Source organism: Croceivirga radicis, assembly GCF_002072105.2.
GTDB classification, from domain to species: Bacteria; Bacteroidota; Bacteroidia; order Flavobacteriales; family Flavobacteriaceae; genus Croceivirga; species Croceivirga radicis.
Window position 1 is genome coordinate 57672 of the sequence record NZ_MTBC01000011.1, and the last position, 57671, is coordinate 115342.

Here is a 57671-nt window from a genome sequence, read left to right on the forward strand (position 1 = left end):
GTTTGATAAGCGGAAAAAAGTGAATGGTTAAGTACGTGTTGGATATTGTAACAGTTAACTTTAGCCTGTAAAAAAAGAAGAGCAATAAAGCGTATAGTACGGCAAAAATAACAAGACCGTTATTGGACATGGGATTATTGCCAAAATTGGTTTCCAATACTAATTGTTGGTAAACACCGTAACCAATTCTTAACCCTATACCAATGAGCAATACCCATAACCACCATTGTGTAAACTGCTGTTGCTCTTTAAATTTTACGGCCATACCATATGCTATTATATATCTAAGTTAGCTCTTATTTAGATAGATATGAGCAGTAATTTTAACCCGTTTTACATTTTTGGTATTTAGCCTTCTAGTTTTAAAAAACATCTATTGTTTTATGGACTACGATAGTGATTTCTATAGAACCCGCTATTTCCGGCTTTTATCTTTCTTGTACAGATTTATGGCTTGCACATATTTTTGTGCGCCTTGCTCGGATAAGTCGTTTATAAAATTGTCCAACTCTGGATAATTAGCTGCGGTCCAAGCTACCAAAGAATCTTTTTTCTGCTCCCATTTAGACCAATTAGCGCTTGGGCAATCGCCAATGGTTATATTGTAGATTACACTGTCCTTAAAATAAAAGGACCAATCACAACGAAGTGGGTTATTTTCTAAAAAGGCGTAACGTTCAGATCTGGCTGCAATGCTCGCAATTATTACGCTATCTGTTACGGATAAATTTTTAATTGTATACTGGGTATTAAAAACGGAATCCCATTTAAAATGCTCATAAAACGAAGCAGTGTTAAACTTAGCCTCAACCCCTTCAGTAATAGATATACTATCTTTAAACAATGGCTTTATTAGATTGTAATCCTTTGCGTTAAAACCTTTAAAATATGCCCTTACTTTTTCCTTTTTTATGGATTTGGACAAATCTACTTCTCCATTACATGCTATCATAATCATAGCAAACACTACCATAACGCTAATAACTAACCTCATCTGGTTTTGGTATCATCAATTACTAATTTGTAGGTGCATAAAAGCAGTAGAAAAAATGCCATTAAGAACAACCAAGTCTTAAAAGAGCTAAAACTAAAGGTAGCAAAATCAAAACTTAACGTATTTAATAGCATTGCCAAGCATAGCAACAGGTAGTTCATTTTAGTATTCTGCATGAGTAATCAATGTTTTGGTCTGGTTATTAATGTTTGACTACCAAAGTATTAACAAAGAATACCGAATGTAAGTAAAATCCGTAAAAAATTAGAGGAATAGTCGAGTATTTTCTTTAAAAAACTATTTTAACCCAATAACAAGCAAACAAATAACCTCTTAAAGTTTATTTTAAACCAATTAAATAGTCTGCCGCTTCGGTCAAATTTTGCACCACCGCTTCTGTCTTTGGTGCCAATGGAAACTCATATTTACCCTTACGGGCTATAAAAATAGCACGCAAATTAGCCTGTAGGGCACCGGCAACATCCCAACCATGTGCCGCTAACAATAAGGTATCCTTAGGGTCTACCCCCATTTGTAAGGCAGCCCATCCATAAACTTTACTATGCGGTTTAAACAATCCTATTTTTTCTACACTTAATTGCGCATCAAAAAAAGAAGCCAACTGTGCATATTGTAATTGAGCTGCCAAGGTATCTGAATCAGAATTGGTTAACGCCACCAAAGTATAACCGCTTCTTTTTAAACGAGATAAGGCGTTTGCAACCTCCTCATGAGCTGGTAATTGTTTAAAACCCTGGGTAACAATCAACTTTGCATCTTCTATTGACAAAGAAATACCTTGCTCCGCTGCCAGCATTTTTAAGGTTACAGCACCAATTTTTCCAAAGTGATGATAATCTCCCGTTGCGGAAACTACTAAAGAATAATGTAACAGTGTTGAAAACCAATGGGATACCTTGTCACTATCTCCATTGAATAATTTGGTGATTTTGGTTTTGATAGGAGTTAAATCCAACAACGTCTCATTTACATCAAAAAAGAGCACCTTGGGTGAAGTAATTTTGTTTTCCATGGTTTATTTTTTTTGGAGGCAACCCAGTTGTATGAAGACTGAGTTGCCCTTCATTCAAAATTACAAGCTAACTTGTTCTAAGATTGAAATTTAGCGTGTTATTCTGCCTTCCAATCGTATTTTTGAAAACCTTTATCCAAAGGTGTCTCTGCTATATGATTTACATAGTTGCTTATTACCTTTTGGGAAACACCCAAAATAATATCCAATAAATGTCTTTGGGTATAACCTGCTTCAAAAAAGTTGTTAAGTACTTCCTGCGATAATTCTCCCCTATTTCTAACAATCTCCAAAGTAGTTTTTCGCAATGTCTCTAGCTTAGAATTTTCTAGGGTCGTTTTATTACGCAATGCTTCAATTATACCTTCATCTACCTGCATAGCTTTTGCTATAGCCGTATGGGCAGGTACACAGTAATGGCATTTGTGCTCTACGTTTATGGTTTGCCATACCACTGTTAGTTCTTCTTTATTAAAAGAGGAATTTTCAAATAAGGTGTGTATATTTTTATAAGCCTCCAATAATCCTGGAGACTCCGCTAAAACGGCATGTAAATTTGGCACATAGCCGTAGGCCTTTTTAGAATCGTCTAACAAACCCTTACTGGCTTCTGGGGCGGTCTCTAAAGTGTGAATGGTAAATGTTTTTTCTTTTTCTACTGTTTGCATGTTAATTGTATTTATGATTTAATTTTCTAAACGTTCGTTTAGTTATGATTTAAATTTTTTTAGAAATTCTTGAAGATGTTTTTGATATACATATCCAATTGTTTTTCGTTAAAAACCCTACTAGCAGAAGATAACCCAAACATGGCCACAACTAAATAGTCTGCCTTTTCATTGGTCCATGCCATATCTTTTTCTTCTACTTCTAAAATGTTGTAAAAAAGGTTACGTACCTTATTTACAAAACGGTTAAGTTCATTTGATATAGCTTGGTTGGCACCTACTCTAAATTCATTGGCCGCATTGGTTATTAAACACCCTTTACAAACGTTTTTTTCCTTACTAAAGGCTAAAAAATTATAAAAGTAATTTTCTATGGCTTTTACGGTCTGTGGTCCATCTGCTAATTGGTTTAACAACTTATTTAATTTTTTTTGATATAATTCCAAGCTTGCCAAAAAAACACCATCCTTACTACCAAATGCAGCATAAATAGAAAACTTGTTTATTCCCATTTCGTTTTCTAATTGTTGCATAGAGGTACGTTCGTAACCGTTTTTCCAAAAAAGCTGCATGGCTTTTTCAATAACCTCATCTTTGCTGTATTGCTTTTTTCTGGCCATATCTAGAAACAAAACTAAACACTTGTTTAGAAATAAAAAAATGAATGCATTTATTTAATATGAAATTAAGAAGTGCTCCAACAAAACTGTTAAAATTAATTTTGTTTAAATATTTTATGTTTTTATTAAACATTTTATGTTTCTATTTGTTGTAATCTTGGAAAACAAAAAAAATTGAAAATGAAAAAGTTATTATTTACTGCGCTTCTTCTTGGAGGAGTTTTAAGTGTACAGGCCTGTACTGAAAAAGAAAAAAAAGACAACAACCCCGCTGAAACCAAGGTAGAAGCCGAAAAAGTGATTACCAGCAAAGATGCTCCTACTATTGTTGGGGTTGCTGCTGGCAACGAGAATTTTAGCACATTAGTGGCTGCCGTTAAAGCCGCGGAATTGGTAGAAACGTTAAATGGCGATGGTCCGTTCACGGTATTCGCCCCAACCAACGCAGCTTTTGAAAAGCTACCAGAAAACACGGTTTCTGATTTATTAAAGCCAGAAAACAAAGATACCTTAACAGCCATACTTACCTACCACGTGGTAGCAGGTAATTATAAAGCTGCGGATGTTGTAAAGGCTATTAAAGACAATAATGGAAGTTTTACCATCACTACCGTACAAGGAGCAACACTTACTGCTTCTATGGATGGTGAAAACGTAATCTTGACCGATGCCAAAGGTGGCACATCTACTATAATAATGACAGATGTTGCTGCTGCAAATGGCGTTATACATGCTATAGATACTGTGGTTATGCCATAAACCATGCTAACTCAAAAATGGAAAGGGCGAACATTTTATGTTCGTCTTTTTTTTAGTTAAAAATCGAAAGTACTATCCCAATAATACCTAGGCCGACGATTAGCAAAACACCAAATAAGAAAGCAGAGGTGAAGGTTAGAATCCACATGTCTTTTTGGTTATGCTCTGTTTTAAAAATTCTATAAGTATACCAAGCAATTGTAAGGTATAGAAAAGGGTTAAATAGCAAATTAAATCCCGTTAATAAATACACCAAACCAGATAATAAAATGCTTTGACCAAGAATAAATGCCGCTATTGCTATATTTTCCCAATAATTGTATTTTGAAAAAACGGTTTTTGTTGCAAAGGCCAACGGAAACATACAAAGCACAAATATAAATTTGAAATTATTTCTGATGAATATTCCTATTTGCACACCAAATTTATAAGCTGATTGTTCCTGATGGTCATATGAATTTGGGGCATAAAAATTAAAAATACTGGGAATACGCTCTATTAGTAAATAAATAGTTATACAAACTACCAAAAAAGTTATTGGATTAAAAACCCCTTTACGTTTGCCTCTTAAATAGGCGTAAACCAAAGTTTTTGGAGACCATAGCATGGTTTTAACATTATATAAAAAGCCACGATCCATTTCTACAAAAGAGGATATGGCCTCTTCCGTTATACTATTCAGGGTTATCTTGGGAATGTCGTTTTTTTCCCCGCAAGTTGGGCAATAGGGCGTATTAAGTATTTCCCCGCAATTTACACAAGAATCTTTACCAGTAGGCACTAGTGATTTTTCTGGCAACATTTTAGAATTGTTAATGGTTTATGGTAAAGATAAAGAACTATAAAAACCGAACGGACAAAAAGAATACTCTTGAAAGACCAAAAGCAGTTATTGTTAGATTATTTATTCAACTTATTATTCACTAACACCTAAACCTAATAACATTTTTCTCACTTGAAAAAGTTCTGCTTTGGAGTGAAGTTCTTGTAAATCCCTACACTTGCCGTTCTTTAATTCTAGGCTATACCAAGTTTTACCCAGTAAACTACGTTGCCTTAGCCTTTTAATGCGGTCTAGTGGAATACTATTTATAGTTGTTTTTTTAAACAGATAAAACAACAACACTCCTGTAGATATAAGTAATAATGAAACCCAAATAAATGAAAGAGCCCCCAATCTATCTTTGGTATTGTATAGATTTACAGTAGCATTAAATAGGTTGATAAGCATTAGACCGATGATAAGAAAATATTGGGTACGTTCTTTATCTTCTATCTCTATAGCATTGGTTTCGGGGTTGTATACAACGGCCATTGGTAACTAAATAATCCCTTTAAAGGATTGATTAATATTTTTTATTATTTCAATTTGCCGGGGGAGCATGGCAAGATACTCTATTTTAACCAATTATGAGTAAATTTTCGACAATCTGCGTGCAATTTTTTACCACCAAAATTACCCCATATATTCTTAACCCTTAAGAATAAAAGCATCTGGGGTAATTTATAAGAAATTTGTTTATAGAATTAGTTACTTTCTATAACAGCCCCTTCTTCTCTGTATAAATCAATTTTACCGTCTAACAGTACCGCTAAAACCGTAAACTGAGGATCTAATACATAATCTGGAACTTGAATATATTTTATACCTGGATTTTGGCTCCAATATTGTTTGCTTACCACTTTGTGTTGGAGCTTGGTGCCCTCACCTACTACCCAGATTCTATTGATCTTATTTTTTAGGCCGCGTAACACTACCTCGCCCCCAGCATTACCCTTTACAAATAAATATAAAATGGTTTCGTCTTTGGATAAAGTGGTAGGTCCGTAGAAATGCTCTTTAGGTATGCCCGCCTTGGTTGCGTATATGGCTTCTTTATGTTTAGCGGTCCATCTGCCTAATTCCTTTAAAATAGCTTCTTGCTCCTTTGGAATGGTACCATCTGCTTTTGGGCCTATATCCAACAGCAAATTACCACCTGTACTAATCACATCCGTAAAAATTCCTATTAACTGTTGGCTAGTTTTATAATCCGTATCATTTTTTTGATATCCCCAAGAATTATTGGTTGTCATACAAAGTTCCCAATAGTTAGCCTTTGGTTTGGTAATAGGCATTCCTTGTTCTGGCGTGGCATAATCACCATATCCTTTAAGTCTACTGTTTATAATGGTTTGGGGGTTGGCATTTAGCAAAAATTGTTGCACTTTCTTAGCCTGCCATTCTTCCGCAGTATGCTCCCAATCACCATCAAACCACCACAGGCTTGGATTGTATATTGTAGCCAATTCTTTAAGTTGGCCTTGATACAAATCCAGAAAATTTTGCCACCTTTTAGGGTTTGATTGTATTGTGTACCTAATACTGTCTCTGGTAAAATGCGTATAGTCTTTAAAAGACCAATCTGGTAAAGAATAATAAATCCCCAATTTTACTCCCTCTTTTTTGAGTGCATTAGCAAATGGGGTTAACACATCTTTTTTAGCTGCAGATGCTTGTTTGGCATTAAAAGTACTGTGGCTAGAATCCCATAACGCAAAACCGTCATGATGCTTGGCCGTTATAACGGCGTATTTGGCTCCGCTTTGCTTAATTAAATCTGCCCACGCCCGTGGATCGTAATGCTGTGCTGTAAACCCCTCTTTTTGTTTAAGATAATCTTGATGCGAAATATACCCGTTGTAAAAAGACCAAGATTCGTCTATACCGTTTACGGCATATAACCCCCAATGTATAAAAATACCCAATTTGGCATCCTTAAACCATTGCATTTTATCTAATTGGGTTATATTCTCTTTATGCTCTTGAGAATACGTGGTAGCCGAAAAAAAAAAGACTGTTAAGGAAAGTAATAAGGTTAGTGTCGTATTCCACTTTAACAGGTATACTGTGTGGATTGATTTTGGTCGCATTTGGTATCTATTTAAGGTATTTTTTAATAAATCTATTTAGATATTAATAGACCTACAAGATACTATGCTATTTGCTATTGGTCCAAAAAGTTTGCTTTAAGTGAACCACACCAACTTTTGGCCTCTTCCAAGGTTTTAAACAAGTTAATTTCCCAAGAGGTATGGGCCATACCTTCTTTATATACATGGTACAATTCTTCTACCATTGGATTATTATCAGAAACCACTGCAACTTTCATTTTATTTTTCCAAAAGGTAGCCCCCATATCATAACCTACTACAGTTTTTATCTCTTTTTCACCTTCAAAAACTTTCTCTAGCCCGGTCATATCATAAATCTGGAAGGAGATTGAATTAAAACGTTCATCACCATATAATAAATTATCGGTTTTATGGATATCAGATACCCAAACATCTCCATAATGGTTTACATAAACCCCAGAATCCAACCAATTAATTGTAAATGCCATAGAAGAACGCGCCTTAATTAATCCAATGTATCTCTTTAATACTAACAAAAAACGGCAAACTTATCTAGATTGTTTTAGTTGGCAAATACAAAAAGGTTTTCGAACTAGATTCTTATACCTACTTAGTTAAACAATACGACTATCCCGATAGCAAAAAGAACCAACAAATGTAAATTTACAATGTAAAGTGTTATATTTACACGTATATCTTGAATGTCTTATATACTAAATGAAAAATAACAGTTTACTTCTACTTGCTACTTTTTTTACATTGGCTTTGACCCAAGGGCAAACACGTTCAAAATATTTACCAGAAACGCTACCTTCAATTCCTAAAATAACTAAACCTAAAACGGAAAACTCCGTACCCATGGGGGCAATTGACCAATTTGAAGAATTAAAGCTAAATACGGTTCCTGTTGGTAATGGTCCGTTTAAACCAACTTGGAGTTCCATTGAAGAAAATTATCCAGGAGAACCAAAATGGTTAAGAGACGCCAAATTTGGTATTTGGGTTCATTTTGGGCCGCAAGCTTCTGGTGCTAGTGGCGACTGGTACGCACGTAGACTTTATGTAGACGGTACCCTTGCCCATAAAAATCATTTAAAAAATCATGGACATCCATCTAAAATAGGCTATAAAGAAGTATTAAGAGATTGGAACCCAAAAAAACTAGACCCAAAAAAACTCACTGAAATCTATAAAGATGCTGGTGCTAGATTTCTAATACTACAAGGTGTTCACCATGATAATTTTGACTTATGGGACTCTTATTACCATCCTTGGAATTCTGTAGAAATGGGACCCAAAAGAGACCTAATTGCGGAATGGGCAAATGCTTGTAAAGAATTGGACATGCGCTATGGAATAACTTTTCAGCATGAGTATACCTGGTGGTGGTGGCAGACCGCTTTTGGTGGCGATAGAACCGGAGCCTTTAAAGGGATACCTTATGATGGTAATCTAAAACCAGAAGATGGAAAAGGACTTTGGTGGGATGGTTTGGACCCCAGGCAATTATATGGAATAAGTTTAAGGGAATATAAAGGGGTTACCGAAGCAGCGTATTCAGCTTGGTCTCCTCCAAAACCTGGTATTTATACCAACCATATACCGTATGCCAAATGGTTTACCACCCAATGGGCTCTACGTATAATGGATGCCATAGATAAATATGATCCCGATTTTATTTATACCGATGGTACCGACCAAAAACCGTTTAGTGGTAGCGGAACAGGAACAGGGGTTAAGGCAGATGCCATGCAGCGGGTAATTGCTTACTACTACAACCAATCTTTACAAAAACACGGCTATTTGGATAAATTTAGCGTAGTAAAGTTTAGAAATAAAACCAATGGAACGGTTACCACCGAAGAATTTGGCGTTCCAGAAAAAACAAAAGACCATGAACCTTGGATTGCAGAGGTACCTGTTGGCGATTGGTACTATGCACCAGACTTTACTTATGATTCTGGTATGATGATACATTATATAATTGAAGCCATTGCCAGAGACGGTAACGCAGCGGTATGTATTTCTCCTCTACCTGATGGTTCTTTAGATCAAGGAAGTACCAACATGCTTAAAGAAGTAGGCAAATGGATGAAAATTAATGGAGAAGCGGTTTACGGCAGCTATGCATGGAAGATTCCAGGAGAAGGTGAAATTACAAACGGAAAATTAAAAATGCTTCCTGGCGGAAAATTAGGTAAACAACACGCAGCATTTAATTTTACACCGCAAGATATTAGATTTACCCAAGGTATAGATGGCTCTTTGTTTGCTTTTACCATGGCCATACCCCAGGCAAACGAAAAAGTCATAATCAAAGCCCTAGGAACAACGTCTGAAAAAGTAGTGGGCAAAAAAATTACCAATGTGAGCCTGCTGGGTTATAAAAAATCTATTGATTGGCAGCAAACGGAAGAGGGATTGGAAATAACCTACCCAAAAACGCATAACCTAAAAACAGCTGCGGTATTTAAAATAGATTAAGTTTACTCTGTATAATTTCCTTTGGCGTAGGTTGCTAAAATTGTGGCATTTGGTTTTTTGCAGTTTTGCGGAAAGTCTGCAAAATAAATACATTTTGGCAACCCATTTTCAAAGGTAACCCGCACCGCACCATTGCCATTTCCCCATCCACTATATTTATAGTTTGCAGAGATTTCTAACGGTTTTCCATTAGCGTCTTTTGCATGTTCTTTTACATTGGTTATGCTACCACCTATATATTTATTCATCATCCAGGTTTTAGCTTGATCTTCAATCAAATCATCCAATAGCTTAGTAAAATCTTGTGTTCCGGTTGGTCCGCCAGTTTCTTTTGCTAGCGTATACTTGCTAACTTCTTTAATTCTAATACTTTCTTGCCCTAGGGCATACCTCTTCATATTTTCTTCAAATCGAAGAACGGCTTTACCATTACAGGCATTCTGAGTAAAGAATGTGGCCATATCCAAGGCTAAACCTTTTGCTTTATGCGCCATATCTACAGTGTTACCCATCTTATTATCATCCATGATCATGTCATGTAAGAGTTCCAAACTCTTCTCGCGCATTCTATTTTCTAAATCCACTTTGGCTGCATATAAATCTGGCTTGGCATACAATCCGGTCCATACCCACTCCCAACGTATACAAGTTCTGGATAGTTCCATTCCATAAGCGTTACTTTCTACACGCTCTTCTGCGCATACCTTTTTCATGATTTTTACTTTATCTTGCGGCAAATAAGAAGGGCATTGTTTACCAAAGGTGTTAAGGTAAAGATGAAAAATTGAGGTAAAATCGGAACTTTCTGGGGCAATATCCACATGCTCAAAATGACCTCTAAAGATATTGTCATATACCTCCGCATAGAACAAATCGTTGGTATTTAATTCAAAACTAGAAGTGGTTTGGGCTGTAAGCAAACTACAATTATGCAATAGTACCCAAAGAAAAAACAGGTTTAATCTGGTGGTAGTCATGGTCTTTAAAATCAGTGGTTTAAACCTAAAAATAAGTAACTTTTAACTACTTTTCCGTTTCTCCTTGTAATTTTCAGTACTTTTTTCGCTTTTGGTAAGAAGTATACAACCGTAAAGCCAAAATCAACAAACAAAAAACCATGTAAACACCAATCCAATATTGGTGTTCTGGTGCTAAATAAAGCGTAAGAAATAAGCTACCAAAAGAGATAATACCTCCCATAACAGCAAAACCGCTCTCTTTGTAATACCAGGCATATGGAAAAAAATGGGCTCCTGTTATTACCACATAGCCGAATAAAAAATAATCTGGTATGTTGGTAATAATCAAAATTAAAAATGGAAAGTAAAACAATTGGGCCAGGTTTAACCACAATCCTAATGGTTGCAAAGGGTTATTGGCCACCTTCCATTGGGACCTAATTAATTTTGAAAAACCAAAGGCAAGAGGAAGCATTAAACCACTTAACATAAATGTAAATACACTTTTAGAATAGCTGGTAAAATCCAAGGTCCAGATAATAGTAATGGCACACCATATCACTGTTGCGGATAAAATAAAATCCAATCCATTCTTGGCTTTAACGGATAGTTCAATTTTTAGCTTATTTAACTCCTCTTGAGTCATTAGAACGTTGGTTTTTAGTTGGTGTCCAAAAACACGAATACGCCCAGGTATTTGGACGTATACGCTTTTCTTCTGGTCTTAAGTTACTAAAAAAGAATTAATTTTAGGATAACGCGCTATTGTAATACTTACCTCTAAACCAATAGGCTACTTTTACCAAAAGAATTAAGGCCGGCACTTCTACCAATGGCCCAATAACCCCAGCAAAGGCCTGACCAGAATTTAGACCAAAAACAGCAATGGCTACTGCAATAGCCAACTCAAAATTATTACCAGCAGCGGTAAATGCAACCGCGGTAGTTTTATCGTAAGATGCCCCCATGCTCTTAGTTACAAAAAAACCAATGATGAACATTAACGTAAAATAAATTAGCAATGGTATAGCTATGAGTACAACATCCATTGGAATTTGGACGATCAATTCGCCTTTTAAAGAAAACATAATTACTATGGTAAACAGTAATGCAATTAAGGTTAACGGAGCTATTTTAGGTAAGAAAGCCTCCTCATACCATTTTTCTCCTTTCACCTTTACCAAAATAACCCTACTTAGCATCCCCATTAAAAAAGGAATACCTAAATAAATAGCTACACTTTCTGCTATAGTAGTTATAGAAATATCCACGATTGCCCCATCAAAACCAAAATAAGGCGGTAAAACCGTGATAAACAACCAAGCGTAAAAACTATAGGCAAATACCTGAAAAATACTGTTCAACGCTACAAGACCAGCTCCATATTCGCTGCTACCATCTGCTAGATCGTTCCAGACCAAAACCATGGCAATACATCTAGCTAAACCAATTAGGATTAAACCTACCATATATTCCGGATGGTCCTGTAAAAATAGAAGCGCTAGAACAAACATCAAAATAGGCCCAACCACCCAATTAAGAACCACTGATACGGTTAAAATTTTAGTGTTCTTAAAAACTTTTGGTAACAACGCGTACTTAACTTTTGCCAAGGGTGGATACATCATTAATATTAAGCCAATGGCAATTGGAATATTTGTAGTGCCCTTGCTAAAAGAATTTATAATAGATGGAAAAGTAGGGAAAAAGTTACCTAAAGCTACACCAAATGCCATAGCTACAAAAATCCATAAAGTGAGATTCTTGTCTAAAAAACTTAGTTTTTTTTGTGCCATTTTATTGAATTTGAGAGAAAATATACTTCATCTCCGTAGCAATTTGTTTGCTACGCTCTTTGTACATTTTATCTTGTTCTGGAGTTCCGTCAAAAGCCTTAGGGTCTTCATAGGTAATGGGTATCCGTTTTTCGGCACCGGGTACAAATGGGCAACCTTGATCTGCCTGTGAGCAGGTCATGATAGCCGCAAACCCCTCTGCTGGATTAAACTCATGGTCCATTCTTTTGGAGAAGGCAATTACCGCAGGCTCATTTTGGGCATACTTTATAGCATAAACAGGATTATCATCTGCAGACAATTTTGTAACCGTAAATCCATTAAAAATTAGAGTCTCCCCTATTTTTGGATACATGGCTGTTGCCTCGGTACCGCCAGAGTAACAAAAAACATTGGCTATACCATAATAGTGCGCCATAGTTTGAGCCCAAATTTGGGATAGATGGCTCCTGCGGGAATTATGGGTACAGATTAAATTTAAACGAATAGGCTTGTTTGCATCTTTATTAGCTTGAATATAGCTGATTAAAGGTTGTAATATATCCTTACGTTCTGGGGATATATCCGTTGTAGCCAATTGATCTACAAAGGTTTGTAATGTGTTTAATAATGACATGGTTTCGATACACTTATTAGGGGTTTAACAACAACCGGAATTAGGGTTACAACCGCTTGTTGCTTGCAATTCTGACAACTTTATTCTAGGCTTACTTTCTGGGATCCCACAATTGTCTTTTGCCAAACAATCTGTGAACTTACTGGTTAACAGAAAGTGCTTTCCATTGAAGTCCAAGCTATACCTTTCTATGGTGGCACCTTGAAATTCTACTTCAACTTCTAAATTGGTCAAATCCAATGTTTTTTCCGATAGTTCAATAATATGGACCAGTTTTTCTGGATGTAGTCTGTGATCATAATCATCTGCGTTCCATAATTGAAAATTCACCTTTTCTTCCATTCTTACCGTACCGCCACAATCAATAAAATGCTTATTAACCTTACCTACTTCGGTAACATGAAAATGCCTTGGAACCAAGTTTCCATTGGGCAATTCAAAAGCAATGGTCTCTAAACCCTGTAATGCTGTTTTAACTTCTTTTAGTGTCATATACTTCTACTTTTATTGTATTATTACGATTAATACAGTTAAATTTTTTTAGCAACAACTATTTGTCTGTAAATCTTGATTTAAAAATTCGTTCATCAACGTTTTCATATGTTTCCAATTGGTTTCATCTATGCAATAGCAAACACTGGTACCCTCAACATTTCCTTTTATAAGTCCAAGGTTTTTTAATTCCTTTAAATGTTGTGATATGGTAGGTTGTGCCAAACCAATTTCATCTACTAAATCGCCACAAACACAGGCATTTATTTTAAATAGATGTTGCAATATGGCCACGCGGGCAGGGTGTCCAAAAACTTTGGCAAACAAAGCTATTTTATTTTGCTCTTCCGTGAATATCTCTGTTTTGGCTAAACCCATTGTTTAATTGTTATATTGCAATATTACGATTAATAAGGTTAAATCACAGAAATAATTAGGAAAATTTTAATTTAATTGGAATTGGAAGGATCAGGAATAGCTTCTTGTTTACCAATAAATTTGGGCTTTACACCAAATAAAATATCAATAAAAACCTTGGTACGAGCAAAATACTCCCTTACCTGTGTTTTAAGTCCGGCGGCAACACCAACATCTTTTGCATTATACCCAATTGCATGTAAACCATTTTTCTCTGCCAAGTAAATAGCTCTCTCGTTATGGAAAGCTTGGGAAATTATTGTAATTCGCTCTTGCCCAAATACCTCTTTTGCTCTTACAACGGAATCTAGTGTTCTAAACCCGGCATAGTCTAATATAATCCTGTCTTCAGGAACTCCTTCTTTGACCAATTCCTTTTTAAACTCCGAAGGTTCATTGTAATATTTACTACCGTTATCACCACTTACCAAAACGTATGCTATTTTACCTGCTTTATATAGCCTAACCGCAGCAGCTACCCTAAATTTAAAATACGGATTTACACCACCTGCTTTTAAGTATTTAGAGGTACCCAAAACCAAACCAACGTGGTTGGTAGGAACGTTTTCTATAGAATCATACGTTTTACCATCTGCATTTTTTTCGATGGAAAAATTGGCGATAAAAACCAGAACCAGCGTAACAATTAAAGAAAACAATAACGCTTTAACCAGCTTATGTATAAATCTGTTTTGGAACAATAGTAATCTCCTTTTTTATGGTCCTTGCTAAATTAATTCTTTAAAAACATTAGCTAACTATAATTAAGGGTATTTTACGATTGCCAATAAAAATATCTGTCTTTAGAAGTTGTACTTTGTTTCAATTAAATACTTCTTTTATACATAAAGATACCTGCGAGAAGATTTAAGATAGTAGCTTATATTTTATTGCATATTAATTATGACAAAATGGAAATTACCTGTTTACTAAAACTCGCCCCTCTTGAAACCTAACTATAATCTTTTACTATTTAAAAAGCAATAATTATTTTACCCAAATGGTTACTTGGGGGCATTAATCACCGTGAAGCTGTTTTAGCCCCGTAATTTTGATTTAGGGCACAACCGTAACTATAATTCTTTTATATCTGGTTAAAGCTGGCGTTCCTTTATCTGTTAATTTGAGGATAATATGAATGGTCTCCTTTTGTGCAACCTTTGGTGCATCCACATATGCCGTATGTGAATTGCCTGGTTGGCCAATGTTAAATTCACCTTTAAAACCACCAGCTTCTTTATAAACAAACCATAGATAACTTAAGCTATCTCCGTCCGGATCATACGATTTACTGGCATCTAGAGCAAATCCTTGTCCAGATTTAACAGTAAGCGCTGTAGCATGGCTCAATACCGGCACGGGTGGGTGATTGGATTCTGTAAAAGTATTTATAGTCCAATCCATACGCGCAGCAAAGTCGTTTTGTATCTCGTCTCGCCACCGCCAAATAGAAACCTTGCCCCCTGTATATTTGGTAGAATCTAATTTTACGTTTCTACCATAATTAGAAAACACATACGGCTCATAGGTGTCTATGGTATCTGTCCATATTTTTCTAGTTTCCGGCTCAAAAGGCACTCCTGAGCTTCCCCTTTTGCGACCTTCAAATTTTGGTAGATAATAGGTATATCTACCTCCCCAGCCTCCATAATCAGGTCTTTCAGGATTATTTAATCCATTTGGTATTACCCCTAAAAATGCGGGAGTATCTCCCTCAACGCCCCAGCTAACGTCTGGGTAAACTGCACCTAATGGCCCATGGTCTTGTTGTATATTTTTTGCTAGCCACGTATTGCTAATTGTAGTATTATCCCAATTTTTCACTACTGTATTAATTCCCGTCCAGGTAGCGGTTCCATAATCATCTCCCGGACTTACCACATAGAACAATTTTGGAAAATTCTTTCTAATCCATATCCCAGAGTCGTCTTGATCAGAGATGGTATAAACTCGTATTTTACTTACTATTTCATCAAGTTGATTTTGAGATGTAGTAGCCTTTAAATCGTATAATGCTTGTGCCAAAACATTAGCACCACCCCAAACCGACACCCATAAAGGCCTTTCATCTTTCTTCTTTAATTCTTCTACCAATAATTGTGAGCCAGAGCTAGTTTGGTTCTTCCCAACCCCCAATAACCCGTATTTTGGAGGCCCCGTTTTTACCTTAGCTAACAATTCTATTTTGGTAGGATACCCCCCTTCATGTTTTAAAAGGTTATCCCTTACCTTACCATAAGCGTCTAGCACCTGTAAAATTGATTCGGGATTAACCTCATTTTTATGCCAGCAAGATGTAGTGGCCACCAATCCTCTAATTTCTAGTTTATTTGAATATAGTAGCAACCTTACCAAAGATTGGGTATCATCTGGGTCCGCTTCAATATCCGTTAGCACAAAAAGCCTCGGTTTAACCTCTTGCTGGGCAAAGCCAGCTGTGTTAGCAAGTAATAAAACAAATAGAACAATTAGATTGAATATAGGCTTTGGTGTAGACTTCATGTATAAGTTTTTATTCAGCAAAGAATAAGATAATCTATTTGAGAGTAGTCTTGGGCCTAGCCATATAATTTCAACGAAAAGTCTGTAAAACGTTTCGCTTATCCTAAAATTAAATGCAAGACCGTTTCTTTTGTATCTTAGGTCTTAAACCATAACAATGAAACTGCTGCAAAACCAAACTATTCTCGTATTGTTTATTTTACCCGTTCTACTATTTGGCCAAAACCCCATTCCAGAAGTTTATGAGAATGTAACACCCAGGGTACGTGTAATTATTGATAATGATTTTGGAGGAGATCCAGACGGACTCTTTCAATTAGTACACCATTTATTGAGCCCTAGTGTTCTGATTAAAGGTATCATTGGATCACAACATTACTCCGCCGGTTTTTATGACAATCCGGGAACTGCAGACTTTTCTGCACTACTTGCACAGCAGGTATTGGATACTATGGATTTGGAAGATAAATATACTGTGCTGGCAGGCAGCAACAAGGGATTGGTAGCAATGGATACACCCCAAAAAACCAAAGCTGCCCAACTTATTGTAGACGAAGCTATGCGTACAGATACTAAATTGCCCCTGTATATTGTTTGTGGTGCCGGTTTAACAAACCTTGCGAGTGCTTATCTGATAGAACCAAAAATTGCGGATAAAGTAATCTTGGTTTGGATTGGCGGCGAAGAATATCCAGATTTGGCCTATCCCCCACCAAATGCCATGAAAACAGAATATAATCTTGGTATAGACAAGCTAGCCGCACAAGTAGTATTTAACCAAAGTGCGATCCCAATTTGGCAAGTACCGCGTAATGCGTATAGATTAACCTTAATATCTCATGCTGAATTGTTTTATCGGTTTGGAAATAAAGGAATTGTGGGTGAATTTTTGGTTGACAAAATGAAACATTTATTTGAAAAATCTGGCAAAAAATTAGGTGAAGCTTATGCCTTGGGCGATAACCCGCTTACCTTGCTTACTGCTTTACAGTCTTCTTGGGAAGCAGACCCTTCTTCTAGTTTATACAAACTGGTACAGGCACCTACCATTAACAAAAATGGGAATTATGAAACCAATAAAAACGGAAGGACAATAAGGGTGTATACCCAATTAGATGTGCGTTTAATGTTCAATGATTTAGAGGCTAAGTTGGCATTATTTGGAAAAGTTGCCAACTAACTATTGTGCATCTTTAAGTTCGTATAATTTTAACACGCTAGGCTTGGGCCAAGGTTTTTCTCTTGGTAAATCCCTATTGTTATTTAAAGTTTCCCATTTAAGTAAATACTGTAGGTTACCCTTACCATTATTACTACCATCCTTTAGCGTTTGTACCACAAGGCCTGGAAAATTGCCCTCTACATCTAATTGGTTTGCCAAAGATTCTGGTTTAATTACAGAACCTATGGCTTTTAAGTCTTTATCCAATAAAATAGTGCCTTCCCCATAGGCTTTGTGGTAGTAACCTACTTCAAACCTGCCGTCCGCACGCCTATTGAATTCTTTTATAAGTACCTCAAAATCTATACTACCAAAACCAGAGAATTCCCAACGATATTCCCAATTGGTAATGGTATGATTTTTCCATGTTCCATCTTCCAAATAAGCCACATACAACTGTAAATTGCCCACCTCATCGTATTTATGATATACAAATACCGGGTTGTTATCTTTATCCAATACCAACTTAGCCGCTAAGTTTATGATTCCACCATTAACCGGTATAGGGTCCACTATTAGTCCGTTAGTATTTAATGTTGCTGGCAAATCTATCTGCTCCCCACTCACAGTATACCATTTTTTTAAATCTGGACTTTTCATGTAGCTTAAATCATGATTGGTGGCACAATCTGGCGTATCTCTCCAAACCCAATACACATGGTACCAACCATCTTCTAAAAGCATGGGTTTACTTTGGTAAGCGTTCATTTTACCCATACCATCCGTTAACGGTCTGTCTAACAAACGAGACCATTCTTGACTTTTTACATCATATAAATTATAAATCTCGTTACCATCACCACTTCCACCATCTCGGTACTGAAACACAATATTTCCTTCCTTGGTGGTTGTAAATCTAGGATAGGTGCAACGGTCTTCATTGCTACCAATTAACTCATAATGTTGTTTAAGCGTTGTAACATCATACGGTTTTTCACTTTTAAAATAAGTAATTGGATTTATGTGCATGTTACCCGATAAATGTATATATCCTAATGAATCTACTATCAATTCTAAATAATTATGACTATCCCAACCAAGCACCGTGCTAGTACCATTTGCTGTTTCTCTAGTAGTAGCGGGTAATTGATACTTTTTAAAACCTAATGAATCTAATTTGCGCTGTGCAACTACAATATTTCTATTTGCATTGTAGTACGCAACAAACTGATGGTTGCCTTTGGTGTATATAGAAAAATTGGCAGGATGCCCAGACCAAACACTGTCTATGGTTATGGTGTTCACAATCGTTGGCACTTTACCACTTTCATCTAGCACCAAATTGTTTTGTTTTACTTTCTGTTTACAAGAAAACTGACAAATTAATAGTAGCGATAAGATGTAGTATTTTAGTTTGGTATGCATACTTGCGTTTTAAGTAGTAAGGCTTAAACCACAAATATGAAGATTATTATTTAAAAGTGTGTCTACAACACAAATAATTAAGGTGTTTTTCTAGAAGATTCTCTAACAATAAGACTCGTCTTTACCACCTTGGTAGTATATGGTAAGGTCTCCGCATCTGTTTTTTCTATACGGTCTATTATCATATTGGCCGCCGTTTCTCCAATAAATTTACCATGTTGGCTTACCATACTTAAAGAAGGAGAAACATACTTGGATAATCTACCATTTGTAAAACCAACAATAGAAACTTCTTCTGGTACCTTCACCTTTTTTTGTTTGCAGATATTTAGAACATCAACAGCTGTCATTTCATCTAAAGCAATGATGGCGTCTACAGGCTTATAATTTAAAAGAAGGGTCATTAAAATTTCTAAATCGTCTTTTTTACCCACTTTTACATTTAAGTTTTTATCGTAGGCAATTCCTTTTTCCTCTAGTGCTTTTTGGTAACCTTGAATTCTTAGTTTACCAACACTAGAATCAAAAATAGTAGATACTACTGCAACATTTTTGCACCCAGTTTCAAATAGATAATTAGTGGTTTTATATCCGGCTTCAAAATCATCTACAATAACCTTATCACAATCTACTTCGTCTGTAACCCGATCAATCATCACCATAGGTATTTGACCATTGCTATAATTTTTTAAGTGATCATAAATAGCTTTGGACTGTGTTTCTTCTGATAATGAAATGATTAAGCCGTCTACAGTGCCCGCGCTCAACAACTCAACCGTTTTTAGTTCTTTTAAATAAGACTCATCAGAGGTACAACTGATAATGTTATAACCCCTTGCATTTGCATTTTTTTCAATACCATAAAAAACCTGAACAAAGAAGTAGTTTAAGATATTGGGGACTACAACACCAATAGTCTTTGTGTTTTTACGTAAAAGACTTAAAGCAATACGGTTTGGACGGTAATGGTTGTCCTTGGCATATTGTTGAATTTTCGCTTTAAGGTCCTCACTAATTTCATGACTATCGTTAATAGCCTTGGAAGCGGTAGATACCGAGACTTTAAAATGGGTGGCAATATCTTTTAAAGTAAATTTTTTCATAATCGTGTTACCCAAAGATAACCTAAAAGTAATTTAATTTTGGTTGCTTGTGCCAGTGCTTATTAAAGCCAAAAAAACCGGTAACCTAAATATAAATTACCGGTTTTATAACTAAAACTAACTTATATATACTGGTTCAATATGTTTTCGAACAATTCTTGCTTTCCACTAATAGTCTGTGGTTCTCCTTTCTCCATTCCAATTTTGGCCAACGTTTCCAAATCTAGTTTGTTGTTAACAAAATCTGCTCCTTTACCAGAGGTAAAGCTGGCATAGCGTTTAGAAAGTAAATCTTCATACGGTGATTTTTGCATAACAGCATCTGCAATAAGTAAACCGCGTGCAAAAGTATCTGCGCCACCAATATGTGCTAAGAATATATCTTCTAGATCTGTAGAATTTCTTCTGGTCTTGGCATCAAAATTTACACCACCACCTTGTAAACCACCAGCTTTTAAGAATACCAACATTGCTTCTGCCGTTTCTAAAAAGTTGTTTGGAAATTGATCCGTATCCCATCCGTTTTGGTAATCTCCACGGTTAGCATCTATGCTTCCTAACATTCCTGCATCTGCCGCCACTTGTAGTTCATGCTGAAAAGTGTGTTGGGCCAAGGTGGCATGGTTAACTTCAATATTCAATTTAAAATCGTTCTCCAAGCCTTGCTCTCTTATAAAATTGATAGACGTAGCAGAATCAAAATCATATTGATGCTTAGAAGGCTCCATTGGTTTTGGTTCAATAAAGAAACTGCCTTTAAATCCATTTTTTCTAGCATAGTCTCTTGCCATTCGCATAAAACGACCAATGTTATCTTGCTCCAATTTCATATTGGTATTCAGTAAGGACATATAACCTTCTCTACCTCCCCAGAACACATAGTTTTCACCGCCAAGTTCCATTGTTGCATCTAAGGCAATTTTTACTTGAGCACCTGCATGCGCCACTACATCAAAATTAGGGTTAGAAGCCGCACCGTTCATATATCTGGGATTAGAGAATAAATTAGCTGTTCCCCATAGTAGTTTTACCCCAGAAGCGTTCATTTTTTCTTTAAGGTAGGCTACCGTTTGCTGAACCCTTTTTTCAGATTCCGCAAGGGTACCAGCCTCATCTACCAAATCAAAATCATGAAAACAATAGTAGTCAAACCCCATTTTTGTTACAAATTCAAATGCTGCATCTGCCTTTTCTTTTGCTGCAACAAGCGGATCTGTAGCAGTACTCCAAGGAAACGCTTTGGTACCTGGACCAAAAGGGTCTCCTCCGGTACCACAAAGGGTATGCCAATAAGCCATTGCAAATTTAAAATGCTCTCTCATGGTTTTACCGGCAACTACTTGTTCTGGATTATAAAATTTGAACGCTAAGGGATTATCAGATTCCCTACCTTCATATTTAATCTCGCCAATTCCTTTAAAATATTCTTTATCTCCTATTAATACCATTTGTTGATTATTTATTTAAAATTAAACTCAATTCTTTTTTCCAATTATCGTATGCTGTTTGGTAGGCCGTTTTATCCTTTAACGGCATGTATGTCATTACATGGTCGTTTTTCATGTACGTATTAAATGCATTATAATCACCGTCTTGTAAAGCACAAGCTCTTGCAGCACCTATAGCCCCGGTAGTATTGTAAATTTCTATTTCTTGACCTAGCAATGTGGCAATGGTATTTGAGAAAATTTCTGATCTAAATAAATTATCGTTACCTGCCCTAATTACTTTTGGCACAATACCATCTTGTTGCATAATCTCAAAGCCATAAACAAAAGAAAACGCTATACCTTCTAAAGCGGCCCTACACAAATGGGCCTTATTGTGCCTGTTGAGGTTTAAATGCACTATTCTTGTGCCTACATCTTTGTTTTGCAACATACGTTCTGCACCATTACCAAAAGGAATTACCGTTACACCATCTGCTCCTACTGGTATGGCGCCAGCCAGTTGGTTCATTTCATCATAGGAAGAAACACTTAAGTTATTCATTAACCAGCGGTATTGTATCCCTGCTCCATTTATACACAACAATTTGCCAATACGTTGCTTTTGCCCTTTTTCATAATTAACATGGGCAAAATTGTTAACCTTATCGCACTCTTTAACAGACAGGTTATCTGTAACCGCATACATTACCCCAGAAGTTCCGCCGGTTGCGGCAACCTCTCCTGGATTAAATACATTTAAAGAAAGTGCATTGTTTGGTTGATCACCAGCCCTATAAAGAATAGGCGTACCAATAGCTAAACCCGTTTGGGTAGCACCAGATTGGTCCACAAAAGCTTGTTTGCCAAAAGTTGGTACTATTTCTGGAACCAAATCCTTTGGTAATCCATAAAAATTTAGCAGTTCTTCTGAAATCGCATCTTTTTTAAAATCCCAATAAACGCCTTCAGATAAACCCGATAAGGTGGTATTGATAGAACCACTTAGTTTGTAGGAGATAAAATCTCCCGGAAGCATAAATTTATCGATGTCTTTAAAAATGGAAGGTTCATGCTCTTTTACCCATTTTAATTTAGATGCCGTAAAGTTGGCTGGACTATTTAATAAATGGGTGTTACAAAAATCTACTCCCATATTCGCATAAGCTTCGTTACCTATTTCCACTGCCCTAGAATCGCACCAAATAATTGATTTTCTTAAAGGTTCTCCATGCTTATCTACCAAAACCAGTCCGTGCATTTGGTACGATATACCTATACCTTTTATTAAATCTGCATCTACGGAGTGTTCTTTGATAATCCGCTTAATTCCGTTACAGGCATGTTGCCACCATACGTTAGGATCCTGCTCTGCCCAACCTGCTTGGGCAGCATACATGGACATTTCTTCCTTTGGTTCTTGCACCACGGTAACACTTTTACCAGAGCTAGATTCAATTAAGGCAATTTTAAGGGAAGAGCTCCCTACGTCCAGTCCTAAAAAGTACATATTGCAGTTTTATCGTTTTTACCAAATGTACTTATAATACCTTTCGAAAATTGTTTTTAAATAGTGCGAATTGTATTTATTCAATTAAAGTATATCAAAATAGATTTTAACCAAAAACAGCTTAAATACATTGAATAACAGAGCTGTATAGATTTTTCACGGGCATCGAAAGTTTTTCGAAAGGCTTTTCGTTAAATCCAGATTCTTCACTACCAACATCAACTATTTAGATAAATTATCCGCTAAATGCTGGCTTAAGGCTACCATTGCTAAAGTAGGATTCCAAGAAGCGCCGGTTGGCCACAAAGCCCCACCTGTAACATATACGTTGGGCACCTCTTGCGGACGGTAATCTAGGTTTACAACCCCATCGCCTTCTCCTATCCATAAAGTGGAGGCTTCATGTACTAAACCCGGCACCCTAAAACTTTCTGTTTTAGGATGCTCTTTTTGCCAACTACCGGTTTGGTAATCCCAATACTCTACCTTGGTGGCACCTTTAGGTGAAAGCACATTTTCTACCACATCAAAGGTCATTTGGTCCATAGCATCCCAAACCAACCCATCATTTTTATTTAATTCTATATTTAATGTACTATTTACGGTAGAGTCGGTATCAGCATTCTTTAAAAACGTATTTTTTGGATTTCTAAAGTCGATTTCTCCTAAAACAGCGCAAACAAAAACAACATGGTCTTTTGAAGTTAGTAATTGTTCCTCTGTTGCCGAAGCTACCACATCTGGCATATTTCTAAGAGCCGCTTCTGCGTTTTCTTTGGGATTTTTATCAGATAATGCGGTTAGTTGTATATGAAATTGCCCTTCATGACCCAATTGGGGCGCTACCCCAGCTACATAAAAAGCCCCTAATTCTAAGTTAGCTAGTTTAGCAGCAAAACCATAATCCTTTCTTGGTACCCTAGCCACAATGGAACTAACAAAATGAGATGTAAAGCGGGTACCAGCTTTTGTTAAATGCGGAAAAGAATTTTGCAGCAATGTTGTTGGTGGCAAGGTACCCATTGCCAATATTAGTTTAGCAGCACCCAATGCCAATACACCTCTTGTGGTCTCCAGGGCTGTAGCCGTTTTTTCTTGCTGCAGTATTTTAGATACCGTGCAATTGGTTACCACTTTTAACTTACTACCTTTACCCGCCGCATGTAGGCGTTCTTGTTTCTCAATCAATTCCAGTATCCTATTAGGCGTAGAAAACTTAGAAAAATCAACATCGTTTTCTTTTGCCGTTTTAACAGCTAAAGGAGCTGGTATTATGCGTGTAAAATTAGATACCTCTAACCCTTTTTCAATGAGTAGTTTTTGTAATTCTTTCTGCAGACTGGCAAAGATTGGTTTCTCGTTGCTTGTAGACTTTATTTTATCTGCAGGTATTACGTTCATTAATTCCTCCGCATCTAAGAAATAATCTTTTAAAACCTCAACTACCGGTTTGGGCCAATTTGTTAACTCTTCTTCTGTGGGCCTTGGGCACCAACCACTCCATAAAGTAGACCTTCCTCCAAAAAATGGCACCATACCATGTTGCCATTTTACGTATTTACCTTGAGTGGTTTTGGTAGATAACGTCCAAGGGTAAGTTTCACTTAACCCGCCCAGGGTTTTCTTATAGGGACCTGGTAAATCTTGAAAGTGTTCTGGCAAAAAAAACGGGCCTCTTTCTAAAACTAAAATTCTTGCAAAAGGATTATTTTTTAAAGTACGCTCAATAAAGGCCAATGCACAAAAGCCGGTCCCAATAACAACAAAATCAAACTGTTGCTCTTCTCGTATAATCTTCCATTCCGAATTGGATACAAAAAAAACGTGGTCCATTACATTTTGCCCGGTGGGCGATTGCGGACCCGGGGAAGGATAACCATAATTAAAATTTGGAGACGAAGCATACTGAGCCATAATCAGATTGTTGTTTGGTTGATGTATATATTTGGAAAATTGTGCCTTTATGCTTTAAAGACGCTTTTATAAAAGTATTTAGATTAGTTTAAATTGCCAAAACCCTGAAAACAGTGAGTGGTAATAACCGTTCTAACCATAATTTTATCTTTACCATAAATTTAATCGTATGCCCAAAGGAATAGGTCTAAGGATTTTGCTTGCTAGCATTATTAGTAGTTTGTTTTTTGTAAACCCTACCAGTGCCCAAGAGCAAGACAAAGTTTGGTTTAAAGCTTTTGGCCATACACCAAATAGTATTAGCCCAGAACTATACCACCAATTAGAAACCGCAACACAAGCTACGGAAAGGTGGCGGCTATTGTTTTCTATTGGCAAACAACACGTTACACAAGGCAATACAGATTCTATTTTACATTATGCTTCTGTTTTGGCACAAGAAACCGTAGATGCGCATGACGAAACCAATACGGCAAGAACATATGAAATAATGGCACAATGGCTATATGGCGAAGGGAACCTAAAAAATGGCCTGTTAGATGAAGCTTTGGTATCCTACATAAAAGGTCTTAATAAGGCCGAAGCCTATCAAGATGATGGTTTTGTACACAATCTTAAAATTGGATTGGCAAAAGTGTATTTTCATAAAGGAGAAATAGAGAAAGCCAGCGAGATATTATTGCCTTTACAGAACCAATTAAAAGAAGGTGAATTGCTTTCTTATACCAATTATTATCTGGGCAACATAGCTGCAACCCAAGCTAACTTTGAAAAGGCTAAACGACTTTTTACATTGGTAAGTAAAAATGAGCACCATACAAAGCTATCCATAGCAGCCAAACTCATGTTGGCCAATATATATGGGGAAGAAAAAAATACGAATAAAGCGTATAGCGATTTTGAATCGGTTATGCAAAAAGCACTGGTAGAACGTTATTATGATATTTACACCGAAGCGGTAACCAGCTACGGAAGGTTAATGAATAATAATGGAAATCATGAGACCGCAGAACTCATACTTTCTATTGCTTACACAAACTCTATACAATGGAATAACTTAGAATTACAAAAAAAGATTATTCAGCAACTGGTATACACTTACCAGCAAAAAGAAGATTTTGAAAATGCTTATAATTTAATGACGCAATATTTATCCGTTAACAATCAAATTCTACAGAAACAAAACACCCGAGATTTAAAGGAATTAGAAGTTAAATATGAAACCTTACAAAAAGAAAATCAAATCTATCAGCTTAAAGAAGAGCAAGTAGCCAAACAAAACGAGCTTAAGCGGCAAAAAACAATAAAAATGGCCATTTTATATGGTTTTCTAATTCTACTGATTCCTATTGTTGCTTTATTAGTGGTTTACTACCAAAAACTTCAAACGCAAAGTCAGTTAACACAAAGACAACAAGAACTTAACGAGCAAAAGTTAAAAACCCTAGAACAAGAACAACAACTACAGTTAGCAGAGGCCAGTTTGGAGGCACAGACCGAAGAGCGCTCCAGAATTGCCAAACAATTACATGATAGCATAGGAGGTAATCTTGCAGGTATTAAATTGCAACTATCGAACTTAGTTTCAACTTCTAGAAACAATTCAGAATTGCTTAAACAAGTTAACGACACCTATGAGCTTGTACGGGATATTTCGCACGATTTAACCCCAAAGAAGTTCATTAATTCAGACTATGTAAACCTAATTCGTATTTACCTGGATAACATTGCAAAAAATAGCAGCTTAACTATTTCATTTTCTGCACACCCCAACGCCAAGATAAATAGTTTACCAGAAAAATTAAAGGTAGAAGTTTACCAAATAATACAAGAATTGACTACCAACGTTTTAAAACATGCAAAAGCCACAAGTTTGGAAGTCCACCTAAATCTACACCAAAATGAATTGCAACTATTGTTTGAAGATGATGGTGCAGGCTTTGATACGGAAAAACATAAAACGGGTATCGGTTTAAAAAATTTAAATCTTAGATTGCAAAATTTAGAGGCATCTATGCTACTAGACAGTGCACTAAATAGAGGCACTGCCATAACTATAAACATTCCTTTAAACGCCAACTAAAATGAACACTTACAATATTATTATTGCGGACGACCATAAAATGTTTTTAGATGGCCTTATAAGTATATTGGGCAATAATAAAGCATATACCATTGTATTAACAGCAGACCGGGGGCACAAAGTTGCAAAGTATCTGGATATAAACAACGCTACAGAACCCATAGATTTGGTCATTACAGATGTAAGTATGCCAGACTATAGTGGTATAGAACTTAACAAACATATAAAAGACAACCACCCCAAAACAAAAACCTTAGTAGTTAGTATGTTGCATGATACTACCACCGTACAAACCCTTACACAAGACAATGTAGATGGTTATGTTCCAAAAAATGCAGAAAAAGAAGAATTACTAACCGCTATTGAGACCATTTTAAATGGCGATAAATATTTTTCGCAATCCATTAAAGAGGTTTACCTAAAGGGAATGTTTTCCAAAGAAGAGAAATTGGAAGACACCTTATCTAAGAGGGAAAAAGAAGTACTAAAATTAATTGCCCAAGAATTTACCACACAAGAAATTGCAGACCAGCTCTTTTTGAGCAAACATACCATTGAAAGTTACAGAAAGAACCTCATCTCTAAATTAGAGGTAAGGAACTTAGCTGGTTTAACCAAATATGCAATTAAACTAGGGCTTTTAGAAGACGAATAAGCCCAAAATAAATAGACACCCCTGAAAACAGGGGTGTCATTTATACGGTAAATAGGGCTGTATTTCCTTTCCTATTACTAGAAATTTGTCCTGTAACTAATAAAAATTAAAATTATGATTTACGGGATTACCTTAGTTTTATTGAGCATTATAGCAGTGCCCTCTCTAATTCTTTCTAAAAAACCAAACGCAAAAGAACTTTTGGCAAAAGTAGAACCCTATCAAGGTTGGATAGGTTTAGTATTTTGTATTTGGGGTGTATGGGGCATTATAACCAGTATCTTAAATATTGGATGGATGACCACCGCTCCTATATGGTGGGCAACCTTACTTGCCGGCAGTATTGTAGAAGCAACCTTAGGCTTTATGTTGGGTTTTGCCGTCATCAACAAAATTATAATAGGTAAAAATGAAAGTGCTCAAGTAAAAGCGGCAGAACTACGTGCAAAAATTGCACCCAAACAGGGTAAATTAGGTGTACTAGGTATCATTGTGGGTATTTGGATGATTGTCGCCTCTTTTCTTTTTACCGTAGCTTAACAACTAACATTTTAAAACCAATTGTTATGAAACAACTAATACAATTAGTCTTATTGTTTGTTTGTATAGCAGCAAAGGCGCAGACCATACCTAATACCCTATCTGTGAGTGGTAGCGTAAAGGTAGAACGCAAGGTAACCCAATATAAAGCCAAGATTCTTTTGAACATGGATCAAGTGCTTTATAGCAATCCAGAATACAAAACACTGGACGATTTAAAAAATGCTTACTTTAACATGTTACGGACTAAAGGTTTTGATACAAGTAAATTTAAAGAAGACGAACTTTCCTATCTAACCTATGGTTACCAAAAAGAAGGTACCGTTTACTTCTACGAGACAACAAACCCCCAAGACATTAAAACCCTTTCATTTAATAGAATTAACGGTATAACCGTTTATATACAAGTTAAAGCAGAAGTAGAAGAAGGCACCTTAAACAAGCTATTAAAAACTGCTTTGGCCAATGCCAAAGAGAATGCTACACGTTTAGCCAGTGCGGCCAATAAAAAGGTTGGCGACATCCAGTCCATGTCCGAAACATATTTTAAACCAGAAATATGGAATTCCTACAACAACGATTACGAAGAGTTCCTAACCGTTTCTGTCTCCTACTTTTTAGAATAAAATTTAGTTGGTTAACTTGGTTTCCGGTCTTTAGCAAAAACAGCTTTAGGCCGGTTTTTTTAATTTAAGTTAGCCACTAGCATAATTTATTCTATTTTTGCCAACCATTTGCCCACGTGGTGAAATTGGTAGACACGCTACCTTGAGGGGGTAGTGTTCTTAAGAACGTGCTGGTTCGAATCCAGTCGTGGGCACAAGGCTCTTTGTTGTACAAAGGGCTTTTTTATTGTTCATATCCTATTGATAAAATTTAACGCTTGCTTAGGAGTATGAAACCTATTTATTTGTAAATTTGTTTAATCATTTTTACAAAATAATGAACAACGTAAAAAAATCATTTAGTATCAGGGATATGGAGAACCTTTCTGGAATAAAGGCCCATACGATACGTATTTGGGAAAAACGTTACAATTTATTTGAACCAGAAAGAACGTCTACCAATATAAGAACTTATAGTTTAAGAAGTTTACAAAAGCTCTTAAACATTACATTATTATACCACAATGGCTATAAAATTTCTAAAATAGCCAAAATACCAGAGAGCGAAATTCCGGTTATTGTTAGGGAAATAGTTGCTAAAAATAGCGAACGTAGCCATTCTACGAATGCTTTTAAATTGGCTATGATCAATTTTGATCAGAGCTTGTTCTTTAATACCTACAATAGTTTATTGGCAGAAAGAAGTTTCAGGGAAATATTTTCTGAGGTTTTTCTTCCTTTATTGAATGAATTGGGATTGCTATGGCAAACAGATACGATCAGCCCCGCACATGAGCATTTTATCACGAATTTGATAAAACAAAAAATATACATAAACACAGAGAAACTTCAAATAATAGAACCTACTAGAAAAGATAAAGTATTTGTATTATTCTTGCCAGAAAATGAAATTCATGAACTAGGGCTTCTTTATTTGAATTACGAAATAAATCTTAAGGGTTACAAATCTATCTACCTTGGACAAACCATGCCAATAGAAAACCTTCAAGACTTATTAAAATATCATAATTACATTCATTTTGTGTCGTACTTTACCGTTAGTCCTTCACAAGACCAAATCGATAAATACATAGAAAAGTTCGAAACTACCATAAACCAAGTAGGCAATTGCAAACTTTGGATATTAGGTAACCAAACCCAACATTTAGACCAAGATAATTTACCAGAAAGCGTTAGTACGTTCAATTCACTAGAGCGCTTTATTAGTAGATTGTCTTAACCCTACTTAAACATGAAAAAAGTAATTGTTATTGGCTCCGGCTTTTCGTCCCTTTCTGCCGCTTGTTATTTGGCCAAAGAGGGTTTTACCGTTACCGTTTTGGAAAAAAACAACATGGTAGGTGGCAGAGCTAGACAATTAAAAAAAGAGGGTTTTACCTTTGATATGGGTCCTAGCTGGTATTGGATGCCAGATATTTTCGAAAAATTCTTTAACGATTTTGACAAAAAAACTTCAGACTTTTACGAACTGGATAAGCTGAGCCCCGCCTATAGTATCTTTTTTAAGGACGAAAAAATTACCATAGGTGACCATATGGATAAAATCTGTGAAGAATTTGAACGGATAGAACCCGGCAGCAGTCCTGCTTTAAAAAGTTTTATAGCCAAGGCACAAGAAAATTATGACATCGCCATTAATAAAATAGTTTTAAAACCAGGTTTATCCCCCTTAGAATTGGTTACAAAAGACACTATTTTGAGGGTAGACCAATTTTTTAAGACCATAAGCCAAGAAGTAAGAAAACGGTTTGACAACCCTAAACTTATTTCTACCTTAGAGTTTCCAGTCTTGTTCTTAGGTGCAAAACCACAGAATACGCCATCTTTTTACAGCTTTATGAATTTTGCAGATTTTGGTCTTGGTACATGGCATCCTAAAGGAGGTATGTATAAAATTATAGAGGCTATGCAAAGTTTAGCCCTTTCTTTAGGCGTAACACTTAAAGTAAATACGCCCGCAGAAAAAATAGAAGTTCACAAAGGTAAAGTAACCGGAGTAGTAACAAATGGTAAATTATTAGAAGCAGACTACGTAATTAGTGGCGCAGATTATCACCATTCCGAAACACTTTTAGACCCAAAATATAGACAGTATACGGAAGATTACTGGCATAAAAAAACGTATGCGCCTTCTTCCCTATTGTTCTACGTTGGCTTTGATAAAAAAATAAAAAACGTTAACCACCACAACCTATTTTTTGACACGGATTTTGAAGTTCACGCTCAAGAAATTTATGATAAACCAAAATGGCCAACAGATCCGCTATTTTATGCCAACTTCCCGTCTGTGACGGATTCTAGTATGGCTCCTGAAGGAAAAGAGGCCGGTTTTTTCTTAATTCCAATTGCCCCTGGTTTAGAGGATACAGCCGCTTTAAGAAACCAATATTTTGATTTAATCATCAATAGATTTGAGCAATTAACGCAGCAAAACGTTTCAAAAAACATTATATTTAAAGAAAGCTTTTGTGTAAATGATTTTGTAGAAACCTACAATTCTTTTAAGGGCAACGCTTATGGCATGGCCAATACCTTAACACAAACCGCGTTTTTGAGACCTAGCCTAAAAAGCAACAAAGTCGAAAACTTGTTTTTTACCGGACAGCTTACCGTACCCGGTCCAGGAGTACCTCCAGCTTTAATATCTGGCAAACTTGTTTCCGATTTAACGATTAAAAAACACCGCAAAAAATGAAATCTATTTTTGACCATGTTTCGTACGGTTGCAGTAAGCTAGTAACAGAATCTTACAGCACATCTTTTTCTTTAGCAACTAAAATGTTGGCGCCAAGTATTAGGGGCGATATATACAATATCTATGGTTTTGTTCGATTTGCGGATGAAATTGTAGATACGTTCCACGATTATGACAAACCTACATTATTCGCTGCATTTGAAAAAGATTTAAAAGATGCTATTGAACATAAAATAAGTCTAAATCCTATTTTAAATAGTTTTCAATATACTTTTCATAAATATGATATACCCATGCATTTAGTAGATGCCTTTATGAAAAGTATGCGCATGGATTTGAACAAGAAAGATTACGTAACCGTAGATGAGTTTAAAGAATATATTTATGGATCAGCAGATGTGGTTGGCCTAATGTGCCTTTGTGTTTTTGTAGATGGTGATAAGGAACAATACAACAATCTTAAAGATGCTGCAATGGCCTTGGGTTCCGCTTTCCAGAAAGTTAACTTTTTACGGGATTTAAAAGCAGATTATGAACAGTTAGAACGCTCTTATTTTCCTAACACCAACCTTTCTGCTTTAGACGAAGCATCTAAGCGAAGTATTGTAGAGGAAATTGAAGCAGACTTTGCAAAGGGTTATGCTGGCATTAAAAACTTACCGGCAACAGCGAAGTTTGGTGTTTACACAGCGTACCGTTATTACACCAAACTACTTTCAAAATTGAAGAACACACCACCATTAGAAATAAAAAATGCTCGTATACGTGTTCCAAATTATCAGAAGTTTGGTCTTTTGGCGCACTCCTATTTAAATTATAAATTACAATTGGTTTAATATGAATATTTTAATAGGCCTTTTTATATTCTTGGCTACCTTCTGTTTTATGGAGTTCATGGCATGGTTTACACACAAATACGTTATGCACGGTTTTTTGTGGAGTTTACACAGAGACCACCATCATAAAGATCACGATTCTTGGTTTGAGCGTAACGACGCCTTTTTTATCTTTTATGCTATTGTAAGCATGAGCCTATTTTATCTGGGTGCAGAAACCTCTTTTTGGTATGGTTGGCCTCTAGGATTTGGAATTCTAGCCTATGGCATAGCTTATTTTGTGGTGCACGATATTTTTATACACCAACGTTTTAAGATGTTTAGAAATGCCAATAATTGGTATGCTAAAGGTGTACGAAGGGCCCACAAGGTTCATCATAAACATTTGGGCAAAGAAGAAAGCGAGAATTTTGGAATGTTGGTTGTTCCTTTTAAATACTTTAAAAAGTAATAATCATTATTCACGCAACAAACGGTCTAGGAGAGACCTAACATCCTTAGTGTTCCAATCTGAAATACCTTCCTCATTTACTACAATTGCACCACTTTTACTTATAACATAACTATGCGGTGGTGTAGGTATAGGGAATGGTGACTTTTCTCCTATTATTTGGTAAGTAACCGGAAAAGTAAATTCATGTTTTGCCATAAATTCTTCAACGGGAGCTTGCAGCTCGTCTGTTATAATGTAAAAATCAACTTTACCTTTATAATCGTCATAAATATTTTGAATACTAGCTAATTCTGCTTCTGAAGGCAAACGCCAACTAGACCAAAAATTAATAATGGCCACTCTATTTTTAGATACGTCAAAATTGAAAAAGTTCCAATCTTCATCTTTAAGCTTCCAATCATAATCAGTAATATTTTGTTGTTCCGCTGTAGGAATCTCGGTGGGTGATGTTGCAAATAACCTATTCAAAAACAATTTACCGTAATGCCCAAGAGGTGTTACAAAAAAGGCAGCAATAAAAAGGATAACCAATAAATTGAAAAAAGTCTTCTTCTTGTTTTTCATGCAAAAATTCTGGAATTTGCACAAAACTAAAAAACTCCTGAGAATTCAGGAGTTTTTATTTATCTATATAAAAGAAAGTCTAGCTAGGCAGCATTTTCTCTTTTGATTACATTCAATGCAGAACCTTCTTTAAACCAACCAATTTGAGCATTATTGTACGTATGGTTAGCTTTAATCGTATCCTTACTTCCGTCTGCGTGCACAACTTCAATTGTTAAAGGTGTGTCCGGCGCAAAACTATCTATATCCAAGAAATTAAATGTATCGTCTTCTTGAATTAGGTCATAATCTGCCTCATTTGCAAAAGTCAACGCCAACATACCTTGCTTTTTAAGGTTGGTTTCATGTATCCTAGCAAAAGATTTTACTAGAACTGCCGCCACCCCTAAATGTCTGGGTTGCATGGCTGCATGCTCTCTAGAAGAACCTTCACCATAGTTGTGATCACCAACTACTATAGACTTAATTCCTTTTGCTTTGTAATCTCTCTGCGTATCAGGTACAGGTCCATACTCACCCGTTAATTGGTTCTTTACAAAGTTTGTTTTCTCATTAAAAGCATTTACAGCTCCTATTAAAGTGTTATTGGCAATATTATCTAGATGCCCTCTAAAACGCAACCACGGACCTGCCATAGAAATATGATCTGTAGTACACTTGCCATATGCTTTAATCAAAAGCTTCATTCCTTGTAAATCTTCTTTAGTAATTGGCATAAATGGGTCTAGCAACTGCAAACGTTCAGAACCTTCTTTAACCACCACCTCTACATCAGATCCATCTGCTCTTGGTGCTTGGTAACCTGGGTCTTCCACATCAAAACCTTTTGGAGGCAACTCAAACCCGGTTGGTTCTTTTAATTTAACCTCTTGTCCATCATCATTCAGTAAAGTATCTGTTTCCGGATTAAAGTCTAGCTTTCCGGAGATAGCCAACGCGGCCACCAATTCTGGAGAAGCCACAAAAGCATGCGTATTGGGGTTACCATCTGCACGCTTGGCAAAGTTTCTATTAAAAGAATGAACTATGGTGTTCTTTGGCGCATTTTTTGGGTCCTCATAACGGCCCCACTGCCCAATACAAGGGCCACAGGCGTTCGTAAATATTTTGGCCCCTAATTGCTCAAAAATATCCAAAAGACCATCACGTTCCGCAGTATAGCGCACTTGTTCAGAGCCTGGATTAATTCCAAAGTCGGCCTTAGGCTTTAATCCCAACTCTACCGCTTGCTTTGCAACACTTGCCGCCCTAGATAAATCCTCGTAAGATGAATTGGTACAAGAACCTATAAGACCCCATTCTACCTTCATTGGCCAATCGTTCTTCTTCGCCTTTTCTGTCATTTCAGGACCAGCAACCGTGGCTAAATCTGGCGTAAATGGGCCATTTAAATGGGGTTTTAACGTATCTAGATTTATTTCAATAACCTGATCAAAGTAATCTTCTGGATTGGCATATACTTCATCATCGCCCGTTAGATAATCCTTAATAGCATCTGCAGCTTCTGCCACATCTGCCCTACCCGTAGACTTTAGGTAACGAGCCATGGACTCATCGTATCCAAAGGTAGAAGTAGTTGCGCCTACCTCTGCTCCCATATTACAAATAGTACCTTTACCGGTACAGGACATAGACGTAGCACCTTCGCCAAAATATTCAATGATAGCACCCGTACCACCTTTAACGGTAAGTATTTCTGCTACCTTAAGTATTACATCTTTTGGAGCAGACCAACCGGATAGTTTTCCTGTCAATTTAACCCCTATTAGTTTAGGAAATTTAAGTTCCCAAGCCATACCGGCCATTACATCTACTGCATCTGCACCACCAACACCAATAGCCACCATACCTAAACCACCTGCATTTACGGTATGTGAATCAGTACCAATCATCATTCCGCCAGGAAAAGCATAGTTTTCTAAAACCACTTGGTGTATAATACCAGCACCCGGTTTCCAAAAGCCAATACCGTACTTATTAGATACAGACTCTAAAAAGTTAAACACCTCGGAAGATTGATTAATCGCATTTTGTAAATCTTTATCGGCACCAATCTTAGCTTGTATTAAGTGATCACAATGAACCGTTGTAGGCACAGCCACCTTTGCCTTACCAGCTTGCATAAATTGCAATAAGGCCATCTGAGCTGTTGCATCTTGACAAGCTACCCTATCTGGAGCAAAATCTACATAATCTTTACCTCTTTTAAATGCTGTCGTTGGAGAGCCGTCCCATAGGTGAGAGTACAATATCTTTTCGGCCAAAGTCATTGGTTTCCCAGTGATTTCTCGAGCTTTATCTACACGTTCGGCCATTTGGGAGTAAACTCCCTTGATCATATCAATATCAAATGCCATAAATTGTTTATTTATTTTCTTTTTTTGGTTCTACAAATTAATCATAATTCTTAAAAGTTGCACTACAAATAAACTAGATAAGCGTTATACCGCTATCTAAACTTATTATAGCACCCCCCACAATCTAAACAACTGTGTAGACTAGCATGTTCCCCATTAAATAAAACCTTGTCTCAAAAACTAAAAAAGCCCAAGAAAAACTTGGGCTTTACACTTTATAAACTATGCATTAGCATTACATTACCAATTGCTTCTGAGACGGTTTAAATTTAGTTAATACGATACCATCCACAGCTGCTTCATATTCTTCCATTGTTGGTGTTCTTCCTAAAATACAGGACAATACCACCACTGGTGTAGAAGAAAGTAAGGACTCTCCTTTTTTCTCAGAAGAATCTTTAACAACCCTACCTTGGAACAATCTTGTAGAGGTAGCCATAACGGTGTCTCCAGGTTCTGCCTTTTCTTGGTTACCCATACATAGGTTACATCCTGGACGCTCCAAATACAACATGTTCTCGTATTTGGTTCTAGCCAAACCTTTTGGCGCACTATCATCGAATTCAAAACCTGAGTAACGTTGTAATACTTCCCAATCGCCTTCTGCTTTTAATTCGTCCACAATATTATAAGTAGGTGGCGCTACCACCAATGGCGCATTAAATTCTACTTTACCTTGCTGTGCTTCTATGTTTTTTAGCATTTGTGCTAAAATCTTCATATCGCCTTTGTGCACCATACAAGAACCAACGAACCCAAGGTCTACCTTCTTGGTGCCACCGTAGAAAGATAGCGGTCTAATGGTATCGTGTGTATATCTTTTAGATACATCGTCGTTATTTACATCTGGATCAGCAATCATTGGCTCGGCAATCTCATCCAAATCTATGACCACTTCTGCATAATACTTAGCATTTGCATCTGGCTTAAGAGCAGGTTTAATACCCGTTTTAACCTCAGTAATTCTAGCCTCTGCTTTTTCTACCAGGCCTTTAAGCACTTGCTTTTCATTATCCATACCCTTATCTATCATGATTTGGATACGATTTTTAGCAATTTCTAAAGATTCAATCAATGTCTCGTCTTCAGAAATACAAATAGAAGCCTTTGCTTTCATCTCTGCTGTCCAATCTGTGAACGTAAACGCTTGGTCAGAGGTTAATGTACCAATATGCACTTCTATAACCCTACCTTGAAAAACGTTTTCACCATCAAACTGCTTTAGCATTTGTTGTTGTGTAGCATGTACCACATCACGGAAATCCATATAACTACGCATATTACCCTTAAAAGTAACTTTTACAGAGTCTGGAATAGGCATTGTAGCTTCTCCTGTAGCCAAAGCCAAGGCTACCGTACCTGAGTCTGCACCAAAAGCAACTCCCTTGGACATACGCGTATGTGAATCACCACCTATGATAATATCCCAATCACTAACCGTAATATCATTCAATACCTTATGGATAACATCAGTCATGGCATGGTATTTTCCTTTTGGATCACGACCAGTTATTAAACCAAAGTCGTTCATGAACTTCATTAACCTTGGAATATTCGCTTTGGATTTATCGTCCCAGACAGAAGCCGTATGACAACCCGATTGGTACCCCGCATCAACGATTGGACTAATCACTTTAGCCGCCATCATTTCTAACTCTTGCGAGGTCATTAATCCTGTAGTATCCTGAGAACCTACAATGTTAACCTCTACTCTTACGTTAGACCCCGTATGCAGTGTTTTACCAGGCGTGTTACCTACCGCATTCTTATTAAAAATCTTCTCTACCGCTGTTAAACCTTGACCTTCAATAGAAATTTCTTTAGAAGGCGCATATACTTGGGGTATATCTATACCTAAAATAGAGCAAGCTATTGTTTGAAGTTTTTTACCAAATACTACAGCATACGAACCGCCAGCTTTTATAAACTCCATTTTCTGGGGTGTTAGGGCTGTAGATATATCTTTTAATTCCGTATCACCGTTATACAGCTTTTTGGTTTTAGTATTAATGGTAAGTACGGTTCCTGTTTTTACAGAGTATTCTTCTTTTAGAATAGGTTCCCCATCTGCATCAACAATAGTATTTCCATTTTCATCTTTCTGCTTTACCCAGTTCTTAAGGTCAATACCTATACCACCGGTTACACCAACAGTTGTTAAAAATATAGGTGCAATACCATTGGTACCAGCAATAACAGGTGCAATATTTATAAATGGTACGTATGGACTAGAAGGTATACCTGTCCACAATGCCACATTATTTACCCCAGACATTCTAGAAGAACCTACACCCATGGTTCCTTTTTCCGCGATCAACATTACCCTTTTATCTGGGTGCTGTTCTTTAAGCGCTAAAACCTCTTTTTGCATGTCTTTGTTATGCTCAAAAATACATTGACCATGCAATTCCCTATCTGATCTAGAGTGGGCATCCGCACCTGGAGATAATAGGTCTGTGGAAATATCGCCTACCCCAGCAATGTACGTTACCACTTGTATTTCTTCTTCTACTTCTGGTAGTTTTGTAAAAAACTCTGCTTGGGCATAGCTTTCTAATAATTCTTTAGCAATGGCATTTCCTGCTTTGTACGCCTCTTCTAAACGCTCTGTGTCTGCTTCGTACAAGAATACCTGTGTTTTTAAAACCTTTGCCGCAGCATTGGCTATAGACTCGTTGTTGCCCAATGCCAAATCTAATAGTACTTGAATAGAAGGACCACCCTTCATGTGACTTAACTGTTCAAAGGCAAAATCTGGGGTAATTTCTGCCACCACCACGTTACCTAATATAATTTCCTTTAAAAAATCTGCTTTTACGCTAGCAGCACTGGTAGTACCGGGAAGGGTATTATAAATAAAGAATTTTAGAGAGTCCTCTCTATGCTCATTGTTCAAATCTTTGATTTGTTCAATAATAGCACTCAAAAGTTCAGCACCATCTATTGGTTTTGGATGCAAACCGTGAGCTTTACGTTCTTCTATTTCTTTAAGATAATCTTGATAAATACTCATTGATGTTTATTAAAATGCTTAAGTTAATTTGGCTTAAAAAAGCCTTATTGTATGGGAAGAAAGGCATGTTTAAGCAGTTTGGTTTTTATAAAAAATACTGGCTACAAAAATACTAAAACCCGCCTCATACTATACAGCAGTATTTTGTGATAAATTTAATTTAGAACCATTCTAGCCCAATAATGTTGTGATGATTTGGTCTTCGGTAATACCTTCTGCTTCGGCTTTGTAATTTTTAAGGATTCTATGCCTTAAAATACCATGTGCCACCGCCTTAACATTTTCTATATCTGGCGAAAATTTGCCATGAATTGCAGCATGTGCCTTTGCGGCCAGAACCAAATTTTGTGAAGCCCTTGGGCCTGCGCCCCAATCTACATATTCTTTTACAATGGTAGCCGCCCCGTCTAAATTGGCCCTAGTACTATTTACCAAGCGCACCGTATAGTCAATTACATTATCTGCAATTGGAATTTTACGTATCAAGGCCTGTACGGCTAAAATTTCTTGAGCCGAAAAGATGGCGTTGACCACATTATTACTTGCTCCGGTTGTAGATTTAACCACCGCAATCTCTTCTTCAACACTTGGGTATTTAAGTTCAATGGCGAACATAAAACGGTCTAATTGCGCCTCTGGAAGCGGGTAGGTACCTTCTTGCTCTATAGGGTTTTGAGTAGCCAGAACAAAGTAGGGTAGATCTAATGGGTAACGCCTACCAGCAACAGTTACGGCTCTTTCTTGCATAGCTTCTAGTAAAGCTGCCTGGGTCTTTGGCGGGGTTCTGTTTATTTCGTCTGCTAATATAATATTACCAAAGACAGGGCCTTTAATGAATTTGAAGTTACGGTTGTTGTCCAGTACTTCGCTACCCAAAATATCACTTGGCATTAAATCCGGAGTAAACTGAATTCTCTTAAAATCCAGCCCCAAGGTTTGCGCTATGGTATTAACCATTAAGGTTTTCGCCAAACCTGGAACCCCAATTAACAGGGAGTGACCTCCGGTATAAATGGAAAGTAGAATCTGCTCAATTACATCGGTCTGGCCAATAATAACCTTCCCTATTTCTGCCTTTAACTGTTGGTGTTTACTTACTAGATTCTTTACCGCTTCTACGTCTGACATTTAGTTACTTTTTAAGCCAATTGTTGGCAAAATCACAATCTTGATTTCCATCATCTACATGTATGTAGGTGTCTTCAATCTTTTCTGTCATCCACTTCTTAATTGCCTTTAATTGCTTTTCTCTTAACGCCAATTCTTGAATTTTCATATAATCTTTGGCAAAATCTGCCTTGTGCTCATCATACCTATTGGTAATCTGTAATATCTTAAAAGTTGGAGGGCCTCCTCTAGGGTCGTCTTCTTTAATAGGATATGAAATTTCGCCATCCTTTAAATTTCGTACTTGGTTGTACAAGGTAGGATCCATATTGGTAAGCTCAAACTTGGAATCGTAATTGATTGGATTACGCAACAAACCACCGTCAAATTTGGTTTCTTTCTCATCAGAAAAATTTCTTGCAGCCTCCGCAAATGTATACTTGCCCTCTAAAATTTGCTTTCTAATGGTATCCAATTCTGCCATGGCCTCCTTTTTTTCCGCATCAGATACTTCTGGTACCATTAAGATATGACGTAAATCCCTTTCTTGACCCCTAATCTTTTCAATGTAGATAATATGATAGCCAAAAATGGTTTTAAAGGGGTCAGAGATTTCCCCTTCTTGCAAACTAAAAGCCACGTCTTTAAACTCTTTTACAAAACCTGTTTCCCTGGTCATGGTGTAAAAACCTCCTTTGGTCTTAGAACCTGGGTCTTGGGAGTATAGAATTGCCTTTACGCTAAAACTTGCGCCATTTTCTTCAACATCTTGTTTTATTTCTTTAAGACGATTAATTACCGTTTGCTGTTCTTCTTTACTTGCCTCTGGCGCTTTTACAATTTGAGAAATCTCCAACTCCGCACCAAAAACTGGTCTTTCGTCTTCTGGAATCTTGTAAAAAAATTGCCTAACCTCCTCAGGTGTCACCTCTATTTCTTCAACAATTTTGGTCTGCATCTTTTCAGATAACATTCTAAGCTTGTTTATTTCAAATAGCTCGTCTTTAAAAGATTTTAAATCTGGTTTGTTGTAATAGCGTAGCATTTTTTCAACGCTACCAATTTGTTGCGATAATTGCTGTATTTGCCTATCACTATTGGCGTTTACCTGATCATCTGAAACCAACAAACTATCTTGTACTGCTTGGTGGGCATATAGACGATCTTCCATTAACTTACCCAAAAGTTGGCAATGGGTAATGTCCTCTGTTGCAGCACCTTGACTTTTTAAATCGATAAGGGTTTTTTCTACATCGGAATCTAGAATTACATAATCGCCAATAACTGCAGCAATACCGTCTAGTTTTTTATAATTTTTTGGTGCAGTTACCGAATCTGCTGAAGCAGTTTCTTGGGCTAAGCCTACCCCCATCATCAATCCCATTACTAAGCCTAAAATGCTATTCTTCTGGTTCATATGTTTGAAAATCTTTGTTTTTGACCGCTTGGTCCAATATTTCGGTTTCTAATTTTTTCTTAAGCGAAAGCCTTCTCCTATTCAGAATTATTTGCTTAATGTTTGGTTTAATATAAGATAGAGGCGCTATATCATTAACCATGAGCACCTTATTGACTTTTCCCAAATATACCGCTAAGGAATCTTCTAATTCAAAGAATTGTGAATTCTTTAGATGTTTATCTTGATTTTCTGAATCTAAGGGCCCAATTTCTGAAATAAGTCTTGTGGCACTAACCCAAATTGAATCGTTAAAATGGGCTTTTTTAAATTGAACTCCTATTGAATCTAGAAACTGCTTATCCTCTGTATCAAAGTTTTTGAGCCGTTTTTCTACCTCATCTTTATTCAAAAATTGTGCATTTAAAACAACAAATCTAAGTTGTACCAGCTTCTCGTCTAGCTTGAAATTGTCTTTTTGCTCCTCGTAAAATTTTTCAAATTGTGCATTGGTAACAGTTGTATCCATCTCCTTTTGTACCAAAGCTTCTATATAGGCACGGGTATAAAGGTCTGCACGGTATTCTTCTACCAATCTGTTGTATTCTGCCAATTGGTTTTCTGGTAGATTAATCTTGGACCTATCCATAAACAACTGTTTGGTTGCCCAATTCTGGATGTAACTATTTATTAAAGCCGCGCTATCTTGCGGACTCATATCTTTGGTTACCAAACCTGCAACATCTTTCTTGTACAAATAAACATCGCCCACACGCGCAATCGCGTTTTCTTCCTTATCCTTTTTAAAGAGCGAATTGCAAGCGCATAAAATCAAAGTACTAGCTAGCACTCCCCAAAAACCAATATTTTTTTGATTACATGGCATTTGGCAAAAATAACAATTCCTTAAAGTGGTGCAAGAGCAATACGTTTCATTAACAGATTTTTGGGGTGCGCTTTAAAATCATATCTTAGTAGAAGAACCTAACATAACTAAAATGGAGTATACAACTACAGTGGAAATTGACCTCCCACGAAACCAATTTTTAGAAATTCTGACCAATGAAGAAAATATGAAACATTGGATGCGTGGCTTGGTTTCTTATGAACGGTTATCTGCCAATAAAAATACAGAAGGAGCTAGAACCGCCTTTAAATTTAAAATGGGCAAACGAGAAATGAATATGGTAGAAACCATTTTAAAGGTAAATTTCCCAGAAGAATTTTTTGTTGCTTATGATTCAAAAGGTGTGCATAACGTACAAAAGAATTATTTTGAAGAAAAAAACGGTAAAACCATCTGGTCTTCCAAAAGTGAATTTAAATTTGATTCTTTTATGATGAAAACAATGGCTTTTTTAATGCCTGGGCTTTTTAAAAAGCAATCCAGACAATATGCCGATGATTTTAAAAACTTTGCAGAAAAAGGGATTTCGGTTTTAGATAACGTATAATTTATGAGTGCAAACCTACTTGATAGAACTATTAAACTAATTTGGGATTTTAAAGGTCCGGCAGCCGCAAAAACAGCAGAGCATTACCTGGTTCATTTAAAAGAGTACGTTGACAAAGAAGAACTAAAATATGATATTTATAATGTGGAACATGTAAGCAGCACGCACAGCTTGGTCTTTTTAGTTGTTGCAGAGTTTGAAATGCCACAAGTAAGGGATAGCCTTAAGCCACATAGAGGACAACTTTACCAAATCTAAACCATTTTATGCGCACCATTCTTACATGGGTTTTTGGTCTTTTGGTTTGTTTTGGTTGCAAACAGAATACTACTGAAGAAAATTTCTTGGACATTGCGCTAAAGAGCGAACACCCGGCAATTAAAAAAGTGGTAGAAAATATAGATGCGCATGAAATTCAAATTAGATATACCCGAATTGAACGTGAAAAAGACGCTATTTCTTTCAAAGATTTTGATTTTAACGTAGATAGTACTTTTTACTTTTATCCGGCCAGTACAATTAAATTTCCGGTAGCGGTAACAGCACTTGAAAAATTAAATTTAATTGACAGTCTAAACCTAGATTCAACTTTTTTTATTGAGGGAGACACCACCATTACATCTTTTAGAACAGCAATAAATCAATTGTTTGCAGTAAGCGATAATGCGGCCAATAACAGATTAATAGAATTTGTGGGCTTTGACGCAATTAATAAACAGATAAAGGAAAGAGGAATATATCCCTTTAGAATTTCTCATAGATTGGCTACAACAGATGCGGATAACCCCACCACAAAACCATTACTAATATTAACTGCGGACAGTATATTACATTTTACTAAACCTATTGTAAGCAACAGGCCTAAGGCACTAGAACTAAAAGGAATAAAAAAGGGAGAAGGATACCTATCTGAAAACGAACTTTTTAAAGAACCTTTTGATTTTTCAATGAAAAACCATTTTCCCATAACTGCCCAAAATCAACTGATCAAAAAAGTATTTTTTCCTAATACTTTTAGCCCAGAACAACAATTACAGCTAACAGAGAAACAACGTAATTTTTTAATTGATGCCATGAGGCTGCTTCCGTATGAGCAGGGTTATGATAGAAGCATCTATTACGATAGTTATGTAAAGTTTTTCCTATTTGGCGATTCAAAAGAAGCTATTCCAGAAACAATTAAAATACACAATAAGGTTGGGTATGCGTATGGCACCTTAACAGACTGCGCCTACATAGTGGATTTAAAAAACAACATAGAATTTATTTTGAACGCAACCATCTTGGTAAATAATAACGCAACATTTAATGATGATACCTATGAATACGAAACCATAGGTATTCCTTTTTTAGCGCAATTGGGTAGGGAAATTTATGAGTTGGAACTCAACAACAACAAATAAATGTGACTAATTTCTTACAAGTGTTTCTAAATAGGTATTAGATAGATATTTAAGAAACATGAAAAAGTTAGTTGCAGAATTCATAGGCACTTTTTGGTTAATTGTTGGTGGTTGTGGAACTGCGATCTTTGCCGCTTCTAATCCAGATATGGGTATTGGTAAGATTGGTATTGCTGTGGCATTTGGTCTAAGTTTAGTAACCATGTTCTACAGTATTGGACACATATCTGGTTGCCATTTAAACCCAGCGGTTACTTTAGGGCTGGCTACCGCGGGAAAATTTGACCCTAAAAACGTACCAACCTATATATTGGCACAAGTTTTAGGCGCAATAACCGGAGCAGCACTTGTTTACCTTGTAATGCTGGGCAAAGTTGGTTACCAAATAGGTTCTTTTGCTGCCAACGGATATGAAGAAAACTCACCAGAAGGTTACTCTATAATTTCTGCCTTTATTACAGAGTTGGTTATGACCTTTATTTTCCTATTTATCATATTAGGTGCCACTTATGAAAAAGCACATAAGGCATTTAGTGGTTTAGCCATAGGTTTAGGCCTAACTTTAATCCATTTGGTTAGCATGCCTATAACAAATACCTCAATAAACCCAGCGAGGAGTTTAAGCCAAGCTTTATTTGCAGAGGGAAATTGGGCTTTGCCTCAGTTGTGGCTTTTTTGGGTAGCACCAATTTTAGGAGCCCTTTTGGCTGGTGCTTTTTATCAATTTTTATTTAATTATGACCCAATTAAATCGTACAAGGTTTCCCGTAAAGGTCAAAATCCGCAGCTTCGGTAATTGTAATTTGCGTATAGTCCCCAATTTTCACATAATGCTCCCTAGCGTCTATTAACACCTCGTTATCAACGTCTGGAGAATCAAATTCGGTTCTACCTACAAAGTAATTACCTTCTTTACGATCAATGATGCATCTATACGTCTTTCCAATTTTTTCTTGGTTAAGCTCCCAAGAAATCTGGGATTGTATTTCCATTATTTCATTGGCCCGTTCTTGCTTAATAGCTTCTGGCACATCATCTTCCAATGAATACGCATGCGTATTTTCTTCGTGGCTGTAGGTAAAACAACCCAACCTTTCAAAGCGCATTTCCTTTACCCAATCTCTTAATGTTTCAAAGTCTTCCTGTGTTTCTCCAGGGTAACCAACAATTAAAGTAGTACGTATGGCCATATCTGGCACAGCATTTCTAAAATCGTTCAATAGTTTTGTAGTTTTTGCCTTGGTTGTACCCCTACGCATACTTTTCAAAATTGGGTCTGCAATGTGCTGTAGCGGTATATCTATATAATTGCAAACTTTTGGCTCTCGTTTCATTACTTGTAAAACATCCATAGGAAAACCGGTAGGAAAAGCATAATGCAAACGAATCCATTCTATTCCCTCTACTTTTACCAACGCTTCTAGTAGCTCCGCTAAATTTCGTTTTTTGTAAAGATCAAGACCATAGTAAGTAAGATCTTGAGCTATTAAAATTAGTTCTTTTACCCCTTTTGCGGCAAGTTTATGTGCCTCGGCCACCAGATCTTCTATGGGTGTACTTTTATGCTTACCACGCATAAGAGGTATTGCGCAAAAAGAACATGGCCTATCACAACCTTCCGCTATTTTTAGGTAGGCATAATTCTTGGGTGTAGTGGTTAGGCGCTCCCCAATTAATTCGTGCTTATAATCTGCCCCCAAAGCTTTTAAAAGAATAGGCAGATCGCTTGTTCCAAAATATTGGTCCACATCTGGTATTTCTTGCTCCAGGTCCGGCTTGTATCTTTCACTTAAACAACCGGTCACAAACACCTTATCTACAGAACCCTCTTCTTTCTTTTGAACATATTCCAATATGGTATTTACACTCTCCTCCTTAGCACTTCCAATAAATCCGCAAGTATTGATCACCACCACATTACCTTCTTCTTCATGAACCACCTCTTTGTTGTTGGCCTTCAATTGCCCCATTAAAACCTCAGAGTCATAAACATTTTTACTACAACCTAAGGTAACCACATTAATCTTGTTCTTTTTAAGAGACTTTGTACGCATAATTTCTTTAAATGGAGGGCAAAAATACAACAGAAGCTTACAATTGACGGTTTTTGCACCATAATTCTTTGAATTACTCGTTAAACCTTAGCAGATAACCGCTGTCTAATTAAAAAAACTTCCATGATAAAGCATTTGTTAGTACTCATAAGCTTCGTAACGTTAATTTCTTGCTCCACAGATGGAATGGATACTGTTGCCGAAAACAATCCGGACGAAACTCCAATAGCAACAGAATTATACTTTCCATCAACCACAAGTGCAGAATGGGAAACCTTGAGCGAAACGGAACTAAATTGGAACACCAACACAGGCACAGAGCTACAAACTTATTTAGAAGAACAAAACACCAAAGCCTTTATAATTCTTAAAAACGGCAAAATAGTTAACGAGTGGTATTTTAATAATTTTGAAGCAGACGATTCATGGTACTGGGCATCTGCAGGAAAAACACTAACCGCCTTTACGGTTGGCATAGCCCAAGAGAAAGGATATTTAGACATAGCCGATAAAACTAGTGATTACCTGGGTACGGGATGGACTTCTTTAACCAAGGAACAAGAGGATAAAATTACTATTGAAAACCAACTTACCATGACCTCTGGCATGGATGAGAATGCGTTTACCTGTGTTTCTTCAGACTGCTTAAACTATATAGCTGATGCAGGTAATAGATGGGCATATCATAATGGTCCGTACACCCTGTTACAAGATGTAGTGGCTAATGCTACTGCAACAAATTACAATTCATTCTTTAATACGGAATTAAAATCTAGAATTGGAATGGATGGTTTTTGGCTCAACACAGAGGCCACCAATAACGTTTATTTTAGTACAGCTAGAAGCATGGCACGTTTTGGACTTTTAATCTTAAATAAAGGTACTTGGGCAGAAGACCCTATATTAGAAGGTCAAGCTTTTTTTGAAGCTATGACTACCAGTTCTCAAAACCTTAATCCTGCTTATGGCTATTTGTGGTGGTTAAATGGCAAAAGCACTTATATGCTACCCTCTAGCCAAGAGGTATTCAACGGTTCGCTAATTACTACTGCCCCTAACGACCTTATTTCTGCATTAGGCAAAAACGACCAAAAACTTTATGTTGTACCTAGTGAAAATCTGGTAATCATACGTCTTGGAGATGCAGCAAATGCCGAAAATTTTGCACTTTCGACATTTGATACAGATTTATGGCAACTACTTTCTACCTATATGGGTTTAGATTAATCGCTGTATGCTTTTGGTAGTAATCTGGCTTGCATAAAAGCTTCCAAAGTTTTTGCTATTGTTAATAGTTGGGGTTCAGATAACGGTTGCCCAATTAAGGTTAAACCAATTGGCTCGCCAGAAGTTTTATACCCCATGGGCAAGGTTAACGCTGGATATTTTGCCACCGCAGCATAACCCGCATGATAATTATTTATAGATAAGATGGCATCTAGATCTTGACCATCCAAAGACGTATCAAAATAACGCCTGGCTTCTTGTTGCAAATTCAATTTAATATCATCTAAAGCTTCAGTAGTTGTACTATCTACTAAAATACCTTCTAAACGTGCCTGCCCATACGGCATTCTTACTAAAGTATCTTCACGATTAAACGCCACTACATCTTCTACGTTTTTAATAGTTACGGCATCTTTTGTCCTAACTTCTGCCTTAATATACGCTGGCAGGTCGTGCTTCATATCTATATTTAAAATACTTAAAAAACCATTGAGTTGAACTTCTGGTGGTGTAATCTGTATAATTTTAGCGCCAGCCGATTTTAATTGTTCAATTCGCGCAGCATATATGCTATCTTGATTAATTAATGCAGTTATTGCCCCAATTCTTAGGTGTTGCAAAGGGGCCGCTTCTGTTTCTAATACTTGCGTTCCAGAGAATACAATTTCTTTTGCTTTAGAATCTTTAGAGTCATAACCCATCATTGCCGACAATACAATACCATTATCCGTAACGTTACGTGTCATAGGCCCAGGAGTATCCAAGGTACTAGAAATAGGCACTATTCCCGTTCGGCTTAGAACCCCTATTGTAGGTTTTAAACCAACAACCGAGTTTTGACTACTTGGCGACAATATAGAACCCGATGTTTCCGTACCTACGGCAGCAACGGCATAACCCGCAGCAATAGCCGTACCACTACCAGCGCTTGAACCGCCAGTTTCAAAAATTCTTCTGCCATATGGATTAAGAGTTTGCCCACCTATTGCACTATAACCAACAGGGCAACCATCACAGAAAAAATAAGCCCACTCGCTCAGGTTTACTTTCCCTAAAATAAGTGCGCCTTTTTCCTTTAATTGCTTGACGATGAAAGCATCTCCTGCAAAATTTTCTTTTAAAGCAATTGCACCAGCTGTAGTAGGCAAACCTTTAAATCCAATATTGTCTTTTAATAAAATAGGCATGCCATATATAGGGTGCTCCCCATCTGCATTAGGTTTAAGATTCCTGGCTTGCTCCAAAACCTCTTTATTAAGTGCTATAACCGTATTTAAAGTAGTGCTATTATCCAGTTCATATTTGTAAATGCGATACAGATAAAATAACACCAATTCTTCATAAGTAAATTTCCCTTCTTTAATGGAAGCTTGTATACTTGGAATGTCTTGTTCCAAAATCATAGGTTTCAAAGCTTCATACCTAGTTGTAGTTAATTTGTCAACTTCTTCGTATAGGGGATTAAACACATCATTCTTATCCAATACTTTAGATTGAATCAATTTATAACGCATTCGAGGATTCTCGTGCTCTGCATTGGCGACAACTTCGATAGAGTCATCATAAGGTTGCCAAAGCGTAACTTCCGCTGAATTATTGATTGATTTTTTTTGATTACATGATTGTAAAAAGGAGAAAAATATTGCAGCGAGTACCACACTGCAGCCTGTAGCATATTTCATTACGTTCGGTTAGAAAATTAGTCAACTCCAAGATACGGCATTCCTACTTAAGTAACAGAAATTGAATTTTATAAAAAAGCAAATGCCAGCTCTGGATATTCAACAGGGTCTGAAATAGAAGGTATATTTCCGGCGTATGCTGCTCCTCTTAATTTAGCTACGGAACGATAAACAAATTCTTCTTCCGGTTTTGGATTTAAAAGGTGGGCCATTTTTTTAGATAGCACTTGCTCATCATCAGGTAATAACCAATGGTTGGCTTCACTTTCGTTTAAAATCAAAGGCATTCTGGGACCGCTAAGCCGAGGATTGTTGTGAATACGTTGTAACAAACTATTCCCTTTGGTGGTTACTATAGCAAAGCTTACCCATTCTTTTCCAGATTCTGGATGCAACCAAACATCAAAAATACCCGCAAAGCACATTGGTTGTTCATTCTTTAGACCGATGTAAAAAGGATAAGTTTGCTTATTTAGATGATGATGCTCGTAAAATCCATCTACATAGATTAAACAGCGATTATTTAACGCCGCTTCTCTGAACGAAGCCTTTTCCAATAAGGTCTCGCCCCTTGCGTTTATTGTTTTATTCCAAATAGCAGTTTGCTGTGCTGTACTGGTAACCCAATGTGGAATTAGTCCCCAAGTAGCCACTATTGGTAAATTGGGGGTTTGGCAGGGATAAATAAACATTTTTGGATGCTGAAAACCAGAAGCATGGTACAGCGGCAAATCTGTTAACGGCGCAAGTTTTTCTTCAATTTCTAATACTGCCCTATCATCGCCAAGACGTTTAGCACGCATTAATTGTGTTTTTAATTGCGCTTTAACATCATAACACATGTCTTAACTTATTATATTTTAAAGAAAGAATCTACAAACTCATACTTATTAAAAACTTGCAAATCTTCTATACCTTCACCAACACCTATATATTTTACAGGGATTTTAAATTGATCCGAAATTCCAATTACTACACCACCCTTTGCGGTACCGTCTAATTTTGTAACCGCCAAACTACTTACTTCCGTAGCCTTAGTAAATTGTTTGGCCTGTTCAAATGCATTTTGACCTGTAGAACCATCCAATACCAGTAATACATCGTGTGGTGCATCTGGTACCACTTTTTGCATAACACGTTTAATTTTGGACAACTCGTTCATCAAATTGATTTTATTATGCAAACGACCAGCAGTATCTACCAAAACCACATCTGCGTTTTCTGCCACGGCAGAATTTAATGTATCAAAAGCAACAGAAGCCGGGTCGCTACCCATTTTTTGCTTAATAATAGGTATATCTACACGCTCTGCCCAGACCTGGAGTTGATCTATAGCGGCAGCCCTAAAGGTATCCGCCGCACCCAATACAACCTTTTTACCTTGCTTTTTAAATTGATAGGCCAGTTTGCCAATGGTTGTTGTTTTACCAACACCATTTACGCCTACCACCATTATTACATGTGGTTTGTTATTTGTAGGTATACCAAAATCTTTAGCCTCTCCGCTATTGGTCTCTGATAAAAGGCCAGCAATTTCTTCCCTTAAAATTTTATTGAGTTCTTCTGTACCTAGGTACTTATCTTTTGCAACACGCGCTTCTATGCGCTCAATAATTTTTAATGTGGTATTTACGCCAACATCCGAGGTTACCAAAACCTCTTCTAGGTTATCTAAAACTTCGTCATCTACTTTAGATTTACCAGCTACAGCCTTAGAAAGCTTTCCTAAAAAGCTACTCTTACTTTTTTCAAGACCTTTATCTAAGGTCTCTTTCTTGTCTTTAGAAAAGATATTTTTAAATAAACTCATAGTTGTTTCAAAAGATGCTCAAATATAGGAAAGTAAGCCCATAAAATTATGGTTTTGACTAGCATACCCTAAATGGTTTTAGCAAACCTTATTTATTATGCATAAAAAAACCGCCCACGTAAAATACGTAGGCGGTACTATATATAGAAGTTTGCGTCCTATTTACTGTTTAACCAGTCGTTCACCAATTCTGGTGCCATTACAGACTCAACAAAAGTGTAAGCTCCAGTTTTAGGAGACTTTACCATTTTAATAGCTTTTGTTAATCTTTTTGAACTACTTTGTAGTGATGCTACCGTCTTCTTAGCCATGGCCTAAATTATTTAATTTCTTTGTGTACAGTCATACGCTTAAGGATAGGATTAAATTTTTTAATCTCTAACCTGTCTGGCGTGTTTTTCTTATTCTTGGTAGTAATATACCTAGAGGTACCTGGCTGCCCAGAAGTTTTATGCTCCGTGCATTCCAATATAACTTGAATTCTATTTCCTTTCTTTGCCATCTCTTACCTGTTTTTTACTTAACAATTCCGTTGGCTCTCATGTCTTTAATAACAGCGGAGATACCTTTCTTGTTAATAATCTTGATACCTTTTGAAGAAACGTTCAATGTTACCCATTTATCTTCTTCAGGGATGTAGAATTTCTTTTTGAAAATATTAGCGTCAAATCTTCTTTTCGTTTTATTGATAGAGAAGGACACGTTGTTTCCAAACATCACCTTTTTTCCTGTAACTTCACAAATTTTGGACATCTCCTTAAATTTTGCTTGATTTTATTGAGGCTGCAAATTTAGATATTTCTTTTAGACGTACAAAATTCTAACTCAGAAATTTAAAATTTCTTTTTGCAAAAGCTGAAAAGCCTTACCTACAGCCTTCTCTACTACCCTTTCCCTTGGACTACCAAAGTTAAATTTATGGGCACTAATACCGTTTGGACTACCTATAGCAATAAAAACGGTTCCTACCTCCTCATTAGAATCACCTTTAGACGGCCCAGCATTGCCCGTTGTAGCAATACTAAAATCCGTACCAATTAGTTCTTTTACCTGTCTTGCCATAGCAATGGCCACCGCCTCACTAACCACGGAATGTTTTTCTATTAATTCAGCAGCTACCCCCAAGACTTTAATTTTAGTCTCAGTAGCGTAACTAACCACACTACCCTTAAAGTAATTAGAAGCTCCAGGTATAGCGGTAATCAACTCGGCCAATCTACCACCGGTAAAACTTTCTGCCGTAGCGAGTGTAAATCCTTTTGCTTTTAGCTGTGCTCCTATTTTAGCTTCTATTACACCCTCTTCTTCCTCTCCTTGAATGATATCTCCAATTAAACTATACAGTTGCTCAACTTGATTCTGAAGATTGGCATGTAATTTAGCTTCGTCAGTACCAATACTACTCAAACGCAACCTAACCTTTCCCAAACTTGGTAAGTAGGCCAACTTAATATCCACAGGTAGTTTGTTTTCCCACTCGGCTATACGCTCTGCAATGGCACTTTCTCCCAAACCATAGGTATTTACGGTCCTATGTGCAATGTAGGGTCTTTCAAAAGCACGCATCAACCTAGGCAGCACTTCCTCCTCCATAATTCCCTTCATTTCAAAAGGAACACCCGGCATGGAAACAAAAACAGTACCATTTTTCTCTAACCACAATCCAGGAGCCGTACCGTAGGTATTCTTAAGCACATTTGCCTTGGATGGCACCATGGCTTGCTGCCGGTTCATATCGCTAATTGGAGTAGAAATGTATTTTTTAAATAGTTCTTCTATGTGGTTTAGAACCTGCTTATCTTGAACCAAAATATCTTCAAAATAGTGACAGATAGCGTGTTTGGTCACATCATCCTTTGTAGGTCCTAAACCACCAGTAACAAGCACCACTTGCGCACGCTTATTAGCATTTTCAAAGGCCTCTAAAATGTGTTCTTTAGTATCCTGTATAGAAGTTATTTGATATACGGATATCCCTATTTTGTTAAGTGCTTTACTCAGGTAGACCGAGTTAGTGTCTACAATTTGACCTATTAATATTTCATCACCAATGGTAATGATTTCTGCTTGCATAGGAGTTTAGACTTTAAAGACAGGTTAAATTGAAAAATCTGTTTTCAACTCTACCACTACTTGTTCCACATCTTGTTTAAGCAGTGGAAATTTAGTTTTAATTTCCTCTATGCTACCTTGGTTTTTACCTAAGGTTTCTAAATCTAATGCATTAGCCCTGGTTGCCTCCATTCCCAATAAATCTACATTGGGTTTAATCTTATGGGCCATTTTTCTAATTTGCTCAAAATCTTGACGCTCAATTGCTGCTTCTAATGCAGCTAAATCTTGTGGTACTTCTTCTAAAAATACCGTAACTACAGAAACGATGAAGTCATTGTCCCCATCCGCCATCTCATTAATCTTATCCAGACTGTATATCATCTATTTAACGTTGATTGCAAATATTTTTTCTTGTTCAATAAAACCTTCAAGATAATCATTAGGGGCCACTTTTCCAACACCTGCAGGTGTACCCGTGAAAAGTACATCACCCTTTTTTAACATAAAAAAAGTAGATACATAAGCAATTAGTTCATCTATCTTCCACAACATCAAAGCCGTGTGACCATCTTGTACCAAATCTCCATTCTTGTGCAACGAAAATTTAAGATCGTTTAAATTTTGAAATTCTTTTTTAGGTAGCCACTTACCAATTACTGCGGATCCATCAAATCCTTTTGCTTTTTCCCAAGGCAGACCTTTTTCTTTTAACTGCGATTGTAAATCCCTAGCCGTAAAATCTATTCCTAGACCAACCTCGTCATAATATTTATGCGCAAATTGCGGTGAGATATGCTTACCTACCTTTTTAATTTTCACCAAAATTTCTACTTCATAGTGCACGTCATTAGAGAATTCTGGGATGTAAAAATCCTGTTCTTTTGGCAGAACAGCAGAATCGGGCTTAATAAATACCACTGGGTCTTTTGGTCGCTCATTATTCAATTCCGCAATATGATCTGTATAATTTCTACCGATACAAATAAGTTTCATATTTACTTTTTAAGTTTTTGATTCACTTTTAAACTCAATGCAGGAATTAAAGATTGATTATTTCCTTTGGATTGTACTGTAAAGGGCCGCCATTCGCCCATACCATAAACGTACAACTTAAAATTACTGTTTTTACTGTACACCCCACCAAAAGTTGGCGCAAAACGATCCTCTATTCTTGGTTTATTTGTTAAGTTATCTTTCTCGTCCTTTTTATACCAGTTATAAGGAATAAAAAGCCACTCTAAACCAACAAAAACACCTTCTGTTGGCATTTTCAACTTTAAATCTGAAATATTTATGGTGGTATAATCCTTACCTTTTACCGCTTCTAACAAGATACTTTTACGAAGTAAATCTTCTTTTGGAGTTTTAGTCACGGGATCCACGCTAAAAAACCGCAATCTAAATTTAGCGCGATCTCGAGTAAATTCTTGCCGTTCCCTAAAAAAAACGGTAACCGATTCTAAATACTTTTTGGCCGCCCCAATATTAGGAAAATACAAGGCAAGGATCCAGGGCGTGGAAGAGGCATCAAAACCACTTTTTATAGCATAACTACTTACCGGATTATATGTTTTTGAATCACCAAAATTACCAGACAAGATTACCTCATCCAATTTCATGGTGGTCTCTGTTAGCTCTACCTTTTTGTTCTGGTAAACCGTTTTTCCTAAGAGCACGGTATCTTGGTACCCCAAAGAGGATATATGTACTTTTTTTGATAACAGTTCTTTTGGAATGGTAATACTAAAAGCCCCATCCTCATCTGTTGAAGTACCTACAAGCGTATTTAAAAAACTAATATTAACATAGGGTATTGGCTCTTTTGTGCTTACATCTTGTACATAACCTTCAAAATCTATCTCTTGTGCCGTGCAAGAAAGACCAACTAGTAAAAAGAGAAAAAGCCGCATCTACTAAGCCAGCTTGTTGTTAAATGCGCTTAATTTAAGCTTAGTTAAAACTTTTTTGGTGTACAACGGAAAATCTGCATTCATGATCCAACCGTAATAACCCGGTTCTTTCTCTAACACTTCTGCTACTTTTTTTCCCTTATGTTTACCAAAAGAAAAAATTGGCTCTCCTTTTTTGTCCTTTGCTATGAAGCCTGCAAAATCTAACGCTTGTTTGCGTGTAGTAAACTCTGATAATTTCTTAATGTTATTTTCCAATTCTGGATACCGATCTAACTGTGCCAATAACACTTCATAGGTAGCCATGGTATCGGCTTCGGCAGAGTGTGCATCATCTAAATTTTTATCGCAATAAAATTTATAGGCCGCACCTAAGGTTCGCTTTTCCATTTTATGAAATATGGTTTGCACATCAACGCTTACCATATGTTTCATATCAAAATCTACTTCTGCCCGCAACATTTCCTCTGCAAGTAATGGAATATCAAAACGATCGGAATTGAACCCACCCAAATCACTATCCCTAATCATTGCATAGATTTCTTTTGATAGCATTTTAAACGTTGGCTCGTTGGCTACTTTATCATTGGATATACCATGAACGGCCACCACATCTGCCGGTATTTCCATTTCTGGATTTACCAACCATGTTTTGCTTTCCTTATTACCGTTTGGATATACTTTTAATATGGATATTTCTACAATACGATCTTTGGCAACATTGGTGCCAGTAGTTTCCAAATCAAAGAAACAAATTGGCTTGGTCAAATTCAATTCCATCTAACGTGCATTTAAAGCCACAAAGATAATGGGATTCTTGGGACTACTAAATCTCCCTATTTACGTCCCATGATTCTAAATAATCGGCAACCGCTTTTACAAACATACCTCCTAAAGCACCATTTACCACTCTATGGTCATAGCTGTGACTTAAATACATCTTACTGCGTATACCAATTAAATCGCCTTCTGGGGTTTCTATTACCGAAGGAATTTTTCTAATTGCCCCTAAGGCCAAAATACCCACCTGAGGTTGATTGATTATTGGCGTTCCAAAAACACTACCAAAACTACCAATATTAGTAACCGTGTAAGTACCATCTTTTATCTCATCTGGTTTAAGTTGATTTGCCCTTGCGCGGTTTGCTAAATCATTTACGGTTTTTGCCATACCCACCAAATTTAATTGATCAGCATTTTTAATAACCGGAACTATAAGATTACCATCTGGCAGAGCCGCTGCCATACCAAGATTAATATTTTTCTTTTTAACCACAGCATCGCCATCTACACTTATGTTTATAAGCGGATATTTTTTTATGGCCATAGCTACCGCCTCCATAAATATTGGAGTAAAGGTTAGCTTTTCGCCCTCCCTTTTCTGAAAAGCATCTTTAACTTTATTACGCCAAGCCACCACATTGGTTACGTCTACCTCAATAAAGCTTTGCACATGGGCAGAAGTTGCAACACTATCTGTCATGTGTTTTGCAATTAATTTACCCATTCTGCTTAACGGTATGATCTCATCGCCATCTTTTATTGCTACGGGTGTAGGTGTTGAAGCTGGTTTTGGAGCTGTGGCCACCTCCCCAGAAACTTCTTTCTCTTTGGCAGGAGTTTTTGGGGCTACTATAGATTGTGCAGGCTGTTTTTTCTTTGCCGAAACATATTCCAGAATATCGTTCTTAGTAACACGGCCATCTTTACCGGTTCCAGGGATGGTATCTAGTTCTTCTAAACTCACCCCTTCTTCTTTGGCAATGTTTTTGACCAAAGGCGAATAAAACCTATCTGAATCTGCATAATCTTCTGAAGCATCAGCAACCGATTCTTGAACTGTATTCATCTGCGCCTCTAGCTCTTTTGCCGTATCCACAGCCTCATCCGCCACAACCTCTTCTACTTCGTCCGCTTCGGCATCAATATCATCTGCATCTGTCTCAATGATAGCAACAACGTCTCCAACTTTAACCACATCATCTACATCAAATAGCTTCTTTACTAGCTTACCTTCATATTCACACGGCACCTCAGAATCCACTTTGTCCGTAGCCACCTCAAAAACAGCTTCGTCCATTTCTATAGTGTCACCTATTTCTTTAAGCCACGAGGTTAATGTAGCCTCTGCTACACTTTCGCCCATTTGCGGTAATTTAAGTTCGTATTTTGCCATATCTGTAATTAGAATGTGGTTTTGTGTAATATTTTTGCAAAAATAGCATTTTTATAGCTATTTTTTTGTTTATACTTTATTAATTTGATTTTAAAGAACTTTCAAATGGCACACGATGCAGTATACTCCTACCCAAGGTAACTTCATCTGCATACTCCAGTTCGTCCCCAACAGCTATACCTCTTGCTATGGTAGAGGTTGCAACTTGTAAACCCTCTAATTGTTTATAGATATAAAAATTGGTGGTATCACCCTCCATGGAAGCACTTAGAGCGAAAATCAATTCTTTAACCCCACCTCCTTTTACTTTGGTGACAAGAGCAGGAATTGTCAAATCTTGCGGACCAACACCTTCCATTGGCGAAATTTTGCCGCCCAAGACATGATAATGGCCTTGAAACTGAGAGGTATTTTCTATAGCCATAACATCTCTTACATCTTCTACCACACAAATAATGCTGCTGTCCCGTTTTGGATTGGCACAAATTTCACATGTTTCGGTATCAGAAATATTATGACAGTTTTTACAGAAATTAATTTCGTCTTTGAGCTTTACCAGCGCATTGGCCAAATGGTAAGTTTGTTGCTCTGGTTGTTTCAATAAATGCAATACCAAACGCAAGGCGGTTCTTTTACCTATTCCCGGTAATTGAGACACCTCGTATACTGCATTTTCTAATAATTTAGAAGAAAATTCCATTTCGCAAAATTACAATTTTATCCGCTGCTTAATGTTTTTGTAATTTGCATTTTAAATTGATTTTTAAATGACCGCCATCCAGATTTTACTTTTAATAG

At 36.8% G+C, this 57671-nt stretch carries 60 protein-coding genes and 1 tRNA gene (2 of these 61 cut by a window edge); 18 read left to right on the forward strand and 43 right to left on the reverse strand.

Features of this window, described 5'->3' with window-relative positions; all coding sequences use genetic code 11:
- From BUL40_RS14135 to BUL40_RS14155, 6 genes are all read right to left on the reverse strand, one after another.
- Window positions 1-265, reverse strand: partial view of a hypothetical protein gene (locus tag BUL40_RS14135; RefSeq protein WP_080319781.1) — the 5' portion only. Its footprint begins 227 nt before the window's first position; only the first 265 of its 492 coding nucleotides appear in the window; the start codon lies at window positions 263-265; its stop codon lies beyond the left edge, outside the window.
- 150 nt (window positions 266-415) lie between these two features.
- Window positions 416-994, reverse strand: a complete 579-nt coding sequence (locus BUL40_RS14140) for a hypothetical protein (RefSeq protein ID WP_080319782.1) — start codon at window positions 992-994, stop codon at window positions 416-418.
- Entirely contained in the window at window positions 991-1170 is a 180-nt protein-coding gene (locus BUL40_RS15670) for a hypothetical protein (RefSeq protein ID WP_141239681.1), read from the reverse strand. Before BUL40_RS15670 ends, BUL40_RS14140 begins: the two co-directional genes overlap by 4 nt.
- Window positions 1171-1334: 164 nt before the next feature.
- On the reverse strand, window positions 1335-2027 hold the full coding sequence (locus BUL40_RS14145; protein ID WP_080319783.1) for a haloacid dehalogenase type II: 693 nt from the start codon (window positions 2025-2027) through the stop codon (window positions 1335-1337).
- Window positions 2028-2125: 98 nt separating this feature from the next.
- Complete coding sequence (locus BUL40_RS14150; protein WP_080319784.1) at window positions 2126-2695, reverse strand: carboxymuconolactone decarboxylase family protein; 570 nt, start codon at window positions 2693-2695, stop codon at window positions 2126-2128.
- A 59-nt stretch (window positions 2696-2754) separates the two neighbouring features.
- The gene (locus BUL40_RS14155; protein WP_244901881.1) at window positions 2755-3315 is read right to left on the reverse strand and encodes a TetR/AcrR family transcriptional regulator; all 561 of its coding nucleotides are present in this window, start codon (window positions 3313-3315) and stop codon (window positions 2755-2757) included.
- 180 nt (window positions 3316-3495) lie between these two features.
- On the opposite strand from BUL40_RS14155, the gene BUL40_RS14160 reads away from it, so the two are divergent.
- Window positions 3496-4074, forward strand: coding sequence for a fasciclin domain-containing protein (locus BUL40_RS14160; protein WP_080319786.1), 579 nt, complete (start codon window positions 3496-3498; stop codon window positions 4072-4074).
- A 52-nt stretch (window positions 4075-4126) separates the two neighbouring features.
- Here the strand turns inward: BUL40_RS14160 and BUL40_RS14165 are convergent, their stop codons facing one another.
- The 4 genes from BUL40_RS14165 to BUL40_RS14180 form a co-directional block, all read right to left on the reverse strand.
- Window positions 4127-4876, reverse strand: a complete 750-nt coding sequence (locus BUL40_RS14165) for a DUF3667 domain-containing protein (RefSeq protein WP_080319787.1) — start codon at window positions 4874-4876, stop codon at window positions 4127-4129.
- Between the two features lie 114 nt (window positions 4877-4990).
- A complete protein-coding gene (locus tag BUL40_RS14170) occupies window positions 4991-5389 on the reverse strand; it encodes a hypothetical protein (protein ID WP_010519976.1) in 399 nt (132 codons plus the stop codon).
- 212 nt (window positions 5390-5601) lie between these two features.
- Complete coding sequence (locus tag BUL40_RS14175; protein WP_080319788.1) at window positions 5602-6987, reverse strand: alpha-L-fucosidase; 1386 nt, start codon at window positions 6985-6987, stop codon at window positions 5602-5604.
- 74 nt (window positions 6988-7061) lie between these two features.
- The gene (locus tag BUL40_RS14180) at window positions 7062-7457 is read right to left on the reverse strand and encodes a hypothetical protein (RefSeq protein WP_141239682.1); all 396 of its coding nucleotides are present in this window, start codon (window positions 7455-7457) and stop codon (window positions 7062-7064) included.
- 229 nt (window positions 7458-7686) lie between these two features.
- Between BUL40_RS14180 and BUL40_RS14185 the strand changes: the two genes are divergently transcribed.
- Entirely contained in the window at window positions 7687-9453 is a 1767-nt protein-coding gene (locus tag BUL40_RS14185; protein WP_080319790.1) for an alpha-L-fucosidase, read from the forward strand.
- 2 nt (window positions 9454-9455) lie between these two features.
- Here BUL40_RS14185 and BUL40_RS14190 read toward each other — a convergent pair whose 3' ends face one another.
- From BUL40_RS14190 to BUL40_RS14225, 8 genes are all read right to left on the reverse strand, one after another.
- Window positions 9456-10430: a hypothetical protein gene (locus tag BUL40_RS14190; RefSeq protein ID WP_080319791.1), complete on the reverse strand. Its 975-nt coding sequence runs from the start codon at window positions 10428-10430 to the stop codon at window positions 9456-9458.
- Window positions 10431-10503: 73 nt separating this feature from the next.
- The gene (locus BUL40_RS14195; RefSeq protein WP_080319792.1) at window positions 10504-11058 is read right to left on the reverse strand and encodes a DUF7010 family protein; all 555 of its coding nucleotides are present in this window, start codon (window positions 11056-11058) and stop codon (window positions 10504-10506) included.
- Between the two features lie 103 nt (window positions 11059-11161).
- The gene (gene arsB, locus BUL40_RS14200) at window positions 11162-12208 is read right to left on the reverse strand and encodes an ACR3 family arsenite efflux transporter (protein ID WP_080319793.1); all 1047 of its coding nucleotides are present in this window, start codon (window positions 12206-12208) and stop codon (window positions 11162-11164) included.
- 1 nt (window position 12209) lies between these two features.
- A complete protein-coding gene (locus tag BUL40_RS14205) occupies window positions 12210-12824 on the reverse strand; it encodes an arsenate-mycothiol transferase ArsC (RefSeq protein WP_080319794.1) in 615 nt (204 codons plus the stop codon).
- A 24-nt stretch (window positions 12825-12848) separates the two neighbouring features.
- Window positions 12849-13316 carry a DUF6428 family protein gene (locus tag BUL40_RS14210; RefSeq protein ID WP_010519968.1) on the reverse strand — a complete coding sequence of 156 codons (468 nt, stop codon included), beginning with the start codon at window positions 13314-13316 and terminating at the stop codon, window positions 12849-12851.
- A 48-nt stretch (window positions 13317-13364) separates the two neighbouring features.
- Window positions 13365-13694 carry an ArsR/SmtB family transcription factor gene (locus BUL40_RS14215; RefSeq protein ID WP_010519967.1) on the reverse strand — a complete coding sequence of 110 codons (330 nt, stop codon included), beginning with the start codon at window positions 13692-13694 and terminating at the stop codon, window positions 13365-13367.
- A 71-nt stretch (window positions 13695-13765) separates the two neighbouring features.
- Window positions 13766-14434, reverse strand: coding sequence for a SanA/YdcF family protein (locus BUL40_RS14220; protein ID WP_080319795.1), 669 nt, complete (start codon window positions 14432-14434; stop codon window positions 13766-13768).
- Window positions 14435-14789: 355 nt separating this feature from the next.
- The gene (locus BUL40_RS14225; protein ID WP_080319796.1) at window positions 14790-16235 is read right to left on the reverse strand and encodes a nucleoside hydrolase-like domain-containing protein; all 1446 of its coding nucleotides are present in this window, start codon (window positions 16233-16235) and stop codon (window positions 14790-14792) included.
- A gap of 157 nt (window positions 16236-16392) precedes the next feature.
- Between BUL40_RS14225 and BUL40_RS14230 the strand changes: the two genes are divergently transcribed.
- Window positions 16393-17415: a nucleoside hydrolase gene (locus BUL40_RS14230; RefSeq protein ID WP_080319797.1), complete on the forward strand. Its 1023-nt coding sequence runs from the start codon at window positions 16393-16395 to the stop codon at window positions 17413-17415.
- Here the strand turns inward: BUL40_RS14230 and BUL40_RS14235 are convergent, their stop codons facing one another.
- The 5 genes from BUL40_RS14235 to BUL40_RS14255 form a co-directional block, all read right to left on the reverse strand.
- On the reverse strand, window positions 17416-18822 hold the full coding sequence (locus BUL40_RS14235; RefSeq protein WP_080319798.1) for a BNR repeat-containing protein: 1407 nt from the start codon (window positions 18820-18822) through the stop codon (window positions 17416-17418).
- A gap of 77 nt (window positions 18823-18899) precedes the next feature.
- Window positions 18900-19925, reverse strand: a complete 1026-nt coding sequence (locus tag BUL40_RS14240; RefSeq protein WP_080319799.1) for a LacI family DNA-binding transcriptional regulator — start codon at window positions 19923-19925, stop codon at window positions 18900-18902.
- 122 nt (window positions 19926-20047) lie between these two features.
- A complete protein-coding gene (gene xylA, locus BUL40_RS14245) occupies window positions 20048-21373 on the reverse strand; it encodes a xylose isomerase (protein WP_080319800.1) in 1326 nt (441 codons plus the stop codon).
- Window positions 21374-21380: 7 nt separating this feature from the next.
- Window positions 21381-22862 (reverse strand): xylulokinase, encoded by a 1482-nt coding sequence (locus tag BUL40_RS14250; protein WP_080319801.1) that lies wholly within the window; start codon window positions 22860-22862, stop codon window positions 21381-21383.
- A 222-nt stretch (window positions 22863-23084) separates the two neighbouring features.
- Window positions 23085-24776: a GMC oxidoreductase gene (locus BUL40_RS14255; RefSeq protein ID WP_080319802.1), complete on the reverse strand. Its 1692-nt coding sequence runs from the start codon at window positions 24774-24776 to the stop codon at window positions 23085-23087.
- Window positions 24777-24945: 169 nt separating this feature from the next.
- Here BUL40_RS14255 and BUL40_RS14260 point away from each other — a divergent pair, with 169 nt between their 5' ends.
- From BUL40_RS14260 to BUL40_RS14300, 9 genes are all read left to right on the forward strand, one after another.
- Entirely contained in the window at window positions 24946-26859 is a 1914-nt protein-coding gene (locus BUL40_RS14260; RefSeq protein WP_080319803.1) for an ATP-binding protein, read from the forward strand.
- A gap of 1 nt (window position 26860) precedes the next feature.
- Complete coding sequence (locus BUL40_RS14265; protein ID WP_080319804.1) at window positions 26861-27514, forward strand: response regulator; 654 nt, start codon at window positions 26861-26863, stop codon at window positions 27512-27514.
- 114 nt (window positions 27515-27628) lie between these two features.
- Window positions 27629-28054, forward strand: coding sequence for a hypothetical protein (locus BUL40_RS14270; protein ID WP_010519956.1), 426 nt, complete (start codon window positions 27629-27631; stop codon window positions 28052-28054).
- Between the two features lie 26 nt (window positions 28055-28080).
- Window positions 28081-28680 carry an SIMPL domain-containing protein gene (locus BUL40_RS14275; protein ID WP_080319805.1) on the forward strand — a complete coding sequence of 200 codons (600 nt, stop codon included), beginning with the start codon at window positions 28081-28083 and terminating at the stop codon, window positions 28678-28680.
- Window positions 28681-28790: 110 nt separating this feature from the next.
- Window positions 28791-28874, forward strand: a tRNA-Leu gene (locus BUL40_RS14280).
- Window positions 28875-28996: 122 nt separating this feature from the next.
- Window positions 28997-29899 (forward strand): MerR family transcriptional regulator, encoded by a 903-nt coding sequence (locus BUL40_RS14285; RefSeq protein ID WP_010519954.1) that lies wholly within the window; start codon window positions 28997-28999, stop codon window positions 29897-29899.
- Between the two features lie 12 nt (window positions 29900-29911).
- Window positions 29912-31375, forward strand: coding sequence for a phytoene desaturase family protein (locus tag BUL40_RS14290; RefSeq protein ID WP_080319806.1), 1464 nt, complete (start codon window positions 29912-29914; stop codon window positions 31373-31375).
- On the forward strand, window positions 31372-32211 hold the full coding sequence (locus tag BUL40_RS14295) for a phytoene/squalene synthase family protein (RefSeq protein ID WP_080319807.1): 840 nt from the start codon (window positions 31372-31374) through the stop codon (window positions 32209-32211). Before BUL40_RS14290 ends, BUL40_RS14295 begins: the two co-directional genes overlap by 4 nt.
- 1 nt (window position 32212) lies before the next feature.
- Complete coding sequence (locus tag BUL40_RS14300) at window positions 32213-32662, forward strand: sterol desaturase family protein (RefSeq protein ID WP_010519951.1); 450 nt, start codon at window positions 32213-32215, stop codon at window positions 32660-32662.
- A 6-nt stretch (window positions 32663-32668) separates the two neighbouring features.
- Here the strand turns inward: BUL40_RS14300 and BUL40_RS14305 are convergent, their stop codons facing one another.
- From BUL40_RS14305 to BUL40_RS14330, 6 genes are all read right to left on the reverse strand, one after another.
- A complete protein-coding gene (locus BUL40_RS14305) occupies window positions 32669-33229 on the reverse strand; it encodes a TlpA family protein disulfide reductase (RefSeq protein ID WP_080319808.1) in 561 nt (186 codons plus the stop codon).
- Window positions 33230-33312: 83 nt separating this feature from the next.
- Window positions 33313-35586, reverse strand: coding sequence for an aconitate hydratase (locus BUL40_RS14310; RefSeq protein ID WP_080319809.1), 2274 nt, complete (start codon window positions 35584-35586; stop codon window positions 33313-33315).
- 235 nt (window positions 35587-35821) lie between these two features.
- Entirely contained in the window at window positions 35822-38599 is a 2778-nt protein-coding gene (locus tag BUL40_RS14315) for a bifunctional aconitate hydratase 2/2-methylisocitrate dehydratase (protein ID WP_080319810.1), read from the reverse strand.
- Window positions 38600-38770: 171 nt separating this feature from the next.
- Window positions 38771-39727, reverse strand: coding sequence for an AAA family ATPase (locus BUL40_RS14320; RefSeq protein ID WP_080319811.1), 957 nt, complete (start codon window positions 39725-39727; stop codon window positions 38771-38773).
- A 4-nt stretch (window positions 39728-39731) separates the two neighbouring features.
- Window positions 39732-41123, reverse strand: coding sequence for a peptidylprolyl isomerase (locus tag BUL40_RS14325; protein WP_080319812.1), 1392 nt, complete (start codon window positions 41121-41123; stop codon window positions 39732-39734).
- On the reverse strand, window positions 41107-41988 hold the full coding sequence (locus BUL40_RS14330; protein WP_080319813.1) for a peptidylprolyl isomerase: 882 nt from the start codon (window positions 41986-41988) through the stop codon (window positions 41107-41109). The genes BUL40_RS14325 and BUL40_RS14330 overlap by 17 nt, the downstream gene beginning before the upstream one ends.
- Window positions 41989-42100: 112 nt before the next feature.
- Between BUL40_RS14330 and BUL40_RS14335 the strand changes: the two genes are divergently transcribed.
- The 4 genes from BUL40_RS14335 to aqpZ are packed head-to-tail and all read left to right on the forward strand — an operon-like array spanning window position 42101 to window position 44755.
- Window positions 42101-42556 (forward strand): SRPBCC family protein, encoded by a 456-nt coding sequence (locus BUL40_RS14335; RefSeq protein ID WP_010519944.1) that lies wholly within the window; start codon window positions 42101-42103, stop codon window positions 42554-42556.
- 3 nt (window positions 42557-42559) lie between these two features.
- A complete protein-coding gene (locus BUL40_RS14340) occupies window positions 42560-42814 on the forward strand; it encodes a hypothetical protein (RefSeq protein ID WP_010519943.1) in 255 nt (84 codons plus the stop codon).
- A gap of 8 nt (window positions 42815-42822) precedes the next feature.
- Window positions 42823-43959 carry a serine hydrolase gene (locus BUL40_RS14345; RefSeq protein ID WP_080319814.1) on the forward strand — a complete coding sequence of 379 codons (1137 nt, stop codon included), beginning with the start codon at window positions 42823-42825 and terminating at the stop codon, window positions 43957-43959.
- 58 nt (window positions 43960-44017) lie between these two features.
- Complete coding sequence (aqpZ, locus tag BUL40_RS14350) at window positions 44018-44755, forward strand: aquaporin Z (protein ID WP_080319815.1); 738 nt, start codon at window positions 44018-44020, stop codon at window positions 44753-44755.
- On the opposite strand, the gene rimO is transcribed toward aqpZ, so the two are convergent.
- A complete protein-coding gene (rimO, locus tag BUL40_RS14355; RefSeq protein ID WP_080319816.1) occupies window positions 44706-46013 on the reverse strand; it encodes a 30S ribosomal protein S12 methylthiotransferase RimO in 1308 nt (435 codons plus the stop codon). The genes aqpZ and rimO overlap by 50 nt on opposite strands.
- 123 nt (window positions 46014-46136) lie before the next feature.
- Between rimO and BUL40_RS14360 the strand changes: the two genes are divergently transcribed.
- Entirely contained in the window at window positions 46137-47240 is a 1104-nt protein-coding gene (locus BUL40_RS14360) for a serine hydrolase domain-containing protein (protein WP_080319817.1), read from the forward strand.
- Here BUL40_RS14360 and BUL40_RS14365 read toward each other — a convergent pair.
- The 13 genes from BUL40_RS14365 to recR all read right to left on the reverse strand — a co-directional run bounded on the left by BUL40_RS14365 (window position 47237) and on the right by recR (window position 57573).
- The gene (locus tag BUL40_RS14365; RefSeq protein WP_080319818.1) at window positions 47237-48922 is read right to left on the reverse strand and encodes an amidase family protein; all 1686 of its coding nucleotides are present in this window, start codon (window positions 48920-48922) and stop codon (window positions 47237-47239) included. The two genes, BUL40_RS14360 and BUL40_RS14365, sit on opposite strands and share 4 nt — an antisense overlap.
- Window positions 48923-48990: 68 nt before the next feature.
- The gene (locus BUL40_RS14370; RefSeq protein WP_244901882.1) at window positions 48991-49725 is read right to left on the reverse strand and encodes an SOS response-associated peptidase; all 735 of its coding nucleotides are present in this window, start codon (window positions 49723-49725) and stop codon (window positions 48991-48993) included.
- 50 nt (window positions 49726-49775) lie between these two features.
- Entirely contained in the window at window positions 49776-50732 is a 957-nt protein-coding gene (ftsY, locus tag BUL40_RS14375; RefSeq protein WP_080319820.1) for a signal recognition particle-docking protein FtsY, read from the reverse strand.
- A gap of 158 nt (window positions 50733-50890) precedes the next feature.
- Window positions 50891-51043, reverse strand: coding sequence for a DUF4295 domain-containing protein (locus BUL40_RS14380; protein ID WP_010519935.1), 153 nt, complete (start codon window positions 51041-51043; stop codon window positions 50891-50893).
- 8 nt (window positions 51044-51051) lie between these two features.
- Complete coding sequence (gene rpmG / locus BUL40_RS14385) at window positions 51052-51234, reverse strand: 50S ribosomal protein L33 (protein WP_010519934.1); 183 nt, start codon at window positions 51232-51234, stop codon at window positions 51052-51054.
- Window positions 51235-51248: 14 nt separating this feature from the next.
- Window positions 51249-51485: a 50S ribosomal protein L28 gene (gene rpmB / locus BUL40_RS14390; protein ID WP_010519933.1), complete on the reverse strand. Its 237-nt coding sequence runs from the start codon at window positions 51483-51485 to the stop codon at window positions 51249-51251.
- Window positions 51486-51557: 72 nt separating this feature from the next.
- Window positions 51558-52805, reverse strand: coding sequence for a competence/damage-inducible protein A (locus BUL40_RS14395; RefSeq protein ID WP_080319821.1), 1248 nt, complete (start codon window positions 52803-52805; stop codon window positions 51558-51560).
- Window positions 52806-52829: 24 nt separating this feature from the next.
- Window positions 52830-53168 (reverse strand): Hpt domain-containing protein, encoded by a 339-nt coding sequence (locus BUL40_RS14400; protein WP_080319822.1) that lies wholly within the window; start codon window positions 53166-53168, stop codon window positions 52830-52832.
- The gene (locus BUL40_RS14405) at window positions 53169-53780 is read right to left on the reverse strand and encodes a fumarylacetoacetate hydrolase family protein (protein ID WP_010519930.1); all 612 of its coding nucleotides are present in this window, start codon (window positions 53778-53780) and stop codon (window positions 53169-53171) included. It abuts the gene before it with no gap.
- 2 nt (window positions 53781-53782) lie between these two features.
- Window positions 53783-54697, reverse strand: a complete 915-nt coding sequence (locus BUL40_RS14410; RefSeq protein WP_080319823.1) for a carboxypeptidase-like regulatory domain-containing protein — start codon at window positions 54695-54697, stop codon at window positions 53783-53785.
- A gap of 3 nt (window positions 54698-54700) precedes the next feature.
- Window positions 54701-55477 carry a 3'-5' exonuclease gene (locus BUL40_RS14415; RefSeq protein WP_080319824.1) on the reverse strand — a complete coding sequence of 259 codons (777 nt, stop codon included), beginning with the start codon at window positions 55475-55477 and terminating at the stop codon, window positions 54701-54703.
- A gap of 46 nt (window positions 55478-55523) precedes the next feature.
- Window positions 55524-56873 (reverse strand): dihydrolipoamide acetyltransferase family protein, encoded by a 1350-nt coding sequence (locus tag BUL40_RS14420; protein ID WP_080319825.1) that lies wholly within the window; start codon window positions 56871-56873, stop codon window positions 55524-55526.
- A 79-nt stretch (window positions 56874-56952) separates the two neighbouring features.
- The gene (recR, locus tag BUL40_RS14425) at window positions 56953-57573 is read right to left on the reverse strand and encodes a recombination mediator RecR (RefSeq protein ID WP_010519926.1); all 621 of its coding nucleotides are present in this window, start codon (window positions 57571-57573) and stop codon (window positions 56953-56955) included.
- A 67-nt stretch (window positions 57574-57640) separates the two neighbouring features.
- On the opposite strand from recR, the gene BUL40_RS14430 reads away from it, so the two are divergent.
- On the forward strand, window positions 57641-57671 hold the beginning of the coding sequence (locus BUL40_RS14430; protein WP_080319826.1) for a sodium:solute symporter. 1430 nt of this gene lie beyond the right edge of the window; 31 of the gene's 1461 nt are visible here — the first part of the coding sequence; it begins with the start codon at window positions 57641-57643; its stop codon lies off the right edge, out of view.

Excerpts from the sequence above, each read along its gene's own strand:
- BUL40_RS14140 (WP_080319782.1), bottom strand. The coding sequence starts at position 994 with ATGAGGTTAGTTATTAGCGTTATGGTAGTGTTTGCTATGATTATGATA.
- BUL40_RS15670 (WP_141239681.1), bottom strand. The coding sequence starts at position 1,170 with ATGCAGAATACTAAAATGAACTACCTGTTGCTATGCTTGGCAATGCTA.
- BUL40_RS14145 (WP_080319783.1), bottom strand. The coding sequence starts at position 2,027 with ATGGAAAACAAAATTACTTCACCCAAGGTGCTCTTTTTTGATGTAAAT.
- BUL40_RS14150 (WP_080319784.1), bottom strand. The coding sequence starts at position 2,695 with ATGCAAACAGTAGAAAAAGAAAAAACATTTACCATTCACACTTTAGAG.
- BUL40_RS14155 (WP_244901881.1), bottom strand. The coding sequence starts at position 3,315 with ATGGCCAGAAAAAAGCAATACAGCAAAGATGAGGTTATTGAAAAAGCC.
- BUL40_RS14160 (WP_080319786.1), top strand. The coding sequence starts at position 3,496 with ATGAAAAAGTTATTATTTACTGCGCTTCTTCTTGGAGGAGTTTTAAGT.
- BUL40_RS14165 (WP_080319787.1), bottom strand. The coding sequence starts at position 4,876 with ATGTTGCCAGAAAAATCACTAGTGCCTACTGGTAAAGATTCTTGTGTA.
- BUL40_RS14170 (WP_010519976.1), bottom strand. The coding sequence starts at position 5,389 with ATGGCCGTTGTATACAACCCCGAAACCAATGCTATAGAGATAGAAGAT.
- BUL40_RS14175 (WP_080319788.1), bottom strand. The coding sequence starts at position 6,987 with ATGCGACCAAAATCAATCCACACAGTATACCTGTTAAAGTGGAATACG.
- BUL40_RS14180 (WP_141239682.1), bottom strand. The coding sequence starts at position 7,457 with ATGGCATTTACAATTAATTGGTTGGATTCTGGGGTTTATGTAAACCAT.
- BUL40_RS14185 (WP_080319790.1), top strand. The coding sequence starts at position 7,687 with ATGAAAAATAACAGTTTACTTCTACTTGCTACTTTTTTTACATTGGCT.
- BUL40_RS14190 (WP_080319791.1), bottom strand. The coding sequence starts at position 10,430 with ATGACTACCACCAGATTAAACCTGTTTTTTCTTTGGGTACTATTGCAT.
- BUL40_RS14195 (WP_080319792.1), bottom strand. The coding sequence starts at position 11,058 with ATGACTCAAGAGGAGTTAAATAAGCTAAAAATTGAACTATCCGTTAAA.
- arsB (WP_080319793.1), bottom strand. The coding sequence starts at position 12,208 with ATGGCACAAAAAAAACTAAGTTTTTTAGACAAGAATCTCACTTTATGG.
- BUL40_RS14205 (WP_080319794.1), bottom strand. The coding sequence starts at position 12,824 with ATGTCATTATTAAACACATTACAAACCTTTGTAGATCAATTGGCTACA.
- BUL40_RS14210 (WP_010519968.1), bottom strand. The coding sequence starts at position 13,316 with ATGACACTAAAAGAAGTTAAAACAGCATTACAGGGTTTAGAGACCATT.
- BUL40_RS14215 (WP_010519967.1), bottom strand. The coding sequence starts at position 13,694 with ATGGGTTTAGCCAAAACAGAGATATTCACGGAAGAGCAAAATAAAATA.
- BUL40_RS14225 (WP_080319796.1), bottom strand. The coding sequence starts at position 16,235 with ATGAAGTCTACACCAAAGCCTATATTCAATCTAATTGTTCTATTTGTT.
- BUL40_RS14230 (WP_080319797.1), top strand. The coding sequence starts at position 16,393 with ATGAAACTGCTGCAAAACCAAACTATTCTCGTATTGTTTATTTTACCC.
- BUL40_RS14235 (WP_080319798.1), bottom strand. The coding sequence starts at position 18,822 with ATGCATACCAAACTAAAATACTACATCTTATCGCTACTATTAATTTGT.
- BUL40_RS14240 (WP_080319799.1), bottom strand. The coding sequence starts at position 19,925 with ATGAAAAAATTTACTTTAAAAGATATTGCCACCCATTTTAAAGTCTCG.
- xylA (WP_080319800.1), bottom strand. The coding sequence starts at position 21,373 with ATGGTATTAATAGGAGATAAAGAATATTTTAAAGGAATTGGCGAGATT.
- BUL40_RS14250 (WP_080319801.1), bottom strand. The coding sequence starts at position 22,862 with ATGTACTTTTTAGGACTGGACGTAGGGAGCTCTTCCCTTAAAATTGCC.
- BUL40_RS14255 (WP_080319802.1), bottom strand. The coding sequence starts at position 24,776 with ATGGCTCAGTATGCTTCGTCTCCAAATTTTAATTATGGTTATCCTTCC.
- BUL40_RS14260 (WP_080319803.1), top strand. The coding sequence starts at position 24,946 with ATGCCCAAAGGAATAGGTCTAAGGATTTTGCTTGCTAGCATTATTAGT.
- BUL40_RS14265 (WP_080319804.1), top strand. The coding sequence starts at position 26,861 with ATGAACACTTACAATATTATTATTGCGGACGACCATAAAATGTTTTTA.
- BUL40_RS14270 (WP_010519956.1), top strand. The coding sequence starts at position 27,629 with ATGATTTACGGGATTACCTTAGTTTTATTGAGCATTATAGCAGTGCCC.
- BUL40_RS14275 (WP_080319805.1), top strand. The coding sequence starts at position 28,081 with ATGAAACAACTAATACAATTAGTCTTATTGTTTGTTTGTATAGCAGCA.
- BUL40_RS14285 (WP_010519954.1), top strand. The coding sequence starts at position 28,997 with ATGAACAACGTAAAAAAATCATTTAGTATCAGGGATATGGAGAACCTT.
- BUL40_RS14290 (WP_080319806.1), top strand. The coding sequence starts at position 29,912 with ATGAAAAAAGTAATTGTTATTGGCTCCGGCTTTTCGTCCCTTTCTGCC.
- BUL40_RS14295 (WP_080319807.1), top strand. The coding sequence starts at position 31,372 with ATGAAATCTATTTTTGACCATGTTTCGTACGGTTGCAGTAAGCTAGTA.
- BUL40_RS14300 (WP_010519951.1), top strand. The coding sequence starts at position 32,213 with ATGAATATTTTAATAGGCCTTTTTATATTCTTGGCTACCTTCTGTTTT.
- BUL40_RS14305 (WP_080319808.1), bottom strand. The coding sequence starts at position 33,229 with ATGAAAAACAAGAAGAAGACTTTTTTCAATTTATTGGTTATCCTTTTT.
- BUL40_RS14310 (WP_080319809.1), bottom strand. The coding sequence starts at position 35,586 with ATGGCATTTGATATTGATATGATCAAGGGAGTTTACTCCCAAATGGCC.
- BUL40_RS14315 (WP_080319810.1), bottom strand. The coding sequence starts at position 38,599 with ATGAGTATTTATCAAGATTATCTTAAAGAAATAGAAGAACGTAAAGCT.
- BUL40_RS14320 (WP_080319811.1), bottom strand. The coding sequence starts at position 39,727 with ATGTCAGACGTAGAAGCGGTAAAGAATCTAGTAAGTAAACACCAACAG.
- BUL40_RS14325 (WP_080319812.1), bottom strand. The coding sequence starts at position 41,123 with ATGAACCAGAAGAATAGCATTTTAGGCTTAGTAATGGGATTGATGATG.
- BUL40_RS14330 (WP_080319813.1), bottom strand. The coding sequence starts at position 41,988 with ATGCCATGTAATCAAAAAAATATTGGTTTTTGGGGAGTGCTAGCTAGT.
- BUL40_RS14335 (WP_010519944.1), top strand. The coding sequence starts at position 42,101 with ATGGAGTATACAACTACAGTGGAAATTGACCTCCCACGAAACCAATTT.
- BUL40_RS14340 (WP_010519943.1), top strand. The coding sequence starts at position 42,560 with ATGAGTGCAAACCTACTTGATAGAACTATTAAACTAATTTGGGATTTT.
- BUL40_RS14345 (WP_080319814.1), top strand. The coding sequence starts at position 42,823 with ATGCGCACCATTCTTACATGGGTTTTTGGTCTTTTGGTTTGTTTTGGT.
- aqpZ (WP_080319815.1), top strand. The coding sequence starts at position 44,018 with ATGAAAAAGTTAGTTGCAGAATTCATAGGCACTTTTTGGTTAATTGTT.
- rimO (WP_080319816.1), bottom strand. The coding sequence starts at position 46,013 with ATGCGTACAAAGTCTCTTAAAAAGAACAAGATTAATGTGGTTACCTTA.
- BUL40_RS14360 (WP_080319817.1), top strand. The coding sequence starts at position 46,137 with ATGATAAAGCATTTGTTAGTACTCATAAGCTTCGTAACGTTAATTTCT.
- BUL40_RS14365 (WP_080319818.1), bottom strand. The coding sequence starts at position 48,922 with ATGAAATATGCTACAGGCTGCAGTGTGGTACTCGCTGCAATATTTTTC.
- BUL40_RS14370 (WP_244901882.1), bottom strand. The coding sequence starts at position 49,725 with ATGCGTGCTAAACGTCTTGGCGATGATAGGGCAGTATTAGAAATTGAA.
- ftsY (WP_080319820.1), bottom strand. The coding sequence starts at position 50,732 with ATGAGTTTATTTAAAAATATCTTTTCTAAAGACAAGAAAGAGACCTTA.
- BUL40_RS14380 (WP_010519935.1), bottom strand. The coding sequence starts at position 51,043 with ATGGCTAAGAAGACGGTAGCATCACTACAAAGTAGTTCAAAAAGATTA.
- rpmG (WP_010519934.1), bottom strand. The coding sequence starts at position 51,234 with ATGGCAAAGAAAGGAAATAGAATTCAAGTTATATTGGAATGCACGGAG.
- rpmB (WP_010519933.1), bottom strand. The coding sequence starts at position 51,485 with ATGTCCAAAATTTGTGAAGTTACAGGAAAAAAGGTGATGTTTGGAAAC.
- BUL40_RS14395 (WP_080319821.1), bottom strand. The coding sequence starts at position 52,805 with ATGCAAGCAGAAATCATTACCATTGGTGATGAAATATTAATAGGTCAA.
- BUL40_RS14400 (WP_080319822.1), bottom strand. The coding sequence starts at position 53,168 with ATGATATACAGTCTGGATAAGATTAATGAGATGGCGGATGGGGACAAT.
- BUL40_RS14405 (WP_010519930.1), bottom strand. The coding sequence starts at position 53,780 with ATGAAACTTATTTGTATCGGTAGAAATTATACAGATCATATTGCGGAA.
- BUL40_RS14410 (WP_080319823.1), bottom strand. The coding sequence starts at position 54,697 with ATGCGGCTTTTTCTCTTTTTACTAGTTGGTCTTTCTTGCACGGCACAA.
- BUL40_RS14415 (WP_080319824.1), bottom strand. The coding sequence starts at position 55,477 with ATGGAATTGAATTTGACCAAGCCAATTTGTTTCTTTGATTTGGAAACT.
- BUL40_RS14420 (WP_080319825.1), bottom strand. The coding sequence starts at position 56,873 with ATGGCAAAATACGAACTTAAATTACCGCAAATGGGCGAAAGTGTAGCA.
- recR (WP_010519926.1), bottom strand. The coding sequence starts at position 57,573 with ATGGAATTTTCTTCTAAATTATTAGAAAATGCAGTATACGAGGTGTCT.